38 protein-coding genes and 2 tRNA genes (1 of these 40 cut by a window edge) are annotated in these 43,662 nt (G+C 38.4%); 15 read left to right on the top strand and 25 right to left on the bottom strand.

Annotated elements, in window-relative coordinates:
• Positions 1 to 140: 140 nt before the first annotated feature.
• Positions 141 to 2,231, top strand: a complete 2,091-nt coding sequence (locus tag DUT68_RS16820; RefSeq protein ID WP_113639396.1) for a family 10 glycosylhydrolase — start codon at positions 141 to 143, stop codon at positions 2,229 to 2,231.
• Positions 2,232 to 2,278: 47 nt separating this feature from the next.
• On the opposite strand, the gene def is transcribed toward DUT68_RS16820, so the two are convergent.
• Positions 2,279 to 2,836: a peptide deformylase gene (gene def / locus DUT68_RS16815; protein WP_113639395.1), complete on the bottom strand. Its 558-nt coding sequence runs from the start codon at positions 2,834 to 2,836 to the stop codon at positions 2,279 to 2,281.
• 134 nt (positions 2,837 to 2,970) lie between these two features.
• Positions 2,971 to 4,203, bottom strand: a complete 1,233-nt coding sequence (locus DUT68_RS16810) for a M16 family metallopeptidase (protein WP_113639394.1) — start codon at positions 4,201 to 4,203, stop codon at positions 2,971 to 2,973.
• 895 nt (positions 4,204 to 5,098) lie between these two features.
• Here DUT68_RS16810 and htpG point away from each other — a divergent pair.
• The 4 genes from htpG to DUT68_RS16790 all read left to right on the top strand — a co-directional run bounded on the left by htpG (position 5,099) and on the right by DUT68_RS16790 (position 10,155).
• Entirely contained in the window at positions 5,099 to 6,982 is a 1,884-nt protein-coding gene (gene htpG / locus DUT68_RS16805; protein WP_113639393.1) for a molecular chaperone HtpG, read from the top strand.
• Positions 6,983 to 7,325: 343 nt separating this feature from the next.
• Complete coding sequence (locus DUT68_RS16800) at positions 7,326 to 8,552, top strand: metallophosphoesterase (RefSeq protein WP_113639392.1); 1,227 nt, start codon at positions 7,326 to 7,328, stop codon at positions 8,550 to 8,552.
• A 149-nt stretch (positions 8,553 to 8,701) separates the two neighbouring features.
• Positions 8,702 to 9,403 (top strand): DUF4397 domain-containing protein, encoded by a 702-nt coding sequence (locus tag DUT68_RS16795; RefSeq protein ID WP_113639391.1) that lies wholly within the window; start codon positions 8,702 to 8,704, stop codon positions 9,401 to 9,403.
• Positions 9,404 to 9,570: 167 nt separating this feature from the next.
• Positions 9,571 to 10,155 (top strand): TlpA family protein disulfide reductase, encoded by a 585-nt coding sequence (locus DUT68_RS16790; RefSeq protein WP_113639390.1) that lies wholly within the window; start codon positions 9,571 to 9,573, stop codon positions 10,153 to 10,155.
• A gap of 20 nt (positions 10,156 to 10,175) precedes the next feature.
• On the opposite strand, the gene aat is transcribed toward DUT68_RS16790, so the two are convergent.
• The 3 genes from aat to DUT68_RS16775 are packed head-to-tail and all read right to left on the bottom strand — an operon-like array spanning position 10,176 to position 12,249.
• Positions 10,176 to 10,811: a leucyl/phenylalanyl-tRNA--protein transferase gene (gene aat, locus DUT68_RS16785; RefSeq protein WP_113639389.1), complete on the bottom strand. Its 636-nt coding sequence runs from the start codon at positions 10,809 to 10,811 to the stop codon at positions 10,176 to 10,178.
• 40 nt (positions 10,812 to 10,851) lie between these two features.
• The gene (locus DUT68_RS16780; RefSeq protein ID WP_113639388.1) at positions 10,852 to 11,247 is read right to left on the bottom strand and encodes an META domain-containing protein; all 396 of its coding nucleotides are present in this window, start codon (positions 11,245 to 11,247) and stop codon (positions 10,852 to 10,854) included.
• A 24-nt stretch (positions 11,248 to 11,271) separates the two neighbouring features.
• Positions 11,272 to 12,249, bottom strand: a complete 978-nt coding sequence (locus tag DUT68_RS16775; protein WP_113639387.1) for an App1 family protein — start codon at positions 12,247 to 12,249, stop codon at positions 11,272 to 11,274.
• A 51-nt stretch (positions 12,250 to 12,300) separates the two neighbouring features.
• On the opposite strand from DUT68_RS16775, the gene DUT68_RS16770 reads away from it, so the two are divergent.
• Positions 12,301 to 13,197, top strand: a complete 897-nt coding sequence (locus DUT68_RS16770) for a diacylglycerol/lipid kinase family protein (protein ID WP_113639386.1) — start codon at positions 12,301 to 12,303, stop codon at positions 13,195 to 13,197.
• Here DUT68_RS16770 and DUT68_RS16765 read toward each other — a convergent pair.
• From DUT68_RS16765 to rbfA, 4 genes are all read right to left on the bottom strand, one after another.
• Positions 13,151 to 13,561, bottom strand: a complete 411-nt coding sequence (locus tag DUT68_RS16765; RefSeq protein ID WP_157960908.1) for a hypothetical protein — start codon at positions 13,559 to 13,561, stop codon at positions 13,151 to 13,153. The two genes, DUT68_RS16770 and DUT68_RS16765, sit on opposite strands and share 47 nt — an antisense overlap.
• Before the next feature lie 3 nt (positions 13,562 to 13,564).
• Positions 13,565 to 14,221: an energy transducer TonB family protein gene (locus tag DUT68_RS16760; RefSeq protein ID WP_157960907.1), complete on the bottom strand. Its 657-nt coding sequence runs from the start codon at positions 14,219 to 14,221 to the stop codon at positions 13,565 to 13,567.
• A gap of 238 nt (positions 14,222 to 14,459) precedes the next feature.
• On the bottom strand, positions 14,460 to 15,095 hold the full coding sequence (gene trhA, locus DUT68_RS16755; protein WP_113639383.1) for a PAQR family membrane homeostasis protein TrhA: 636 nt from the start codon (positions 15,093 to 15,095) through the stop codon (positions 14,460 to 14,462).
• A gap of 64 nt (positions 15,096 to 15,159) precedes the next feature.
• Positions 15,160 to 15,543, bottom strand: coding sequence for a 30S ribosome-binding factor RbfA (gene rbfA / locus DUT68_RS16750; RefSeq protein WP_113639382.1), 384 nt, complete (start codon positions 15,541 to 15,543; stop codon positions 15,160 to 15,162).
• A 146-nt stretch (positions 15,544 to 15,689) separates the two neighbouring features.
• Between rbfA and DUT68_RS16745 the strand changes: the two genes are divergently transcribed.
• Entirely contained in the window at positions 15,690 to 16,046 is a 357-nt protein-coding gene (locus tag DUT68_RS16745) for a four helix bundle protein (RefSeq protein WP_113639381.1), read from the top strand.
• A gap of 113 nt (positions 16,047 to 16,159) precedes the next feature.
• Here the strand turns inward: DUT68_RS16745 and hflX are convergent, their stop codons facing one another.
• A complete protein-coding gene (gene hflX / locus DUT68_RS16740; RefSeq protein WP_113639380.1) occupies positions 16,160 to 17,359 on the bottom strand; it encodes a GTPase HflX in 1,200 nt (399 codons plus the stop codon).
• 83 nt (positions 17,360 to 17,442) lie between these two features.
• Between hflX and DUT68_RS18510 the strand changes: the two genes are divergently transcribed.
• The 4 genes from DUT68_RS18510 to DUT68_RS16720 all read left to right on the top strand — a co-directional run bounded on the left by DUT68_RS18510 (position 17,443) and on the right by DUT68_RS16720 (position 21,165).
• Positions 17,443 to 17,595 carry a hypothetical protein gene (locus tag DUT68_RS18510; protein ID WP_157960906.1) on the top strand — a complete coding sequence of 51 codons (153 nt, stop codon included), beginning with the start codon at positions 17,443 to 17,445 and terminating at the stop codon, positions 17,593 to 17,595.
• A gap of 300 nt (positions 17,596 to 17,895) precedes the next feature.
• The gene (locus DUT68_RS16735) at positions 17,896 to 18,105 is read left to right on the top strand and encodes a hypothetical protein (protein ID WP_113639379.1); all 210 of its coding nucleotides are present in this window, start codon (positions 17,896 to 17,898) and stop codon (positions 18,103 to 18,105) included.
• Positions 18,095 to 18,361 carry a type II toxin-antitoxin system RelE family toxin gene (locus tag DUT68_RS16730; RefSeq protein ID WP_113639378.1) on the top strand — a complete coding sequence of 89 codons (267 nt, stop codon included), beginning with the start codon at positions 18,095 to 18,097 and terminating at the stop codon, positions 18,359 to 18,361. Before DUT68_RS16735 ends, DUT68_RS16730 begins: the two co-directional genes overlap by 11 nt.
• Before the next feature lie 506 nt (positions 18,362 to 18,867).
• Entirely contained in the window at positions 18,868 to 21,165 is a 2,298-nt protein-coding gene (locus DUT68_RS16720) for a Tex family protein (protein WP_113639376.1), read from the top strand.
• A 217-nt stretch (positions 21,166 to 21,382) separates the two neighbouring features.
• On the opposite strand, the gene DUT68_RS16715 is transcribed toward DUT68_RS16720, so the two are convergent.
• From DUT68_RS16715 to DUT68_RS16705, 3 genes are read right to left on the bottom strand one after another with little or no spacing between them, the layout of a single operon-like run.
• Positions 21,383 to 22,117: a glycosyltransferase family 32 protein gene (locus DUT68_RS16715; RefSeq protein WP_113639375.1), complete on the bottom strand. Its 735-nt coding sequence runs from the start codon at positions 22,115 to 22,117 to the stop codon at positions 21,383 to 21,385.
• 34 nt (positions 22,118 to 22,151) lie between these two features.
• Positions 22,152 to 22,883 carry a glycosyltransferase family 32 protein gene (locus DUT68_RS16710; protein ID WP_113639374.1) on the bottom strand — a complete coding sequence of 244 codons (732 nt, stop codon included), beginning with the start codon at positions 22,881 to 22,883 and terminating at the stop codon, positions 22,152 to 22,154.
• Positions 22,880 to 24,406 carry a lipopolysaccharide biosynthesis protein gene (locus DUT68_RS16705; protein WP_113639373.1) on the bottom strand — a complete coding sequence of 509 codons (1,527 nt, stop codon included), beginning with the start codon at positions 24,404 to 24,406 and terminating at the stop codon, positions 22,880 to 22,882. Before DUT68_RS16705 ends, DUT68_RS16710 begins: the two co-directional genes overlap by 4 nt.
• Positions 24,407 to 24,518: 112 nt before the next feature.
• On the opposite strand from DUT68_RS16705, the gene DUT68_RS16700 reads away from it, so the two are divergent.
• On the top strand, positions 24,519 to 25,268 hold the full coding sequence (locus DUT68_RS16700) for a glycosyltransferase family 2 protein (RefSeq protein WP_157960905.1): 750 nt from the start codon (positions 24,519 to 24,521) through the stop codon (positions 25,266 to 25,268).
• A 63-nt stretch (positions 25,269 to 25,331) separates the two neighbouring features.
• Complete coding sequence (locus DUT68_RS16695) at positions 25,332 to 26,285, top strand: Fic family protein (protein ID WP_113639371.1); 954 nt, start codon at positions 25,332 to 25,334, stop codon at positions 26,283 to 26,285.
• 20 nt (positions 26,286 to 26,305) lie between these two features.
• Here the strand turns inward: DUT68_RS16695 and DUT68_RS16690 are convergent, their stop codons facing one another.
• The 9 genes from DUT68_RS16690 to DUT68_RS16650 all read right to left on the bottom strand — a co-directional run bounded on the left by DUT68_RS16690 (position 26,306) and on the right by DUT68_RS16650 (position 36,117).
• Positions 26,306 to 27,220: a glycosyltransferase family 2 protein gene (locus tag DUT68_RS16690; protein WP_113639370.1), complete on the bottom strand. Its 915-nt coding sequence runs from the start codon at positions 27,218 to 27,220 to the stop codon at positions 26,306 to 26,308.
• Between the two features lie 57 nt (positions 27,221 to 27,277).
• The gene (locus DUT68_RS16685; protein ID WP_113639369.1) at positions 27,278 to 28,474 is read right to left on the bottom strand and encodes a glycosyltransferase; all 1,197 of its coding nucleotides are present in this window, start codon (positions 28,472 to 28,474) and stop codon (positions 27,278 to 27,280) included.
• A 103-nt stretch (positions 28,475 to 28,577) separates the two neighbouring features.
• Entirely contained in the window at positions 28,578 to 29,747 is a 1,170-nt protein-coding gene (locus tag DUT68_RS16680) for a glycosyltransferase family 2 protein (RefSeq protein WP_214608408.1), read from the bottom strand.
• Positions 29,748 to 29,760: 13 nt separating this feature from the next.
• Positions 29,761 to 31,218: an O-antigen ligase family protein gene (locus tag DUT68_RS16675; protein WP_113639367.1), complete on the bottom strand. Its 1,458-nt coding sequence runs from the start codon at positions 31,216 to 31,218 to the stop codon at positions 29,761 to 29,763.
• A gap of 5 nt (positions 31,219 to 31,223) precedes the next feature.
• On the bottom strand, positions 31,224 to 33,377 hold the full coding sequence (locus tag DUT68_RS16670; RefSeq protein WP_113639366.1) for a GumC family protein: 2,154 nt from the start codon (positions 33,375 to 33,377) through the stop codon (positions 31,224 to 31,226).
• A 6-nt stretch (positions 33,378 to 33,383) separates the two neighbouring features.
• Positions 33,384 to 34,028 (bottom strand): TolC family protein, encoded by a 645-nt coding sequence (locus DUT68_RS16665; protein WP_157960904.1) that lies wholly within the window; start codon positions 34,026 to 34,028, stop codon positions 33,384 to 33,386.
• A gap of 47 nt (positions 34,029 to 34,075) precedes the next feature.
• Positions 34,076 to 35,149, bottom strand: a complete 1,074-nt coding sequence (locus tag DUT68_RS16660) for a sugar transferase (protein WP_113639364.1) — start codon at positions 35,147 to 35,149, stop codon at positions 34,076 to 34,078.
• Positions 35,150 to 35,158: 9 nt separating this feature from the next.
• The gene (locus DUT68_RS16655) at positions 35,159 to 35,554 is read right to left on the bottom strand and encodes a response regulator (protein WP_237088367.1); all 396 of its coding nucleotides are present in this window, start codon (positions 35,552 to 35,554) and stop codon (positions 35,159 to 35,161) included.
• An 86-nt stretch (positions 35,555 to 35,640) separates the two neighbouring features.
• The gene (locus DUT68_RS16650) at positions 35,641 to 36,117 is read right to left on the bottom strand and encodes an Lrp/AsnC ligand binding domain-containing protein (RefSeq protein WP_113639362.1); all 477 of its coding nucleotides are present in this window, start codon (positions 36,115 to 36,117) and stop codon (positions 35,641 to 35,643) included.
• A 196-nt stretch (positions 36,118 to 36,313) separates the two neighbouring features.
• Between DUT68_RS16650 and DUT68_RS18410 the strand changes: the two genes are divergently transcribed.
• Positions 36,314 to 36,423 (top strand) — tRNA-Asp (locus DUT68_RS18410).
• Between the two features lie 94 nt (positions 36,424 to 36,517).
• Positions 36,518 to 36,661: transfer RNA gene (locus DUT68_RS18405), tRNA-Asp, on the top strand.
• 487 nt (positions 36,662 to 37,148) lie between these two features.
• Here the strand turns inward: DUT68_RS18405 and DUT68_RS16645 are convergent.
• The 3 genes from DUT68_RS16645 to DUT68_RS16635 all read right to left on the bottom strand — a co-directional run.
• A complete protein-coding gene (locus DUT68_RS16645) occupies positions 37,149 to 38,477 on the bottom strand; it encodes an amidohydrolase family protein (protein ID WP_237088366.1) in 1,329 nt (442 codons plus the stop codon).
• A complete protein-coding gene (locus DUT68_RS16640; RefSeq protein WP_113639360.1) occupies positions 38,446 to 41,481 on the bottom strand; it encodes an amidohydrolase family protein in 3,036 nt (1,011 codons plus the stop codon). The genes DUT68_RS16645 and DUT68_RS16640 overlap by 32 nt, the downstream gene beginning before the upstream one ends.
• Positions 41,482 to 41,609: 128 nt before the next feature.
• On the bottom strand, positions 41,610 to 43,662 hold the 3' portion of the coding sequence (locus DUT68_RS16635) for a TonB-dependent receptor (RefSeq protein WP_237088365.1). It continues 1,073 nt past the right edge of the window; only the last 2,053 of its 3,126 coding nucleotides appear in the window; its start codon lies off the right edge, out of view — the gene reads right to left on this strand; its stop codon occupies positions 41,610 to 41,612.

Below are 43,662 nucleotides of genomic sequence, written 5' to 3'. Positions count from 1 at the left end.
CCTATTTTTTAAAACATAAAAAAGGTCGGAATTTCTTCCGACCATGACTGGGTTAAACACCGGCTTTTTTTGTTGCAGATTAATGCAAATTATTGCGGTTTTATTTATAATTTAGAGTTAACCCAACCTTAAAACCGCACATGAAAAGATTTTTACTCTTACTATCTCTATTTTTACTGCAAATTACTGCATATTCTCAAAATCCCAAAAGAGAGTTAAGAGCAGCTTGGATTTCGACTGTTTATGGCATTGACTGGCCAAACTCGGCCGATGCTCCTGCAACACAGCGCACTAAATTAACGAGCATGCTTGATCAACTTAAAACAGCAGGCATTAATACCGTTTACTTTCAGGTGAGAACCACAGGCGATGCCCTATATAGCAGTACAATAGTGCCTTGGTCGCATTGGCTTACCGGAACTTATGGTCAAAACCCAGGGTGGGACCCACTTGCTTTTGCCATTACCGAAGCGCACAATAGAGGCATGGAAATTCATGCTTGGCTAAATCCTTATCGGGCGGCCATTGCAACCAACTTTGCCACCGCTTATGCTAGTACGCACATGGCACGTGTACACCCTGAGTGGCTAATTACCAGTGGTAGTACACGCTATTTTAATCCGGGCATAGCCGATGTGAGGAGCCACATTATAGCTGTGGTAGAAGAAATTGTAAACAATTACGATATAGACGGCATCCACTTTGACGATTATTTCTATCTATCAGGGCTAACCAACGCCGATGATGATGCACAATTTACCGCAGATTCGAGGGGTATTACCAATAGAGCAAACTGGAGGAGAGACAATGTGACATTGATGGTACAGGGTGTTAGTGCGAAAATAAGAAGCCTGAAACCTTGGGTTAAATTTGGCATCTCTCCTTCGGGAATATACCGCAATTTTACCGTACCTGGCTCATCACCTTCGGTAAGCACTACCGGGTCAGAACATTACAGCGTACAATATGCAGATACCCAAAAGTGGATGAATGACGGCACTATCGATTACCTCATACCTCAGGTGTATTGGGCTTTTAGCCAAACTACTGCTAATGCAAAATTCAACTATGTTTCCGATTATTGGAACCGTCAAAATTTTGCTAGACATGTGTACATTGGTTTGGCTACTTACCGTGTAGATCCGGCAGATGGCTCGGCTTGGTCTTCAACCATTTCAAACGATGAGATCAAGAACCAAATCAATTACTTAAGAAATAGCACGCCTAACATCAAAGGTGCAGCACACTTTACTACGCACGATTTAATCTCTTCCAAAACTGGCGTAAAAGAAGCAATGGATTTGGTAAAGGCCCAATACAGTTCACCGGCTTTAGTTCCAGCAATGGATTACATGGACAATACTGCGCCGGACCAACCTACAAACTTGACATCTAGTTTAACAGCGGGAAAAACGCAGCTTACTTGGACAGCCCCGGCCGCTACTACAAATGAATGGCAAAAAGTAGTGAGATATGCCGTGTATCGCTCAACGTCAACAAGTATCGACTTTAACAATTCGGCTAATTTAATTGCAGTACTATCTAGCAATAACACCAGTTACACGGACAACAGTGTTACACCTGGCACGGGCACCTCCTACTATTACGCAGTTACTGCATTGGATAGAATTAGCAATGAAAGTGCTTCAAGCAATATTGTACCCGATGCTGTTACGCTGCCGGTTAAGCTTGTTAACTTTGTGGCAAAAAAGATTAACAACAGGGTGAAAATAGAGTGGATTACCGCAAGTGAAACCAACAATGACTATTTCTTGATAGAGAAGGCAGGAGCAGACGGAATCTTCAATTATTTAGACAAGCAAAATGGTGCGTTAACGAGCAACTCCGATAAAACTTACACAGCTTGGGATAATTTTCCGGCCAATGGTATTAACTATTATCGCTTAACACAATTTGATAAAGATGGTACGGCTGCTCAGCCGTGGCTAACATCGCTGCAATTTAATGAGCTTATTGTAGTAAATGCGAAAGCTTTTCCAAATCCTACGAAAAAAGAGATCAACTTTAGTTTAGAAAATTTTGAAGGAAAATCAATTAAGACAAAATTAGTGAATATTTATGGCCAAGTAATGCATGAAGAGGAATTTAGCACGCAAAACGGCACTACACAATACCAACTTAACCTAAAAAGCGACTTGCCAAAAGGGCAATATATTTTAAGCGTTTACGAAAACGATTTCAAGAAAAACATTAAGCTGGTTGTGCTTTAATTAACTAAAAACTAAGGGCGCTTTGTAAAACGCCCTTAGTCTAAAAGTTATCTTTTCTTGTTTTGCCTAGGGAATTTCATTTTATAATCTGGATGCACCTCACCTTTGGTAATTTTATCCAGCTTACCTTTAATAAGTTGCTTACGTAGCATATTGATTTTTTCGGTGAACAATTTGCCTTCAATATGATCGTATTCATGCTGAATTACACGAGCGGCAAAACCACTGACTTCCTCTTTGTGCTGCTCCCAATTTTCATCATAGTAGCTGATGAGCACATTAGGTTTACGGAACACCTCTTCACGAATTTCGGGGATGCTCAAACAACCTTCGGTAAAACCCCAAGGTTCGCCAGTTTCCTCCAAAATTTGCGCATTGATAAATACTTTTTTATATCGAGGCTCATCATCGCCCTCTCCAGTATCAACAACAAATAAACGAATTGGCAAGCCTACTTGTGGTGCCGCCAAGCCAACGCCGCTAGCATTGTACATGGTTTCCCACATATTTGCAATCAGTTCATTTAAATTTGGATAATCCTTCTCTATTGGGGAACAAACTTTCTTTAAAACTGGGTCGCCGTAAGCTACTATGGGTAATTTCATCGGGTGTCTTATCTTTTTCTAATGATCGGTGTACGTATGATGGTAACAATGTTTTGAAAGACATCAACCACCATAGTTCATGCCGCAAAGGTACAAATTTTGGGTTTAAGGTAAAAGGCGTAAGGTTTAAGGTTTTACCCTTCCACCGGATTAAACAATAGGCTTGTCCATTTGCTTTCATCAAAAACCTCGTTAATAATGTTGGTCATATCCGCCACACTTACTTTTCTAATCTTATCGAACACTACCTCCAGGCTGTCTATTTGATTATAATCGAGCAAGCTTTTAGCCATTGCAATGATTAATCCAATCCTGTTTTCTTCGCCTAATGCAATTTGACCAATAAATTTATTTTGCGCCTTGTGCAGTTGCAAAGCTGTTAAAGGTTTTTGTTTAAGCTTGTCCATTTCTTTTTGAATCAGCTTAATGGCTTTTTCAGCTTTCTCTTTATCTGTACCAAAATAAATAGCAAAAATGCCCGTATCAGAAAGCGGGCTGTATGCCGACTCGATGGTATAGGCAATGCCGTACTTTTCCCTTAATTGTAAATTGAGTATTGAGCTCATACCGTTACCACCAAAAAGGTTGTTGAGCAATAGCAAGCCAGTTTTATAGGGATGGTGTAAGGAATATGTTTGCACCCCTAACATACAGTGACTTTGTGCGATTTGCTTATCAATCACTTGTTGAACAGGAGCATTTAACTCAGGTGCTAAGCGCTTGCTTTGTGCATTGTTCGCTGGCACTTCAGCAAAATGCTTCTCTGCAATTTTTACAACTTTATTCAATGCATAATTACCTAAAACCGCAACAATAATTTGATCAGTTCGGTAGTTTTGTTTGATAAAGGCAATTATATTTTCCCTCGAAAGACCGTTAACCGTATCTGGCGTACCTAAAATATTCCGTCCAAAAGCGTGGCCCCTGAATAGGATATCCTCAAAATCATCATTAATTGCTTCTTCAGGCTGATCTAAGTAAGAAGCGATTTCATCCAACACCACCCCTTTTTCTTTTTCCATCTCGTCTTCCGGGAAAGTTGAATGAAAAACGATATCATTAAAAAGCTCTAAAGTTCTATCTAAATAGGGATGAAGAAACGAAGCATGTACGCAAGTGTACTCTTTAGTGGTATAGGCATTCAAATCTGCGCCTACGCTTTCTAACCTGTTAAGGATTTGATTGGTGTTTCGTTTCTCGGTACGCTTGAAAATTAAATGCTCAATGAAATGAGCTAAACCCATTTGTGCATCTTCTTCATCACGCGAACCGGCATTAACTAAAATGCAGGCATGCGATATTGCCGAGGCAGCTGGAACATGCAAAATACGAATGCCGTTTTTAAGTGTATGTACGTTGTATTCCATTAAGCGCCAAAGATAGGGATTGTTTTGTGGTTTGAATGTTGAAAAATGTTGTTGAATGGCATTTTAACCACAAAGACACGAAGAACACCAAGTATTGTTATGAATAATCTGATTGAAATTTTTATAGTTCCGTTTTAGATAGGCTTGAAAATGCTGGTTAAAAGCGTTCAACCACAAAGACACGAAGAACACCAAGTATTGTTATGAATAAATTGATTTGAAATTTTATAATTCCGTTTTAGATGGGCTTGAAAATGCTGGTTAAAGGCGTTCAACCACAAAGACACCAAGGACACCAAGTATTGTTATGAATAATTTGATTGAAAATTTTATAATTCCGTTTTAACTAGGCTTGAAAATGCTGGTTAAAGGCGTTCAACTACAAAGACACCAAGAACACCAAGTTAGTTTCAAGTTCTCTCGAGGCGATTTAGAACATTTTCTTAGCGTTGCTTTGCGAATACCTTGAAAACTTTGCGTTAAAATTAACCGCAAAGAAAAAAGAAAGTTTCGCGACGAACGCAAAGGTTTTTATCAAATTGCCGATCTTAATTTGCGATATGTTGGTGAGATTTGCACGGTTTTACAACACTGTTTTGAGTAAATTAAACCCCGATTGCAACGAAAATCCTTTTTGTTTTCTTATCGCGGGGCCATCCTTTAGCTGTTCAGAAATAGATACCTCCTAGCGTTGGGATGACAAGTAGACCAACAAAAAGATTGTAGTAAAAAGCGGGACTAGCGGACCCGAAGAATTACGGCAATTGCTTTTCAAATTATTCTAAAACTTTACCGGCTTTATACAGCGCAAACCAAAACCGCCTGCCACTTTGACCTAAATTTTATTTTGGAACAAGCATTGATAAACAAGGGCATAAGCAAATTTTATTAAGATATGACAACAGAAAAAGGAAGTATTTCCATACACACAGAAAACATTTTCCCAATCATCAAGAAATTCCTGTATTCGGACAATGAAATTTTTCTAAGGGAATTAGTTTCTAACGCGGTTGACGCTGTGCAAAAGATTAAACGCTTAGGCGCTCTAGGCCAATTTAACGGTGAAGTTGGCGAACCTTTGGTAGAAGTAAAACTGGATGAAAAAGCTAAAACCATTACCATTAGCGACAATGGCTTGGGTATGACTGCCGAAGAAATTAAAAAGTACATTAATCAGGTAGCTTTTTCGGGCGCTAGCGAGTTTGTAGAAAAATTTAAAGATGCGAAAGATGCCAACGAGATTATTGGCAAGTTTGGTTTAGGTTTTTACTCGGCTTTTATGGTGGCTGATTTGGTAGAAATCAACACTTTATCGTACCAAGATGGTGCTGAACCTGCAAAATGGACCTGCGATGGAAGTACTACTTTTGAAATTTCGGAAGGATCAAGAACTACCCGCGGTACTGATATCATTTTACACGTAAATGCTGAAAGCGAAGAGTTTTTAAGTGAATATAAATTACAGGAAATTTTAGACAAATATGCTAAGTTTTTACCTGTACCAATTAAGTTTGGCACTAAAACAAATAGTGTTGAAGATGGCGTTGATGAAGAGGGCAAAACCAAATATAAATCAGAAGAGGTTGACAATATTGTAAATACTACCAACCCTATTTGGACCAAAGCGCCTGCAGATTTGTCAGATGCTGATTATCTTGATTTTTACAAGCAATTATACCCTTTTTCGGAGGATCCGCTGTTTTGGATTCACCTGAATGTAGACTATCCTTTTAACTTAACTGGAGTGTTGTATTTCCCCAAGTTGAAGGAAGACTTTGATATGCAGCGCAACAAGATCAAATTGTTCTCTCGCCAGGTATTTATTACTGATGAGGTAAAGGATATTGTGCCTGAATTTTTGATGTTATTGCATGGTGTAATTGATAGTCCGGATATTCCTTTGAACGTTTCTAGAAGTTTCTTGCAGGCTGATGGGAATGTGAAAAAAATCAACAACTATATCACTAAAAAAGTAGCCGACAAATTGAGTGAGCTATTTAAAGCAGACCGTAAGGCTTTTGAAGAGAAATGGAGCGATATTGGCTTGTTTGTGAAGTATGGTATGATTAGCGAAGAGAAATTTTATGATAAAGGAAAAGAATTCGCTTTGCTAACCAACACTAAAAAGGAGCATTTTACTTTGGAAGAATACAAAGAAAAAGTAAGTGCACTGCAAACAGATAAAAACGGAAATGTGGTTTATTTATACACCACAGACCCTGATAAGCAGGATGGCTTTATCCAAGCAGCAAACAAAAAAGATTATGATGTATTGGTGATGAACTCGCCTATTGACAATCATTTTGTGAGCAGCTTAGAGCAGAAATTAGAAAAAACGTTGATGAAACGTGTTGATGCTTCGGTAGCCAACCAACTGATAGAAAAAGATGAGAAATTAGAGTCGGTGTTGAGCGAGGAGCAATCAGCAACAGTAAAGGGTATTTTCGAGAAAGCAATTAGCAAACCTGGTTACACCGTTGAGGTAGTTGGCTTAAACCCGGATGATGCTCCTGTTACCATTACCATGGATGAGTTTATGCGCCGCATGAAAGACATGGCAAAAATGGGTAGCGGTATGGGATTTTATGGCAATATGCCGGATAGCTACAAAGTGGCCATTAACGGAAACCACAAATTGGTAAGCAAAATTTTAGCTTCTGGCGAAGAGGAGCAGAACAAATTTGCTAAGCAGGCGGTTGATTTGGCATTGCTATCTCAAGGTATGCTGACCGGTGCGGAGTTAACTGCTTTTGTTAGCCGCAGTGTTGAGTTGATATAACAACCCTACGCTGGGTCCTCCATTTAGAGAGAGGCGTTAAGGTATCGTCATTGCGAGGCACGAAGCAATATTACAATTAGCTATTCGCTTTAGGATTGCTTCGTGCCTCGCAATGACGATTTTTTTATTTGATCAGCTGATCGAAGAAGCGAAGTCTGCTGTTAAGAACGTTGCCTAAGGTGGTTTAAAATTTAAAAGCAAAAAAATCCAAACACCTCAAACACCTAAGTTGGATATTGCAGCCTAAACTAAGGTGGCTAAGATGGTTAAAACTTAAAAGCAAAAAAAACTAAACACCTAAGTTAATATTCAGTGTAAACTAAAGCGGTTAAAAACATCCAACATGAGAAGAAAAATTCCTTTTATACCTATTTTAATATTTGCGCTCCTTTTTTTACTACTTAACGGTTATGCCATAAATGCACTGGGTATTTTAATTCCAGCTATAGTATTACCTTGGATATGGGTTTTTCCTGTAGCGCTTCTACTTACATTTTCATGGAGCATGTTAAGGTTAAGCGTGGATGGCCAAACTGCATTATTTAAAATTAGCGCACACGCCTTATTAACCTACTTTGTTTCATTGCTGGTTTTTATTGCAGTAAACCTAGTATCAGAAGCCTATCGACTAATTAAAGCCATCATAAACTATGCTTCAAACAGTGAACTTACCTATCCTGAAAGACCAATTACAGGCATTTATTTAGGAATTCTATTATCATTTATCGTAATCATAGTTTTTATCTATGGAATTTTAAAAGGAAAATATGCCTATCGCGTAATTAAGCATACGCTATATTTTGAAGACTTACCCGAGGCTTTCGACGGTTTCAAATTGACACAAATTTCGGATGTACATGCTGGAAGTTTAAACAACCCAAAAGCAGTACAGAAAGGAATTGACCTCATTAATAGCCAACAGGCTGATTTATTTGTTTTCACTGGCGATTTGGTGAACAATAAAGCGGAAGAAGTAAAACCTTATCTTCAGCATTTTGCACAAATCAAAGCACCTTACGGACAGTTTTCCGTACTGGGCAACCATGATTATGGCGATTACGTGAAATGGGAAAGCGAAACTGCAAAGAGAAACAATCTTGATCAGCTTAAAAAATATCATGCCGAATTAGGTTTCAGACTGTTACTTGATGAACATGTGACTATCGAAAAAAACGGGCAGCAAATTCAGCTTGTAGGGGTAGAAAATTGGGGCTTAGGATTTGGTGAGCGTGGCGATTTACAAAAGGCGATTAAAGGCCTTTCTACTGATGATTTCAAAGTATTACTATCCCATGATCCAAGCCACTGGGAAGCGCAAGTAAAAAATTATCCTTCGAAAATACATTTAACCCTAGCAGGGCATACGCATGGCATGCAATTTGGCATTGAAGCGTTTGGATTAAAATGGAGCCCAGTACAGTTCAGGTATAAACATTGGGCTGGCATTAAAGCAGAAAACGGCAAGTATTTAAACGTTAATAGAGGCTTTGGTTTTATTGGATTTTCAGGCAGAGTTGGCATATGGCCAGAAATTACAGTGATAGAGCTAAGGAAAGGTAAAAATAACTAACACCAAGCCAATACAGTTTAGGCTGCCAACTTAAACTCATTCAAGCGTAAAAAATATTATAAGCACTGTAGCGTTTGTAAACTAACTTTCGTATTAGCTATGTGAGTTAATGGCAAAGTGCCGTATTGTTTAAACTATTTTTTATAATCATGAAATTTTCAATTAAGCGTAAAATCTTCGCAGCAGTAATCACGCTCTCTTTACTTTCTCTAGGTTTGGTATCATGTTCTAAATTAGATAATGATTACCAACCAATTGAGGTGTCGGGACTAAATATTATACAAGCATCTCCTACTTTGGAGTTGTTAGATGTTTATGTAGATAACACCAGAGCCAACAACTCTGACTTTGAATTTGGAAATAAAATTGGCTACTTAAGTGCTTATGCCGGAAGTAGGGCTTTTAATGTTACCAAAAAAGGAAGTGCTACATCACTCAAAAGCTTACAATTTACCTTAAAACCACAAGCTGGATACTCGTTATTTTTAGTAAATACGTTAGCGAACATTGAGTTTTTAATGTTAGAGGATAACTTGGAAAAACCTGCTGCCGGAAAAGCAAAAGTGCGCTTTGTAAACTTGAGTCCTGACGGCGGGCCATTAAGCTTAAATATAAATGGCGCTGCTACCGATATCGTTACCAATAAAGCCTTTAAAGAATATAGTGATTTTATAGTTATTGATGCAGCAGCGAGTGCAAATTTCAATATCAAGAATGCCACCAATAACAATATAGAAACTACCTTGAGCAGCGTTAAAGTAGAAGAAGGTAAAATTTATACTATCTATGCAAAAGGCCTAAAGGCTAATAACGATGACACCCGATTTTCAGCAAAACTGTTTGTGCACTAACAGTTAAAAACATCAGGATATTTTATCGCCATTGCGATTTTTGGAGGAACTAAACTTTCTAAGCAACAAGTTTCTTCAATCGCAATGGCGATTTTTTATGTATATGCACAAAAGCAGCCTACTTATTTAAGGCTAATCGTTAGCTTTGCTATATCAAAATTCAGTCGATGGAGAAGAAAACTAATCTCAAAAAGTACATTTCAAATGGGATCTTTGTCTTAGTCATAGGCATATTGTTATTTGTTCCCTCGGCAAAAGCCTTACTTATACAGGGCTTAATGGAAGTAGGTCTTTTTAATCCCAGCGTAGAAAGAACAATGCCTAAAAATGAGCCATCGCTTCAATTGAGCTTTAAAGACCAATCTGGCAAAACAATTTCTTTAAATCAGCTTAAAGGCAAGGTAGTATTTATTAACTTTTGGGCTACATGGTGTCCTCCATGCTTAGCAGAAATGCCATCTATCAATAAATTATACGAAAAATATAAAAGCAGCGGCGACGTAGTTTTTCTATTGATTGATGCAGATAGTAATTTCGAGAAGTCATTAGCTTACATGAAAGCAAGAGATTATGCCTTGCCTGTTTACCAGATGAATAGCAGTGTTCCTGAACAACTATTTGCCGGATCACTACCAACAACAATTGTATTTGATAAGCAAGGGCGACTTTCCTTTAAACACGAAGGCGCAGCAAATTATAACAGCAAAAAATTTGTAGAATTTATAGGGAAATTAAGGGATAGCAATAACTAGTTCAAAAAGGTTGAATATGGTTATTGCTTATTAAGAACTTCCATATAAGTCTCCCTATCAATCATTTCTGCCCCTAAACTTAGTAAGTGTTCATTTGGCAGCTGACAATCTATCAATTTGAAATTGGTTTGCTGGCACAAGAAAATTAAGGCTACTTTAGAAGCATTGCTTACCAAGCTGAACATGCTTTCTCCACAGAAAACATCACTTACAGCAATACCATACAAGCCACCAACCAGTGCATTGTTTTTCCACACCTCCACACTATGAGCCCAACCTAATTGATGCAGCTTGATATAAGCCTGCTGCATTTCTGCTGTAATCCATGTACCAGGCTGATCCTTGCGGGGAGCTTTAGCGCATTTGGCAATCACATCCGCAAAACATTCATCTACGGTAACATTAAAACCACCGTTTTTGAGCACTTGCTTCATGCTTTTACTCACCTTAATGCGCTCGGGGTATATTACGCATCGCTCGTGTGGCGAGTACCAACAAATAGGATCATCATCACTAAACCAAGGGAAAATGCCATGATGATAGGCCAATATCAAACGTTCAGGGCTTAAATCGCCACCAATGGCCAACAAACCGTCTTCATCAGCCAGTTCCGGGTTTGGGAATACAACTTCATCATTGGGCAAACTAAAAACCATGCTCAAAAATACGGAACAGATTTAAGTAGCGCCTCAACTTTTAAAGTTTTGTGAAAACCATTAATAATGTTTCGTTTTGGTACAAATACAATTTATTGCCCGATACTTTTCCAGCAGTTACCTTCTCCAAATCTGCGTAGTATTTATTTTCGGCATCACCTACTGCTTCGCAATACATTTTAGTGCCAAAAATTTTGCTGAAACGGATAGCATTCCCATTAATTACTGCATTACCGCCGTAAGTGTTACAAAACGACTTCCCACCAATTTTACTTCCCTCGCTAATATTTAATGTTGCTTTCGCGGCAGCAGGCAAAGTTTTGCCGGGCCAGTCGCTCAGTTCCCATTTGGTGTCCTGTTGTTTAACTAATCTTAAATCTTTTGTACATGCCTGCAGCGTAAAAGCCACAAAAAGTACCAGTATCAATTTTTTCATGCTTGTTTAGTTTATATGTATACGTTAACTGATCAATCCTATCTTTTTTGAGTGTGCAATGGCATCTTCACTATGCACAAAAAGGCAAGTGCTAATACTCATCTGCTCTAATTTATTCAATATTTTTTTAGTTTCTAAATATTTAGATTTTCTTACTTCTCTAATGTAAACAGCCTGTACATTTTTGCCATATTTTTGGCAAATCTTCAAATAAATTTCAGGATCCTGCTGCGAGTTATCCCCTAAAAAAACAAACTTTTGATTTGGGAAAGCATCGATAATCCTCATGATTCGTAATAGCTTACCCTCATGCCCTGTTTTACCAGTTTTCAATAAATCTCGCCAACGTTTTAACTGATTAAGCAAAAAAGATCCCTCTGGAAAACCATTAAATCTAAAAGTCTCTAAAAGGTAATCATACAAATTCCACTCGCTACTAGAAACGTAGAAAAATGGATTTGGCTGCTGCTCATTGGTATGCGCTAAGGCAAGCTGCTCATAATGATATCGTGTTGATTGAAAAGTTTTTCTCGTATGCGGATTACGCAGCAACAGTTCCCTTAATCGCTTAGCTATAGTTTTAGAGTGCGATACCATTACCGTATCATCTATGTCAGAAATAAATGCATACTGCGTGATATGGGGCACATAAAGCTCGCCGCTGTTACGGGCTATCTCATTTCCGGCTTCATCTAAAGCTCGCACCTCAACTTGATGCCAACCTGCAGCCACGTTATCATTTGCTTCCCACTCTACCTTAAAAAAACCATCGTCAGCAGTTTTAGATGTAATGCGCTGTCCATAAAAATTCAGTTCTACTGTAACGTAGGGATAAGGCTTCAACACAAAAAGCTTAAAAACGTGTTTTAGGTTAGTCCAAAAACTTTTGCTAAAACGTTGTTCGGTTTTAGCCCTGTGTTTGAACACGTGGCCGTAAATCACCAAATTATGTGTGTGACCGTAGCCTCGATAAACTTTTACTTGAGCTGCAATTTTCGACATATTTATTTAAAACAGACTTAAGGTATTGTTGTTTTATATGATATTAATAATATGACCTATAAAAACACGAAACTCCGCCTGCTATTCATTGTGAATCAGGGCTCTGGAAACAAGGACGAAAGCCTTAGCGAACAGATTATCAACCACTTTAGCCAAAGCGATATTGGGATAGAAATTTTTGAACTACCCCGCAGCTGTAAAACTGATGATGTTAAAAAAGCCATCGAAAAAGCTAATGCTGATAGAGTAATTGCTGTTGGTGGAGACGGTACGTTGAAACTTGTTGCTGAGTGCCTACTTGATAGCGATACTCCCATTGGAATTATCCCCGCAGGTTCGGCAAACGGCATGGCTAAAGAGCTAGGAATACCACTAGATATTGAGGAAGCTTTGGATGTAGCGGCCAATGGACCAACCAAAAAAATCCACGCTACATCAGTTAACGAACAACTTTGTGTGCACTTGTCCGATATCGGCTTTAATGCCTACCTGGTTAAAAAATTCGATGAGTTGCCTAGTCGCGGCATGTGGACCTATGCTAAATCTGCTTGGCACGCATTCTGGAACCACAAAAAAATGATGGTTCAATTTAAGGTTAACAACCGGGAGATTAAAACCGAAGCTGCCATGGTGGTAATTGCCAACGCCACTAAATATGGAACCGGATTTCAAATTAATCCCAATGGAAAGCTGGACGACAATGCTTTTGAAATTATCCTTATTAAGGAATATGCCGTGATGGAAATCCTAAAAATATGGATTAGCAAGGCCCCTTGGAACCCTAAAAAGATAGAAAGTTTTCAAGTTTCGGAAGTGAGCATTAGCACTAAACAAAAAGCGCATTTCCAGGTAGATGGAGAGTACTTTGGGAAAATAAATAAAATAAATGCTAAGCTTTTGCCTAGTTGTTTAACCGTTGTTGTTCCTGAGTTAGATAGTGCGCCCTAATGGTAAGGTAAAGCCTAATAAACTCGGCAACATAGCAAACCTTTAGTAAAATAGGGAACCATTTATCATCATAGTTCTCAAAAGCTTCGGGCAGTAAAGTGATAAAGCCTAAGCTTAGTACCCAAAGGTATAACCTGAAAGGAAATTGAATATAGTAGCTTATAAAACCGTATTTCTTCCCCAACGATAAACCTAAAGCACCTATAATTACCAAAACAAACATCGGAAACATTAAAATTGCCTGTATCTTATCCGACGGAACAGTAAACTTCGAAAAGTTTTCAGCGATATCCCATAGTTGCATAGTCATGAAAATCACGGTAAGCAAATCCAAAAAGGCAAAAACTCGAAGAAGAATACGCATATTTTATTTACAATATTTGGCAAGCAGTTGATCTGCTTTTGTTGAGCCCATATATTTTACAAACTTAAAATCTTCGCAGGCACTTTGCAAATCGCCCTGACTAATCTTCCGTTCTGCAATCTTAATTTTTCTATTCAAATAATCGTCATCAATACCTAATTCGCTTTTCAGGGCAATAATGTTGTCCTCACCAACAAAATTCTCTATTGCCTGCTCACGGTTTCTGTAAAAATTGGCAATTTTATTCAAGGATCCTATTTGTTCAGTGTAATTCCTTATCGACAGGCCCATGCTAGCCGGATTCATGCCTTCGCAACCATAGTCCTTCAAACTAAACTTCATTGGCGAACGCACAAGAGTAGTAGTATCATAACCGCTAGGCACTATCCATTTTCCGCTGGTCAGTTTAATCAACCGCAGGGCTTCAGCATCCAAATCTGCCCCTACGCCCCTGCTCACGGTAGCATAAGTTACCTTTCCTTCTTTATTAATTTTAAAAGCTACCTCAATTGTACCCTGTATGCAATTGTCAAGCGCATACATCGGATATATGGTGTTCGCTGTCACAAAATTTTCCAATCCGTTTTTTAACGTTGGCCGCTGCTGCGCCTGCAATTGTAACCCGCACATCAGCAATAAAATAACAATCCATCTGCTCATACTTAAATTTACTAAATAATCAACAAAACCTGAAGCTTGTACTGGCAATATTACCTTTTAACGATATTTTTAGAAAAGCAAATGCAGTAATCCTTCCGTTAGCAAAGTCCCGTTTTCCGCTTTACTTCGTGTTCGCTTCAACCGGGTTTATTTAACAAAAAACACTGCTACTATTTACCATCAAAAGCAAGTGCTAAAATATGTTTGTCAGGGCAAATCTGTTACACTTAGAACAAACTTAACCTTTAAAAACGTAGCTATAGTTGTAAATGAAATGAGATAGTGCACCTAAATTCACAAAAACATGCCAAAGCTCATGACTGTGCAGGTACTTGTAAAGCGGTTTGTCTTTGGCATAGTAATACGTACCTCCAATATAAAAAACCCCTCCCAGCAATAGCCAAAACAAACCAATTACTGGAATTTGCTCCACCATTTTAGCCATAAACGGGATAATAAGGCAGCCCATGGCGATGTATAAGCCAGTGGAGAGATTTCCCTTTTTAAGCCTGTTAAAAATTTTAAGTAGGCACCCTAATATTGCAATAAGCCACACCAAGCCAAATAACAACCAACGCACCCAACCATCAAAAATGAGCAATGCTGTTGGTGTAAAAGAACCGGCAATCATCAAATAAATACAACAGTGATCAAACTTTTGCCAAAACCTAATGCCATATTCCGTTTTTGGCACACTGTGATAAATGGCGCTAACGCTGAAGAGTACGAAAATACCCAGTCCGTATACAATTGCTGCCGTTTCCTCAAACAAAGTTGATGATTTTTGGAGCAGCAAATACATGCCAGGTAGCGCTAAAACTGCTGGCAAAAAATGGGTGATGAAGTTTCCTGGCTCTCGGATATACTTTTGCATTCTGATGTTTAAATAAACCCGAGGGAGCTAAACCTTATTAACCCTCATAAATTTTGAAAGCATATTAATCTTCGCTTGCGTCGTTGTCCGTATCCTTACGTTCTTTGGCAATTTTATCAAAAATTTGGTCCATTCTTTCAACGTATTCGTTAGTATCATCTACAAAGAAAGTTAAGGTAGGTACAACCCTAGCTTGGTGTCGGATACGAGAACCCAATTTATACCTAATTTCGCCAGCATGAGAATTAACTGTGGCTACCGATAAACCAGTATTATTTGTATTAAAAAAACTAAGGTAAACCTTTGCTACCGCCAAATCTGGCGATACACGAACCTTAGTAATTGTGACCAATGTATTTGGCAAGTAAGCAGCGCCCTCACGCTGAAAAATTGCTGCCAATTCTTCCTGTAATAATCCTGCAAACTTCTTTTGTCTGTTACTTTCCATATCTTAAAAATTACCAAATTTCAATATTCAATGACCAATTGCAATAACAACAATATCCAATCATCAAATGCTATCAATGTTACTTCAAATAGCTATTAAAGCTATCAAGCATTAAATTCAAATGTAAAAGTAGTTATATTTAGTTAATGACCAATAATTCAAACTTCGACTTAGAACAGAGGACCTTTATTTTTGCAAAAGCTGTTAGAAGCTACTGTAAAAAGGTTTCCCCAAATATCGCTAACATTCAAGACATCAAACAAGTCACGCGGTCTTCTGGTTCTGTTGCTGCAAATTATATTGAAGCTAACGAAAGCTTAAGCAAGGCAGATTTTGTATTCAGAATAAAAATTTGCCGAAAAGAAGCAAAAGAAACTAAACTTTGGCTAAATCTTATTGACATCCAGGACAAGCCTGAGCTAAACGAAACAAAAAACAAACTAATTGACGAAGCTCAACAACTTACGTTAATATTCAATTCAATAGTCAAAAAATCAAGCTAAATAATTATTACGTACATATTTACTCCCATTGATATTAGTACAGACTAACTATTGCTTATTGCTATTGGTTATTGGTTATTGGTCATTGATTATTGGTCATTGCTCCATTAATATCAATAAAGCAGCTTATCATACGGGTACCGTGTAGTATGAATTTCCTTCACTTTATCGTACAATAAGTTTCTAAAATCTTCTAAATTTTCCTTTTGTGTAGCCGAAATAAAAATTGCTGGGGAATTGTTGTGTGCCATCCAAGTTTTTTTAAAATCAGCTAACGTTAGTGGCTCTTGCTGTTCATCAACATCCACTAAATTATCTTGATCTGGAGCTACATAAGCATCTATTTTGTTAAAAACCATAATGGTTTCCTTATCTCTAGCGCCCAAGTCCTTCAAGGTTTCATTCACTGTGTGTATTTGATCTTCAAAATTTGGATGCGAAATATCCACTACATGCACCAATATATCGGCTTCACGCACCTCATCCAAGGTAGATTTAAAGCACTCTACCAAATGATGCGGCAATTTGCGAATAAAGCCAACAGTGTCCGAAAGCAAAAAAGGCAAGTTATCAATCACCACTTTCCTCACTGTGGTATCCAGTGTTGCAAACAACTTGTTCTCTGCAAATACTTCTGATTTAGAAAGCATATTCATAATAGTAGATTTACCAACGTTGGTATAACCCACCAAAGCCACGCGAATAAGCTGACCACGGTTTTTACGTTGCGTTTCGTTCTGCCTATCAATTAATTTCAAGCGTTCCTTAAGCAGGGTAATTTTTTCCAAAATCATCCTTCTATCGCTTTCAATTTGGCTTTCACCCGGCCCACGCATACCAATACCCCCTTTTTGACGCTCCAAGTGAGTCCACATACGGGTTAAACGAGGCAGCAAATATTGCAGCTGCGCAAGTTCTACTTGAGTTTTAGCTTGTGCGGTTTGTGCCCTACCAGCAAAAATATCAAGAATCAGGTTACTTCTATCCAGTATCTTAACTTTTAGCTCTTTTTCAATGTTACGCAATTGCGATGGCGAAAGTTCATCATCGAACACCACCAAATCAATTTCTTCTGCTTTTACATACGTCTGTATTTCCTCTAACTTTCCTGTACCCACAAACGTAGCACGATCTGGCTTCTGCATGCGCTGCGTGAAAGTTTTTTCCACTACACCACCAGCTGTATTCACCAAAAATGCTAACTCGTCCAAATACTCCTTGGTTTGCTCAGCTTTTTCGCCTGGCAAAGCCACTCCTACTAAAACCGCCCTTTCTTGTTTGGGCGCAGTATCATAAAATTTTTGTTTTCCCATTAATTATTACAAAGATACGAAGCGATTTACTAATTACGATTTTTAGATTTATGATTTGATTGATTAATATACAACACGGCAAAATGAAGTATGTTTTTATTGATGTTTTGCCACAGATGAACAGATTAACTTCTCGTTTACTGGCCACAGCTACATACGTGTTCATGATTAGCCACAGATGCACAGATTTAGACAGAGAATTGAATAAAAATATCTTTGCATCTGTGGCTAATTAACATTGGCAAAGACAGATCATAAAACTACGTGCCGCGAAATGCGATGTTGCCCAAAATCACCAAACTTTCGATAATAAACCTTATTGCAGCGGAAATACTTTTTGTTTGTGTCAATCCTGAGCTTGTCGAAGGATTTTATGTTAGTGAGCAGATGTTTAGGCAAGCTCAACATCACAACTATGAATGGCAGTGCACTTAAAAAACATTGCAAGCTTTAAAAACTTACGAAGTTGAGAGCTAGTGCTGCCAGATATCTTTACTAGCAAATTTGTATATTTGTTATATAAAAAGTAATAAGTTATGGCTGCGTTGATCATTGAAAGTAAAAACCCTGCAAATCTAAAAATTTTGGCTGCTATGGCTAAGCATCTTGGCGACAACGTAAGGGCTATTGACGTTGAAGAAATTGAAGATTTACTTTTCGGCAAAATGATGGAGAAGGAGAAAACAGGGCAGAAAGTGAGCAGAGATACCATTATGAAAACCCTTGGCGTAAAAAATGATAGTTGAGTTTGAAAGCAGCTTTAATAAAGCTTTGGAAAAGCTAAATGATAACGCATTGAAGTTAAAAATTTGGACTACCATACAGACAGTTGAAGATGCTCAAAAACTCTCTGAAATAAAAAACTTGAAAAAGATGAAGGGCTATAAAACCTTCTATCGTATAAAATTAGGTGATTATCGTATAGGTTTCGAGTGTGTAAATAACACAATTAACTTTATCACCATCGCTCATCGAAAAGATATTTATCGCATTTTCCCATAGCTAAACAGAGTTCGCCACTAATGGCCACAGCTACATGCTTATTCATAATTAGCCACAGATGCACAGATATTTATTGCCCCTCGAGATTAAATTTAACTCCTAGTTTACTGACCCAAAGCTATATACGTGTTCATGATCAGCCACAGATGCACAGATTTTAAACATAGAATCGAATAAAAATATCTGTGCATCTGTGGCTGATTAACATTCGCAAAGACAGATCATAGAACTACGTGCCGCGAAATGCGATGTTGCCCAAAACCACTAAACTTTCGATAATAAACCTTATTGTAGCGGAAATACTTTTTGTTTTTGTCATCCTGAGCTTGTCGAAGGATTTTATGTTAGTGAGCAGATGTTTAGACAAGCTCAACATCACAACTGTGAATGGCAGTGCCAACAAAAAGATTGTAGCGAAAAGAAGGGCTGAAGTTGTGAAGATATTGAAGCTTTGTTTTCCAAATCAATTTAATTAGGCTATTTTTAGCCTCCTTAAAAATTTGGTTATGCACAATCACCTGCAACATATTGCTACCTCGCTAAATATCAATAGCAAACAAGTTAATGCCACACTAACACTATTAGAGGAAGGTGCCACGGTGCCTTTTATTTCGAGGTATAGAAAGGAAATTACCGGCAGTTTGGATGAGGTGCAAATTACTGCAATTAGAGATTTGGCGCAGCAGTTAAAAGAACTGGACAAGCGTAAGGAAGCGGTTTTAAAATCGATATTGGAGCAGGGAAAGCTAACTCCAGAGTTGGAGAAAAAAATTGAACTGGCGGAAACGCTTACCATTTTGGAAGATATTTACCTTCCCTACAAACAGAAACGTAAAACTAGGGCATCGGTAGCTAGAGAAAAAGGCCTGGAACCTTTGGCTTTAAGGATTTTTGCGCAAAGCAGAATTGATGTGGAGGCTGAGGCTACCGCGTATATTGATGCGGAGAAGGGCGTAAAAGATATACAAGATGCCTTAGCTGGTGCTAGGGATATTGTTGCCGAAATTATTAACGAAGATGCCGAAGCAAGGGCAAAAATGCGCCGATATTTTGAGCAAAAAGCTACTTACAAAAGTGTAGTTGCAAAAGGTAAAGAAACAGAGGCAATTAAGTATAAAGACTATTTTGAATGGGAAGAAAGCGCTAAAAACGCACCTTCGCACCGTGTTTTGGCCATGTTACGTGGCGAGGAAGAAGGCTTGCTGAAATTGGATGTGCTGCCGCCAGATGAGGAAGCCATTCAACTATTGGAAAAACAGTTTATTACTGGTAACAATAGCGCAAGCAAGCAGGTGGAACTGGCAATTTACGATAGTTATAAGCGCTTGTTACGTCCTTCAATGGAAACTGAATTGCGAGCTGCCATTAAACAAAAAGCGGATGAAGAAGCGATTAGGGTATTTGCCGCTAACGCCCGCCAGTTATTAATGGCCGCACCTTTGGGACAAAAAAATGTAATGGCCGTTGACCCAGGTTTTAGAACCGGCTGTAAGGTGGTTTGCTTGGATAGACAGGGCAATTTGCTAGAAAATACTACCATTTACCCACATACAGGGCAGGGCAATGTAAAGGATGCCGAGTGGAAAATTAATCAGCTTTGCGAAAAACACGACATTGAAGCCATTGCTATTGGCAACGGAACGGCCGGAAGAGAAACTGAAACTTTTATCAGAGGTTTAAAACTTGCTGAGGTAACGATAGTAATGGTGAACGAAAGTGGCGCTTCAATTTACTCGGCATCGCCTTTGGCAAGAGAAGAATTTCCAGACCATGATGTTACGGTGCGTGGAGCCGTTTCCATTGGCAGAAGATTAATGGATCCGTTGGCGGAACTAGTAAAAATAGATCCAAAATCTATTGGTGTTGGGCAGTACCAGCATGATGTTGACCAAAGCAAACTACAACAAAGCTTAGATGACACAGTGATGAGTTGTGTGAATGCTGTTGGTGTAGAACTAAATACGGCATCTAAACAATTATTGGCTTATGTTTCCGGTTTGGGCGATAGCCTGGCACAAAATATTGTAAACTACCGCAGCAAAAATGGTACGTTTAAAAACAGGGAAAGTTTAAAGAAAGTTCCCCGCTTAGGAGATAAGGCTTTTGAGCAGGCGGCGGGATTTTTGAGGATACGCAATGCCGAACAACCTTTGGATAGCAGCGGCGTACACCCGGAGCGCTACCAATTAGTGAATAAAATGGCCAAAGATTTGGGTGTTTCAGTAGCTGAGCTTATTAAAAATACGGAACTACAAAAGCGAATTAACCTGCAAAACTATGTAAGTGCCGAAGTAGGCTTGCCTACCTTGCAGGACATTTTGAAAGAACTGGCAAAACCCGGCCGCGACCCTCGTGAGCAATTCGAAGCTTTTAGTTTTGCCGACGGGGTAAATAGCATCGAAGACCTTAAAAAAGGCATGAAATTGAAGGGGATTGTAACCAACATTACCAACTTTGGCGCCTTTGTGGATATTGGTGTGCATCAGGATGGTTTGGTACATACCAGTCAGCTGGCCAACCGCTTTGTAGCCAATCCAAATGAGGTGGTGAAGGTAAGCCAAGTGGTGCAAGTTACCGTTACCGACGTTGATGTGGAACGTAAGCGTATTTCTTTATCGATGAAAGAAGATAGTCAGAAAGAGCGGAAGTCAGAAAGTACGAAAGGGAATTGGAACAAGAACGATGCGCAGAAACGCAATGAGCAACCGAGGAAATCGTTCAATCAGCAACAGCCTAAAAAACAAAAGGAAGCGGATGGCGATTTACAGGAAAAGCTAGCGAAGTTGAAAGGGATGTTTAAGTAACGTGAATTGCGTTGGCGTTTTTGATATGCAACGCCTGCTATGGTAGTTTGGGAAAGCAATCCTATAACTTTACCGGAAACAATTTAAACGCTGCAAGATTGCTTGGTACCTCGCAGTGACGATCATTTTCAATCAATGCAGCAATGATATAAACTGATTAACCATTAACAAATCGATAATCCACGTAGTGCCACCCCTGTAACTGTGGGTTAACTTTTTATTTATTCTTTCCTATCAACTTTCTATATCTCCTCGACCAATTTTGAGCGGTACGTTTGCCCAAAATCCAATTGGCTAACTTTCCCAAAGTTGTATAGTTATGATCAATCCACGAACCGGCAAAATGATGTATGCAGTAGGTATTTGGCGTAATGTTCATTTTTAAGGTTTTCCAGCTTTTAGGGTAGAAATATTCGCTTGGATAAATGGTACAATATCCCGGTATCTTCTGAAAGGTATTGTTTGGAAGTACTCCTTTTTCCTTTCCTAAATGATCCGTCATCAATTCAGTGATAGGGTTGATATCCAAACTGCCATCAGCTTTGTAAAAACTTTTATGCTCATAAAAAGCTAACAAATTGCTAATCCACTCGCCATTTTTTACGCTGCCAATTACGCCTGCCGAAACTAATTGATCTTCAAAGGCGGTAAATGCAATGTCGTTCAAAAACTCATCAGGCATTGATTTGATAAACTCTACATCGGTATCCAAATACAGTCCGCCCATGTTTTTTAATACATACAGCCTGCATACATCGGCTACAAAAGCATACTTCTTTTCTTTGTAGGCATCCAAGGCATACTGATAACTGCTAATATCAAAATTATCCTCGTTCCACAGCATAAGTTCATAATCGGGGAGGTATTTTTTCCATGAAGCAACGCACCGTTGAACCAGCTCGGGCATTTCGCCCCTACCAAACCAGCAATAGTGAATAATTTTAGGGATCATGAGCTTTAATTAATGTTTTTAATAGATGATGTCTTTAAAATAATTTCTTGTTACGATACTTCTCCGACCAAGCATTCGCAATTCTTTTACCCAGCAAAAAATTGGCCAATTTGCCCAATGTGCTTTGCTTTTTATGCAACCAAGAACCGGCAAAATGATGTATACAATAGGTGTTTGGCGTTTGTTTAATTTTTAAGGTTTTCCAACTTTTCGGGCAGAAATAATCACTCGGAAAAATGGTGCAATACCCCTCCAGTTCCTGAAAAGTGTTATTGATCTGTACATTTTTCCTTGTTTTCATGAACTCCGTGATGATTTCTGTATTCGGGTTTATATCGTGAGTCCCGTCTTTCAAATAAAAACTTCGGTTATCATAATACGGCAGTAAATCGTTGATCCATTTGCCATTTTTCTCGCTACCCATAATGGCCGATGAAAGCAAAAGGTTATCTTCAAAACCCGTAAAAGCATTTTGTTGTAGCACTTTTTCATCTAAAGGTTTCAAAAATTCCACATCGGTATCCAAATAAATACCGCCCATGTTTTTAAGTGCGTACAGCCTGCAAACATCTGCCACAAAAGCATATTTTTTTTCTTTGTAGGCTTCAGATGCAAAGCGATACATGTTGACATCAAAATTAGATTCGTTCCAAACCATAATTTCATAATCTGGAAGATACTTTCTCCAAGATTCTAAACATTTAAGTGCCAACTCGGGCATCTCTCCGTTTCCAAACCAACAATAATGTAAAATCTTAGGAATCATATATTTATTTTTTGTCTTACTTTTTGAATGATGTTGCTCCTGGTGCTGCTATCGAAGTTCATGAAAAATGTAACAATAAGCAGCAATGTTCCAATTAGCGCACAGTTGATTAAAAACAGCAGCCAATTGCTCACTTCAAACAAATGCAACTGTTTCCAGCCGTAGCAAAGGGCAATTAACAAGGTAAAGCCTGCTAATCCCCTCACAATTTTTTTAAAGAAGTACCACCTATTTTCCTGCAAACAGTAGGCTGCATATAAAGGCGTAAATGTAAGGTGACTAAACACACCGCTAACTAAGGCGCCAACGGGTATGGAGTAAACACCAAGTGAACTGTATTTGCAGAAAATAATGACTAGCACAAAATTGAATATGGAAATAAAAATCCCCCAAAATGAAGCCACTCTTAATTTATTGGTGATTACAAAAACATGGTAAACGGTTTCAACTGTGCCATGCACAATAAATGGAACCAAGGTAATTACCGATAAAAGATGTAGCGCATGTGCATCTTGAGTTGGTAGCCAAAGCTTAAAAAAAACTTCGCCGTACACAAAAAAAACCGACAAGGGCACCAGCACCACCAAAAAAATTGCCTTGAAAGATAAGTCTAATGTTTTTTTCAACTTACCCATGTCATTGTTAGCGTAAGCCTTTAACATTTCGGGCAAAAATATAGGTACAATAATTCCTAAAAGGATATAAATGGCATTGGGGATAAACTTTGTTAAAGAGAGAAACCCCATCCCCGAAGCACCAAAGAAATGATTGGCGATTAACAGATCTAGCTGTGTATTCACCACGTTGGCCATGGCCATTACCGAGTTCCAAATTCCTGAGCCAACAATAACATAAAGCGCACTTTTGGAGAAAAAAGACCAATCAATTTGCACCTCAGGCAATAGTTTTTTGGTGAGCCGATAATTGGCAATGAACATGTAAAACGCCGTGGCTGCAGTAGTAACACCTAAAAAGTATATTCTTGGTGTAAAGAAATAGAAAAGCAGGATAATGGCTCCCAACTTTAACACATTGGATATGATATTGATGAAGGCTAACCTATCAAAGCGGTTGAGGGCAAAAGCAGTTACCTGAAAAACAGCCGAAGAGACATTGATGACTAAACTGATGAAAATGAAGATAAAAAGTAACCTTACATCATGAATTAAGTTGATAGGAATATCTAAAATCTTATCAATAAACGCACAAAAAATACCGCTCACCACTAAAAATCCTAACGAAATGAGGATATTACCAAATAGTACTGAGTTGAAATAGGTATTGACTTCTTTAATATCCTTCTTTTCTAAACTAATGGTAATGTATCTGCTCGACATGGAGTTGAGCGCTGTAGTGACGATGCCCGCATACATTACAAAATTGTTGGAAAGCGGAAAAAATCCGTAAGCTTCTTTCCCAAGGTGTTCAACAATATAAGGGGTTAAAAAAAATGAGATTCCAACTCCAGATATTGCACTAAAGAAGTTAGAAACCAAATTAACTACAAAACGTCTCTTATCCATAAAATTGAACACTAATGTAAATGTTTTATTCGATTTATGTTTAAAACTTAATCCGAATCTTACATTTTATACCTAATTTGGTGATGAGATATTAGGATCAAAATACTACGAATTGGAACCATTAGTTACCATAATTACCCCTTGCTACAACTCGGCTGATTTTGTAGCGCTTACCATTAATTCGGTACTCGAACAAAGCTACACCAATTGGGAGTTAATTGTTATCGACGACAAATCGAAAGATAATACCACTGCCGTAATTGAAACTTACGCACAACAGCATAACAATATCAAACTGATAAAATTAGAGCAAAATGGTGGTGTTGCCAATGCCAGAAACGTTGGTTTAACAGAAGCTAAGGGCAAATACATTGCTTTTTTAGACAGCGATGATATTTGGTTGAAGGATAAATTGGCTAAACAGGTTGCTTACATGGAAGAAAAAAACCTGCCCATGACCTTTTGTGCCTACCAAAGAATTGATGAAGCGGGCGCCGTTATTTCCGGAAAAATAGAGGTTCCAAATAGTGTAAACTACAAAAAACTTTTATCTCACAATGTGATTATATTTTCCACTTCACTTACCTTAAAAAGTGCCATAGGAGATATCAGGTTTAAAAAAGCAGGGCATGAAGATTGGATTTTTTGGCTCGATATTTTTAAAAAACCATTTAACGGATATGGCATTAACGAAGTGTTGGTTGAATATCGAATTAGAAAAGGCTCCGTTTCGTCCAATAAATTAAAAGTAATTGGCTTTACCTGGAAGATACTTAGAGAAAGTGAAAAATTAGGCTTTTTTCAGTCGGCATATCATTTTGCCAAGTATGCGTTCGCTACGGTTTGGAAGCGATTAAAGTAAGTTTTCCAGCTGGTTTACAAATTATTTATTACTTTTGATAGTATCATTTGATAGTATCAAAAAATGAAGCCGCCATACGAAATCACTTCGAAGATATTGAAACTAGTAGCTAGTATTTCTCAGAAAACTGGAGAGGTAAATGCTAAATACTTAGTTCAGCAAAATCCTAAGCTTCGAAAACAGAATCAAATTAAAACCATCCACTCCTCTTTAAGTATTGAAGGCAATACTTTATCAGAGCAGCAGGTTACCGCTATTATTGAAAACAAAAGAGTTGCAGGACCTGAAAAAGACATTAGAGAAGTGCTAAATGCGCTTGAAGTGTATAAGTCGTTAAATAATTTCAATTACACCTCTGAAAAGGACTTTCTCAAAGCTCATCAACTATTGATGAATAGCCTAGTTGTTAAAGCAGGTATTTACCGAAAAGAAGGCGTGGGGATAGTTAAAGGTGCTAAATTGGAACATGTGGCGCCTCCTTATGAGAATGTGCCTTTTTTAATGAAAGATTTATTTGCGTACGTGAAGGATAAAACTGAGCTTACCTTGATAAAAAGTTGCGTTTTTCACTATGAGATGGAATTTATACATCCCTTTACAGATGGCAACGGGCGCATGGGAAGATTATGGCAGACAGCCATTTTAATGAGTGAATACCCTTTGTTCGAATTTCTACCTTTTGAAACGCTGATTTCCAAAAATCAACATCAATATTACAATGCGCTTTCTACTTCGGATAAAGAGGGGAAATCAACCACATTTATTGAGTTTATGCTCGGTATCATCGACCTTTCATTAAACGATCTCCTTGAGACTTCGTTCCGAAAACTTAACGAAACACAAAGAATTGAGTTTTTTATAGAAAAGCATGCCGGTTCTTTTACTAGAAAACAGTACATGCAAAACTACCAGGATATTTCTACCGCTACTGCTAGCAGGGATTTAAAAAATGGAGTGGAAAAAGGTTTGATTGAAAAAGTTGGCGATAAAAAAAACACTGTCTATAGAAAACGCTAGTCCAGCTTTTTAAAGCTCAACTACCTTACTTCATAGCCCAAATCTTTACTATTTTTACCGTGGGTGTAGTTCCACCACAAACCTTTCAATGTCCATTTTGCCAACTTATTTTCTCCTTTTAAAAGATATTTAGCGACCGCTTTCGGGCAAGCAACCAATGTAAAATACAAACTGAAAAACAAGGTATTTAACCAGCCTGTGTTTTTACGAATAAACAACATCCGGTTACGGGTATTGAAATAAATTTTAAGAGAACTTGCTTTGCCTACGCTGATAGATTCCTTGTGATAAACATGGGTTTTGCCAGTGAACCAAATTTCTTTGCTTATTCTTTTGAATTTCTCGCACCAATCCAATTCTTCGTAATACAGGAAATAAGTTTCGTCCATTAAACCTGCCTTTTGCAAATCGGCTTTGCTACAAATTACCGCTGCACCATGGCAAAAGCCGGTTTCATAGCTTTTACCATCAAACTGACCAAGATTTTTTTCGAACTGACCGATGTAAGCATTTCTGGCTACCAAGTAATTCATCGGCGTAAAACCTGCATACTGCACCAAATCAGGCTGATCGAAATACAGCAACAAGGGCGACAGTAAGCCAATTTTAGGATTGGCCTCTAGTTCGGCAATGAGCGTTTGTATGCAGCCTGCCGGAATTTCTGTATCGTTGTTCAACAAAAAGATATAATCGCCCTTAGCTTTTTGGATACCCAAATTATTGCCTCCAGCAAAACCTAAATTTTCTTTGGATTGAATGTATTTGATATTTTCAAAATAAGGATGGAAAACCAGTTCCATATTTTTATCCGCACCATTATCAACAATGATTACCTCAACCTCATTAGGAGAATAGGACTTTGCAATTGACTTCAATAAATCAATAGTTACAGCTGCTTGGTGAAAATTAACGGTGATAATTGAAGTTAATGCCATTTTGTTTGATATAAGCCACGGATGCACATATATTCTTGCATTTATAGCTGGTTAAATTTACTGTACGCTCTCTATCGCTTTGTAAATCTCTTCTACATTTTTCTCCCAGGTATGCGTTTTGGCAAAATCAATTCGTTTTTGCTCCAACTCTGGATTGTTCTCTGTGAGCGCTTTTTCAGCAAGCTTTACGTAATCCTCCTTAGTTTCGGCAATGTAAACGTAGTCCTCAAACACACTCATAGCTTCAGTTTTAGTAGCTAACGTTGGTTTTCCCATTGCCAAGTATTCATCAATTTTACGTGGGTAATTACCAATAGTAAGCGGATTTAACGCTTGCGGATTCAAGCAAATATCAAAACCTTTAATGTAGGATGGTAAACTATCAGGTTTTTGTGGGCCTAAAAAATGTACGTTTGGCATTTGATGAAGCTTACTTGCTTTAAAATCCTCATCCTCAGGCCCAACTAACGCCACACTCCATTCTGGTTTCTGTTGGGCCAAGTGTAACAGTATTTGCTCATCTAAACGGATAGAAAGCAAAGCACCAACATAACCTACAATTGGCTTTGGAATTACTGCTAAATTTTCGGGCACTTTTACACTTTCATCGTTTTTAAAAAGTGTAAAATCGCAGCCCTGACCAACGTAAAATGAATTTGGATTATATTGCTTGCAGTAATTGGCCAAATAAACAGAATTGGCCACACATAAATTGCTTTTTTTGATTAACTCAGGCTCTAAATGCTTACCATGTTTCCCCCAATAGGGCGTTGCCAACAAGTTATCTCTCGAATAATAAATACTTAACGCTGGGTGCAACAATTCCTTTAAATGATAGCTTCTGAACATATCGCTATCATTAAACAAAATAAAATCCTTAAAATTTAATTGTTTTAAAGCTTTTTGTATGGATTTAGCAAAACGCTTGTTATTGATTTTATTGAAGATGCGAAAAATGGAAGTTGGTTTGATCCAATTGATAGATTCGTTGATCACATCGGGATAATATACCCAGAAATTAGGTGCAATTTGTTCCAATCCATTTTCTTCGCCTTTAATTACACGCACTCGTTTTTGTACGCCTTCAGTTGCAGCTTGCTGAAATTTAGTACGACGATCAAGCGGTGCATTAATGTACAACACACGGTTATGTTTGCTGAATTCAATGGCGATATCCTTACAATTACTTCCAATTGGAGTATCCCAAGGCTGCTGACCAACTACAATAATGTCTCTATTTTCAATTATCGCCATATTTATGATTTATCTTGAACTCGCTTATAAGCGCTCACTCCCCTTACAAAACCAAGGATTCCAAATATTACAGCAGGAAAGATCAGCAACTCTAAAGGCATAATTATCTATTTTCTTTTTCCATTGGCTTAGCGCTATGAGGCGTAGCCATAAACGATTTTTTAGCTTTTCCTATACTTGCCAAAGCAATCATCATCCCAAACATTGCCCTAGGAATTTGTAATAAAGCAATGTATAATCTCTTATCAGCATAAAAACGCTTTGGTATTGCAATAATTAAGGTAAAACACAAGCTGGCAAACAAGCTAATCCAAAAAATATTTGATGGCCCAAACGGATTAAAGAATGACTGCACCACCAATATAAAAAGCAAAGCCAACAATAGCATGCGAGGCACTAAAAACGTTTGAAGGGTTTTGTTAAAGAACTCTATATTTCCTTTAAATAACTGAACAAAGCCCTCGAAAGCGTACTTTTTTAAAAACTCAACCTGCGACGCAATCCATCTGGTACGCTGCTTGGTAAAAACCTTCGCATTTTCTATTTTTTCATCGTAAACATAAACATCATTTAAATAAGCAATATGAACATTCTCCTTTGCAATCATAAAATCAAGCTGCTTATCTTCACCAACCGTTTCGCCAATATTGTTCAGTAAATGGAGGAAATAATTAAAGTCAAAAGCCATCCCCGATCCAATTAAAGCCGGCGACAACCCAAGGATGGCATGGCTTTTTCTAAATAAATGGTTATTAACTTCTTCATTGCAGGCATCCAAAAAAGCAAAACTACTATCCATATTTTTGGCTACACGGTGTGCCTGTACCACCTTTTTATCATTTTCGAACGCGGCATTGAGATAAGTCAAACAATGATCGCTCATGATATTATCTACATCCATTACCAAAGCCATTTCAAAACCTTCGTTTTTTAATTGGTTCATTGCAAATTGCATGGCTTTACCTTTGGTACTTTTTTCAAAAAAAACCTCAATTACTTTTGCGCCTAAGCTCCTTAAAGTTGATAACGTTTCGGGCAACAAACCATCAGCTATGACTACCACTTCAAAAGTACCTTGATAGGCATGGGATAGCGCAGATTTCACGCTATCAATAATTACCACGTTTTCTTGGTAAGTAGGAAAAAGCACCGCTATTTTTCTAAAATGTTTTGCTTCCTTTTTTGATTTAGACATCGGCAGCAAGCCCACAACACCAAAAAAAGCCAGATAAGCACAGTTGAGCAGCAGGTAAACGCCCAATATCCAAAACATTAAATCAATTATGCTATAAACTATATTCATCTGCTACAATTTCTTTTTGAGGGGTATCCAACCAAGGTGCAATAAATACAAAAGACCACGACATGAACATAATTACCGAAGAAGGCATGGCATTCATCACCTCGTTTCCGTAGCTGCATATAAAACAGCCAACCGTTCCAGAGGTTAAAGCAATCATTTTAGTTTTAAGTTTTGGATCTTGCAACTGCCACACAATACCGCTACACTTTCCAATGATATAACAGTTAATGCCGAACCAAATTAACAAACCAACTACGCCATACATTACCCAAACTTTAACCCAATAACTATCAGGCTGTATGTTGGCAATGGGTTTATCGGCATTGTAAGTAGTACCGTTCATGCCGCTCATGCCTAGTCCGGCGCCAAAAGGCTCATCACGTAGTAAATAGGCCAATTTTTTTTGGTTCATCATCCTTACGTTAAACGATGCATCTTTGGGATCAAGGGCACTACGCAATCGCATAATTTGAAAGCTATCATTACCAATAGTGGTATATTTCAAAATGCCTAAGCCACTTAAAGCAAAGGCGCTTCCTATAATAAGCACCTTGAAATTCTTGCTTAAAAATAAGGCAAAAGCAATACCCGAAACCAGTGCAAATAAGGCTCCCCTTGTACCTGAAATAGCCATACCATACAACATTATCAAAGCGATTGCACCAAAAATGAGTTTCTTAATTAGCGAAAATGGCCCCATTGCAAGTACCAGCGCCATTACGGCCATAATAGCTTGCGAAGCTCCAAACTGGCCCGCATCCGAATAAATGGAGAAAACCCGAAGCGTTCCGGCCAAAATATGCGTAACGTTGTTTCCGGCATCAAGCCACTGCTGCTCGCCGTTGGTTACCCCAATGTATAGCTGCTTTACGCCGTATAATGTTGCCAAGCAGGAAAATAAAAAGATAAAGGTGATGAACCTATTTAAATCTGCTTTTTGATTGAACAAGAGGAATACAATGGGTGCAATGAGTAACCAACTTAGCGCCGTAAAACGAAGCTCATTGAACCAGCCGGTAAAACTGCCGCCATAAGGATTTAATACCTGAAGCAAACTTATACCAAACCATACGGCAGATAATAGCACATGCTCATTTTTTAAGGCTTTCCAGTTAAAACGATTGAGGTTGACTAAAATACTTGCCCATGTAAGCAGCAAAATGGCATCCATAGCCAAACCTACCGGAATATTTAAAAAGGTTTTTACAACAAAACCTAAAACGAAACAGTAACCAAAATATACGATAAAAGCTACCCTAGGATTGTTAAAAGTGGCATATAAAAATGTTCCGGCGGCGGCCAAGGCTAAAACTGCAATTGGCCCTAAAAATCCATATCGTACCACTGAGCCAGCAACACATAAAGAAAGGCTCATCGCTATCAAAAAAAATAGCCAAGCCTTTTTGTTATCGGCAATATGTACGTACAAATTTTTAAGCATAACGCTTATTTCCTTTTAACGCCGTTGATTAACCAGCCAATAAACTTCTCGTCGCTGTTTAAATGTCTGATTGCTTCCCTATCTTTTTCGTTTAATGAATTTCCGGCCATGAAAGTAGCCAAATACTTTTCGGTAAAAAGGATCCATTCACGTAAATCCGACTCACCGTTTACCGCATCAAGGTAAACAATGATGTAGTCAAATTCGTGTTTCAAACTTCTGAAAATTTGGGCAATGCTAGGATCATCTTTATTTTCTAACAACGATAGGCCTTCCAAATCTTTATTTAAGAAGGTAATGAGGTTATTTTTCTCTAAAGTGAATGTTTTTAATACTGTTTTTAAAGATTGGTGCGTTGGGATATTCCATTTCTGGATCTCATTTGCCATTTCGGTATCGCCGATGAGTAGAATCTGCTTATCTAACCTGGCGAAAGCGTAGGCCAAGCTTACGGCCGAGAATATAGTGAAGTTCTCCGGATGAAGCCTGGTTAAACCCAACACTTTATGGTCTTTTTGAGCCAAAGCCTGATTGATTTCAAATCGGGCTTCCCGCAACAAATTTTTATAGGTTAAAAACTGCTTATCAGTTTCCGCATTTTTCCATATTTCATCAATATCCCGATGCTCTTTTTTAATGAAGTTTAACTCACCAATAACACGACCTTTGGTAGCAATTTCCAGCTGCTTTCTGTTGTTGATGGAGTGATCCAGCACATGGATGATAAATAGCAATCCAAAACAGATGGCCATACTGGCGATACCGCTTAAAGCCATGTAAACCACTTTTCTTGATGGCTCGGCAACGCTTGGCACACCTTCTTGCTCCAATTGCAGGCGTAAGCCAATGTTTTTATCTAGGTTAGTTTGATTGTAACGGTTAAGCAAGTCCAAGTATTCTTTGGTAACTACATCGGCATCGCGTTCGTACTTTTGAACACCAGCATCAAATGGTACCATGGTAGAAAATTTTGCATTGAGTTTCGCTAATTCCCTGTCTATATCCTGGATGCTTGCCCTAGTTTTTTCTAAATCAATACTAATTTCAATGCGGCGCTGCACCAAAGTTTGTTTCGCAATTACCGGATCAGCAACATACTGGTCGTTGGATTTAGCCAACTGCACATCAAGTAGTTGTTGCAGCGAGTCAACTTTCTTTTTATCGACAGCTTTAAAACCCCTATCAATATAATCGTTATTGGCGGCTTGTACCTTATTTCGCAAAGCAATTACCGTTTGGTTATCGGGCGAAACACCAGCACCTAAATACTTATCTAAACCCCTATTATCTAGGTTATTGTTTACATTATTTAAGGCCGATTGCAGCGACTGCAAATCAATTAAAGCTTGTGATTTTTTGTTTTCGTAATCAATGATTTGTTGATAAACAATTTGCGACTGCTTATCCAAATTCAATACCCTATTCTTGATTTTGTAGTCTTTCAGGTCTTGATTTTTTTGGTTCATCACCGCTTCTTTTCTCTGCAAAAGCGAATCCAATACCAAAATAGATTGATTTTTATTACTGATCAGGTCAGCACTGTAGTTGTTTACAAAATCGCTTGATAAAGTATTGACTACAAAAACCGATAGAAAAGTATTTTCAGAAGTATATTCTACCGTCACAAAATCACTATTATCCTCATGTGTAATAGAAAGTTTTCTGCTTACCGTCTCGGCATCGTAACCCATTGACTTTACTAAATTATAAAGTTTAATTTGGTAGTTATCAAAAGGTGTAAGTACTTGTTTTTTGATCAATCTTTCTTCAAAAAGCCTAATTGCCTCTTGCCTTTGTGCCGCTGTTAAAGCATTGATATCATCGCTTTGCGGCTTAAAAGGTTTTTGTGGATTTTTTAAATCATGCAATATCAAACGGTAAGATAAAATGCTCATGTTTTTAGGCATTACCATGATATCCATGATGTTGGTAAATTGCTGATTGATTTTGATCAGCACATCAGGCCCAGAATAGGAAGGTACCTCAGGGGCTACCTGCCTTGATGGATCTAATAAACCCGTAGAAAGTTTTGCTTGAGATTTGTACTGTTTGGGCAGATTTTTTACGAACAAGTACGTTACAAAAAGCGTAATTGTTGGGATGGCAATAATTAACCACCTGTATTTAGAAATGAGCCTTAAAAAATCTTTTAAATTCATACCCGCTTATTTCACGTCCTCTAATCTTTGCCCAATTAAGGCTTCCAAATTATCCTTTGCCCTCAGCATGTTAAGTTCCGATTGTAATTTTTCGGAGCTTGAAATTGAAGTTAAGGATTTAGCTTTGCTGTAAACATCCAATGATACCTCACCCTTTTCAAATTTGTATCTCAGCGCATCACTGGCTGTTTTGTTATCAATAAAGGCTTGATTTTTCACCTTCAAATCATTTAGCCACTGCAAATACTCGAAATACCTTTGTCTTACTTCTGAAGTTAACAAGATATCGTATTCCTTGGTTTGATAAGAGGCTGCATTATACTCCTCTCTTGCTTGCTTTACCAAAGATGGTGTACGAAAAAACAAGCCTAGGTTAAAGTAAACACCAAACTGAAAGCCGTTTATTGAATAGGGATTAGTTGCATCAATGATAGATGCGTTATCTGGACGATAAAAATACGACGCATTTAAGGACTCTAAATAGCCTGCCTTAGCCGCCCCTATTTTTGCCTTTGCACTTAGCTCGCTGGCTTTGTACATTTTTCTTTTAGGATAGTACTCCTTAGCCAAATCAATATATTTTTGCAGCAATGGCGTATTTATTTGGCTCGTGATATTGTCCTGAGCCATCAGTTGTAAATTAACAACCATTAATAGCAATATTGTAAAAAACCTTTTCGCCGCCATAACATGGGTTTTTATACCTTTTCTTTCTGGAAAAGTACAGGTACGGTCATTAATATTATTTTTAAGTCTAACCAAACAGAAAACTTTTTGTTGTAAAAGTTGTCCAATTTTTTGCGTTCACGATCAGACATATCACTTTTTCCCCTTTTGATAATTTGCCACAAGCCTGTAATACCAGCCGGACCCAAAAAGCGCATTGACCACTCATTAGTTGTCAGTTGTTCGGCCTCATACAAGGGCAAAGGTCTGTTGCCTACAATTGACATATCGCCTTTTACGACATTAAATAGCTGAGGCAGCTCATCAACACTAGAATTTCTTAAAAAGTTACCTAATTTGGTTACACGAGGATCGTTTTTCATTTTAAAGAAAGCCGACTCCCCATATTGATTTGCCGAAGTTGCCATCAAATTCTCCACTTCTTTATCGGCATTTACACGCATAGACCTGAACTTATAAAAATCAAAAATTTTATAGCCAGTACCTACACGTTTGCTAGTATAAAAAACTGGGCCTTTTGAATCTAGCTTTATTAAAATAGCAATTAAAATAAAAAATGGGCTTAAAAAGATAAGCGCTAGTAAGGATATTGTTAAATCCAAAAGGCGTTTAAGAAACGGGATTTTGTATTGCTGAAGAGGTTCCTCTGGCAAATTTTTTAACTGCTCGTTCAGTATTTTGTAGGCTGATAAATATTGCAAACGCAACTTTACATCCGCAAAGGTAATGGCAGGCGAGTAACAATCTGCAATGCGTGCGGCAAATGCAGCGGCTGTAATTGCAGGGTCTTTTTCGGTCAGTAAAAATATAACCACCAAGTTTCTGCTCAACCAATTTTTTTTCAACGTTTCTACCAATCCCATGGCATCGGTAACGTGTTCTGGACTTACTTCCAGCAGTATGTTCACATCAAGCTCGTAAACGGAAAGCTTACTTACAATTTCACCTAAATGCGAAAAACTATCGGCTTTCCTAACGGTGCCTCCGTCAGAGAACGTGTCGTTAATATCTTTATCGTATTGTTCAGCGTAGTAAATGATATTAACCCTAGATTGTGGCATGCCGAAAGAACTATTTGCTTGCATTGAATATCTCTAGTTTAACAGATTTTGTATACTTTCTTTCAATTTGTTGGGGTTAAATGGTTTTGGCATCAACAAATTAAAATGGTAAGGAAGTTTTTCTACCAAATCCTCCAAGGAGTAGGCAGCGGATAGCAATATAATTGGGATATCCCTGTAATAGCCGCTTGTTTTAAGGCTTCTTACAAAATCCAAACCATCTACATAGGGCATTTCCAAATCAGATATAATCAAATCGGGCATATGACCTTCATCCATCCAGCTGATGGCCTCCAAACCATTATTGTGGATTACCAATTCATAATCCTTTTTTAGGATAAACTCCAGAAGTTTCAGCACGGTAATCTCATCATCCACCAATAAAATCAACTTTTTATTTGAACCTGCTTTCATACTTGAAGATGGCATCGTATTCACAAATTTTTAGACCGAACTAAGCTATCAATAAAAACTTATATTTTACTCCTTTTTGTGATATTTTCCGAAAGCGCCGATTAAATTAGCTCAATTTGCCTTTTGATGCTCTCTTCTAGTGAAATAAGGGTTTCGGTACGTTGAATTCCTTTTACTGCCTGTATTTCCTCGTTAAGCACATGACGAAGGTGATCGGTATCTCGGCAGGTAATTTTAGCAAACATACTATAAGCACCTGTGGTGTAATGCAACTCCACCACTTCCTTTATTCTGCTAAGTTGCTCTACGGCATCCTTATATAAAGAACCTTTTTCTAAATAGATGCCTAAAAAGGCGGTGATATCATAACCAGCTTTTCGAGGATCAATAATGAGGTGCGAACCCCTGATGATGCCCATATCTGCAAGTTTTTTCATCCTTACGTGAACCGTACCGCCAGAAACGATAAGCTCCTTGGCAATTTCGGTATAAGGTTTCGTAGCATCTTGCATGAGCTGCGTAAGAATTTGAATATCGAGGTTATCAATTTCTAAATTTTGAGTTTCCTTTTTGAGCATAAATTATATTTTTGTTAATGATTTATAAAAATAAATGAAAATATAATAAAAATAAAATTAATTCATTAAAAAATTTGCAATGTATTTGATAAACGTTCTATATTTGTATCAAGCAAACGCCAGTAGGCAAGCTTGTAGTTTCAATAAACAGTAGCATTTAACTGCATGTTGAAACCGAAAAGTTGAAAAGCTAAAATGTAGGGTGGTGAAATTGGCAGACACACCTCCTTGTCTCGGTGGTAGAGGTTATGGGAAAGCCGGAAACGGAACAACCACTCTATGAAGGTTCGACTCCTTCCCCTACAGCACTATAGTTATAAGTAGTAAGTTTTAAGTGGTACGTTTCTTTGCAAACGCTACTTATAACTTAAAACGTATCACTTAAAACTTAAGTAAATAATGTTGGGTGGTGAAATTGGCAGACACACCTCCTTGTCTCGGTGGTGGGGATTATGGGATAAACGCAGTTTATGGGTTGACCACAAATTAATTTTGAACTGTAGCTAACTACCCCTTGAAGGTTCGACTCCTTCCCCAACAGCCATTTTTATAAATAATAAGTTAGTTAAGGAAGCGGTTCTGGATTGGATCGCTTTTTTTTATTTCTATTATTCTTTCAAAGATCAAACTTTGCCTTTATCCCTTTTTATGATTAGCTAAAGCCTACTTACTTCAATTATTGTGATGAATATAAGTTTGCTTTGAGCGATATAAACACATAAGGTTTAACAAAAAGCAGCATCAAAGATACAAAATAATCATTTAGATATTCTTTTAAGGAAATGGCTGAAAATATTTCAATACTTTTTGTGTATTGAAATCAATTTAATAAAAATTGCTCCTACTAACATTTGCTAGGAGGCATTAAAACGATATTCTTGAAATGTTGCTGGGGGACGCTAAGGTTGGGACAAGATGTAGCGTCTAAATAAAGGCGAAACGCAAAGTGTTGGTTATCGCCAGTGCATCATAAAAAAGTCCTCCTCATTAGCATACACTAACAAGGAGGACTTTAGGTCGATAAATATTTCTTACTTTATTCCGTACTTATCACTGAATTTTTTATCCAACTGCTTATGCAAATTATCCAAATTGATATCTCTTCCCTGAATAAAAGCCTTCTCAATTTTGTTAGTTCTCATATCCAAAGCATCTCCAGTTGAAATAAATAGCGTAGCATCTTTACCTACCTCTAAACTTCCGGCAGTTTTTTCTATGCCTAAAATTTTAGCGGTGTTTAAGGTAATTGTTTGCAGTGCTTTCTCTTTATCAAGCCCCCAAGTAGCCACGGTACCCGCCATAAAAGGCAAGTTACGTTGCTGCCAAAAGTTTTCGATGCTTATTGCTACAGTTACGCCAGCATTGTACAGGATTGCTGCATTTTTGTAAGGCATGTTCACATCGTCATCAATATTAGTTGGCAACGAGTGTGGCTGATTTACGATTACCGCAACATTATTCTGTTTCAAGAAATCAGTAATTAGATATGCCTCGCTACCACCAATAATTACTGGAGTTAAGTTAAATTTCTTTGCGAAATTAACCGCAGCAACGATATCTTTTTGCGTATTGGCAGAGATATACAATTTTTGTTCGCCTTTAAACAGCTTCGCCATTGCAGCCATACGGGTGTTGGTTTCGGCAGGTTTAGGGCCTTCATTGTAGGCTTTCGCTTCTTCAAAAAACGCAGTCAATTCGGCAATTGCAGCTTGTGTACGTTCAGCAAACGACTCTGCAGAAAAGCCTGGACGACCACCAAAACCTCTGAAACGAGGCGTAACTGGCCAGTTTACATGCATACCATCATCGGTTTTAACAGCTGCATCTTCCCAGTTCCAAGCATCTAGCTGAACTACCGAAGAGCTTCCAGAAATTGAACCTCCGCTAGGCCTAATTTGCGCCATTAACACACCGTTGCTACGCAGTGTTGCCGGTATTTTAGAATCTGTATTATAAGCTACCAAAGAACGAATGTGCGGATTTAAGTTGCCAATTTCCTGAAAGTCTAAAGTAGCTTTCACAGATTCAAACTCCACCAAGCCCACCGTATTTACAGGAGCTATAAAACCCGGATAAACATGCTTGCCGTTTATATTAACCAACTCGGCATCATTTGTAGCAAACTTTACTGTTGTAGCATCGCCAACACCAGTAATTTTCCCTTTTTCAAATACCACATAACCGTTGTTAATTACAGTGCCGTTACCTGTATGCACCACGCCGCCCAACAAAATTACTTTTTTGGCTTGGGCTTTGGCAGGTGAAATATTAGCTTGCGCAAAAGCAGACATACTTGCCGCTAAAGCAACAAATAAGGTTAAAATTTTCTTATTCATGGTGATGTCCTCCTTCTTCTGCATTAATTGCTTCGAAACCGTTTGAATAATCGCTGGCAGTTTCGCAGTTGTATAAAGTTGAGGTGGTGCCCATTGGACGTTGGGTTCTGCCGCCTTTGTTTTTGCTATCGATCATTTTTTGTACTAGCCTTGCTCTTTCAGCTTGTTGCTGTTTCAATTTTTGAGCATCTTTTTCCATGTCCCAATACAGCACGCCATCTACAAAAGTTTTTTCAGCCTTAGCGTAAATAGAAAGCGGGTTATCAGACCAGATCACTACGTCGGCATCTTTTCCTGCTTTTAAACTTCCCACCTTATCATCAATGTGCAACATTTTAGCTGGGTTTAAAGTCACAAACTTCAACGCTTCTTCTTCAGGTACACCGCCATAAAGCACTGCTTTACCTGCTTCTTGGTTCAAGCGACGAGCCATCTCCGCGTCATCGGAGTTGAATGCAGTGGTAATGCCCACGTTGTGCATGATTTTTCCATTGTAAGGAATTGCTTCGGCCACCTCAAATTTGTAAGCCCACCAATCAGAGAAAGTAGATGCAGCAATGCCCTGAGCTTTCATTTTATCAGCCACTTTATAACCTTCCAAAATGTGTGTGAAAGTATTTATTTTGAAGCCTAAACTATCAGCCACATGCATTAACATGTTAATTTCCGATTGTACGTAAGAGTGACAAGTGATGAAACGTTTGTTATTTAAAATCTCCACCAAAGCATCCAGTTCTAAATCTCTACGTACATTATTTCCTTTAACTTTTAGTGCTGCTTCATAGTCTTTAGCACGAGTAAAAGCATCCACAAAAGTTTGCTCTACACCCATACGTGTTACAGGGAAACGTTGCCCGCTGCCGAAATTACTTTGTTTTACATTTTCACCTAGGGCGAACTTGATAAAGCCATCAGCACCAGCAAATTTTAATTCCTCTGGCAATTTACCCCAACGCAATTTAATTAACTGCGACTGGCCACCAATTGGATTTGCCGAACCGTGTAAAATTTGCGAAGTAGTAACTCCACCAGCCAACTGACGGTAAATATTTACGTCTTCCGAATTGATGATATCGCCAATGCGAACCTCAGAAGAAACTGACTGGGCACCTTCGTTGATACCGCCTGAACCTGCAATATGCGAATGCTCATCAATGATACCTGGAGTGATGTGTTTGCCGGTAGCGTCAATCACTTTTGCTGCACCTGCCGCTAAGTTTTTACCTACCGCTTTAATTTTTCCATTCTCCAAAAGCACATCTGCGTTTTGCAAAACACCATCTTTCTCGTTAGTCCAAACGGTAGCGTTTTTCAACAACACACTTTCTGCTTTAGGCAACACTTCATTTCCAAACGACTGGAAAGGGTAAATTAGCGGGCCATTAGCAGCTAAAGCAGGCTTTTGCTCATCTCTTTTAGGCATTTCTTTACCAGCTTCTTTAAAAGTAGCTGTCCATTTGCCCTCGCTTCCATCACTTAAAGCAGCTTCACCTTTCATGGCAATTGGCGATTCCGAAGAGATATAACCAGTTAAGCGAACATCGCCTTTTGGATTTTTCTTCAAGTTGAAGCTCAACGTTACCCAATCGCCGTTTCTGCCTAACGTTGCCGTAGTTTTTACGCTATCGGCACCTGTGCGTTCAATTGATGCTGCAGTTGGCCCCGTAATTTTTAAGGTTAAAGCACCAACACCATCAACGTTCAAATTATAAACGCCTTTTAAATCGCTCACATCCATTTTGTTAACGATGTAGCGCTTGCCTTGCACCCAGTTTTCGTGGATGATATTGCTGCTTTTGAATAAGTTATCAGAAGTGATCAAGAAATTGGCCAATTTGCCTTTTTCAATAGATCCCACTTTATCACTGATGCCTAGCATTTTCGCAGGCACCTCGGTAACTGCAAGTAAAGCTTGTTTTTCTGTTAAACCGTTTTCTATCGCAGTGCGGATATTTGCCCAAAATTCACGGCTGTTATCTAAACCAAAGGCAGTTAACGCAAAATTAACGCCTGCCTTTTCCAACACACCTGGATTGCTTGCAGCCATTTCCCAAGCCTTCATTTGTGCTAAAGTTACATTTCTAGCTTCCGCTGGATCCTCTACATCGTAAGCTTTTGGATAAGCGACAGGTACAATTAAGCTTGCTCCAGTTGCTTTAACAGCATCAATGCGCTGATACTCATCGCCACCGGCTTTAATGATGTATTGCTTGCCAAACTCCTTCGCTATTTTATCAGCACGTAGGATGTTTGCCCAGCCATCAGCTTCGAAAATTTGAGGTAAGCCTTGTTGCTTGTTAAATTCATCTAGGGAGATATTGTACTCTTCTTTTTGGTTTTTATACCAAGCAGCATCTAAATAAGTTTGGCGCAATAAAGCGATAGAACCCATCAACGATGTTGGGTAATCGTTAGTTGAGCTACCTTTGCTGAATGAGTAGTTAGCGGCGGTCTGATCTTTTAATATCACTTTGTGCTCAAACTCATCGTTTAGTGTTACCGCAGCTGAGGTACCACGAGCAATACCATCTCTATTGATCACATTTACACTGCCGAAACCTGCTTTACGAAGCTCATCAGCCTTTTTGCTGTCGATAGAAAAGATAGTTCTTACTTCAGTTTCTGGTCTGATAGCTGCATTCCAGTTGTAGGCACCTTTTTTCTGAGTAGTAAATACCGATTGACGCTGACCGCCAAAGCCACCGCGTCCTGAAGCACTGGGATCAACCGGAACACCATAGCTGGTAAATGCGTCAATTAATGAGGGATAGATGTACTTTCCTTTTAGGTCAATTACTACATATCCTTTAGGAATCGTAGTACCTGTACCAACAGATTGAATCACCTGGTTTTTGATTAGCAACGTTCCATTGCTAATGGTTTGGTTGGCATTTACTACAATGTTTGCATTGGTGAAGGCATATTGCCCACTTCGCACATCAAATGAACCATTTACAGGAAAGGTTTGTTGCGCAAATGCAATCACAGTAGAAAATACCAACGCAAGCGCTAGTAAAATTTTCTTCATGCTAGTTAATGTTTAGAATAATTGTTTAAAGCTATTGATAAAAAAGAAGCATTTACTTTTTTAACTTACTTTTTACAAAAAAAGCCACGCTTTGAAGGCGTGGCTTTAAAATAGATTGCTTACAGGAATTAAAATCCGTAACGCAAACCAATTTGAGCTTGCCAAGGATTACCCGAAGGATTTATGATTCCAGTATTATTCATACGATAGTTATAAATTTTATTTGTAGTATCAAAACCTGTAACCGCATATAATGCTTGAGTACCTAAGCTTTCATTTACTCCCCAAGTTTTCTTTAACAAGTTAGCCACGTTAAATAAATCTCCAGAAAGCTCAAGACTTTGCTTCTTAGCGCCACCAAACTTGAATTGGTAAGCTAATCTTAAATCAACTGTACCAAAAAAATTATTGATACCGCCATTACGTTCAGCTATTTTTCCTTCGTACTTCAAGATATAATCTTTCAAACTTTGACTAGCCTCTGGATTATCAAGTAAGGCTTGTAAACCTGTTCTTAGAGTTGCAGGAACATTAGTATTATTTCTATCGAAGATGAAGGCTAAATCGTTGGTTGCAACAAAATCACCATTAGTATTGCCGCCTGATAGCAAGCTGTAACGCGTACCGCCCAAGCCAGAATAACGCACCCCTACTTTAACTCCCCAAAGGCTTGGCAACGTTCCATAAACTACCACTTTATGACGGAATTGATTATTAGAATAAGTTACGCGACTTAAATCACGAGGATCATCAACCACAGGTAAAGAAAGCGTAGCCGAGTTAGCTACGTTTCCGTTGTACGAAGTGTTATCCTTGGTATCATTCCAAGTGTAACTCGCTGAAATTTCGCCGTCTTTAAAGTATCTCCAAGTACCATCCACCACTACGGCAAATTGGTTTACTTTCCCTTGGCTATTTAATTCTAATACTCGCCCAAACTTATTGGTTATGCGGCCAGTTTTCCAATCGGATGTACCATTAGTAGCATTAACAGTTGGCACGAAAACACCTCTATTTCCTTCGTTTGATAAGGTGAAGAAAGGATTAGCAACCATATTTCTATCTACGTACATATAGTTGTTACGAGCAAAAGTAGCATAACCAGTAATGCCAACACGAATTTTATCGTTAATTAACCTATTATAGGAAAGATTGGCTTTATATACCACGGGCACTTTAGCATCTGAAGCGTAAGTATTGATGGTTGGCACCTGAAACGCTGGCAACGAAGGTGCAGCAACTCCGTTTCTGTAGCCTACGAAATTTGGTTGAGGCACATCAGTACCATAAACATCAACTGTTGCCAAATGTTTCCCATCGAAAGTGAGGTTGTTGATCGTTACGTAGTTGTTTACATCAGAACCAAAAATACCTGCACCTAAACGGATATAATCGGTATGTTTTTCATTAATATCCCAATTAAACTGCACACGCGGCTGCACTAAAAACTGTTTCAGCTCATAGTCGGTTCTAACGCCGAGGGCAGCTAGCAAATCTTGGTTTAGTGGCGACTTTGGATACTTACTATAATCAATGCGCAAACCACCGGTAAAGTCTAAACCTTTAGCCAGCTTGGTTTGCATTTGTCCGTAGATCGCTGTGTTCCACAAGTTTGCGGTAACGCTGGGATCAGCCACCAAAGGCACTTCCCTGTAATAATTGGTAGCAATTAAGTTGTCAAAATTATCAATTGCCTTTACCGTACCAGCTCTATTAAATTCAAACCTACCGTTTACTTCGCTACCATATAATGAAAGTGCATGTGTGTACATCACATCAATACCAAACGTGTATTTCACTTTATCGGTGTTGTAGTAAAAGTTGTCCACTAACTGCAATACGTTATTGGTAAATCCTTCTTGTCCAAATCGATGCCCACCAATTTGAACGGCAGTGTATTTTAAACTTCCGTCGGGTGCTTGTGATTCTAAATTGCGCACAATTGCTCTAGGAATAGCACTGGGCAACTGGTCATTTTGCGAACTCTCTTGGAAAGTGTACAAATGCTGCACTTTCAACTCGTTGGTGATTTTGCTGCTGATGGTAGAACGCAGCGTAGCCAATAAGCTATTATCAATATTTTTATCGTTCCCATAACTTTCAAAAAAGTTGATGGTAGTATTATCAGCTAAACCAAGTGGATTTCTATCATTAGTATAGTTATCTCTAATGGTTAGTAAG

It is taken from the genome of Pedobacter zeaxanthinifaciens, assembly GCF_003313335.1.
Taxonomy (GTDB): Bacteria; Bacteroidota; Bacteroidia; order Sphingobacteriales; family Sphingobacteriaceae; genus Pedobacter; species Pedobacter zeaxanthinifaciens.
Note: the sequence above shows the minus strand (reverse complement) of the source record. Positions and strands in the feature narration are given on the sequence as shown.

Excerpts from the sequence above, each read along its gene's own strand:
- DUT68_RS16670 (WP_113639366.1), bottom strand. The coding sequence starts at position 33,377 with ATGAATTTAAAAGATTTTTTAAGGCTCATTTCTAAATACAGGTGGTTA.
- DUT68_RS18510 (WP_157960906.1), top strand. The coding sequence starts at position 17,443 with ATGAAGTATGTTTTTATTGATGTTTTGCCACAGATGAACAGATTAACT.
- DUT68_RS16735 (WP_113639379.1), top strand. The coding sequence starts at position 17,896 with ATGGCTGCGTTGATCATTGAAAGTAAAAACCCTGCAAATCTAAAAATT.
- DUT68_RS16765 (WP_157960908.1), bottom strand. The coding sequence starts at position 13,561 with ATGCGTATTCTTCTTCGAGTTTTTGCCTTTTTGGATTTGCTTACCGTG.
- DUT68_RS16640 (WP_113639360.1), bottom strand. The coding sequence starts at position 41,481 with ATGAAGAAAATTTTACTAGCGCTTGCGTTGGTATTTTCTACTGTGATT.
- htpG (WP_113639393.1), top strand. The coding sequence starts at position 5,099 with ATGACAACAGAAAAAGGAAGTATTTCCATACACACAGAAAACATTTTC.
- DUT68_RS16645 (WP_237088366.1), bottom strand. The coding sequence starts at position 38,477 with ATGCAGAAGAAGGAGGACATCACCATGAATAAGAAAATTTTAACCTTA.
- DUT68_RS16680 (WP_214608408.1), bottom strand. The coding sequence starts at position 29,747 with ATGTTTTGGATATTGGGCGTTTACCTGCTGCTCAACTGTGCTTATCTG.
- DUT68_RS16790 (WP_113639390.1), top strand. The coding sequence starts at position 9,571 with ATGGAGAAGAAAACTAATCTCAAAAAGTACATTTCAAATGGGATCTTT.
- DUT68_RS16660 (WP_113639364.1), bottom strand. The coding sequence starts at position 35,149 with ATGCAAGCAAATAGTTCTTTCGGCATGCCACAATCTAGGGTTAATATC.
- DUT68_RS16730 (WP_113639378.1), top strand. The coding sequence starts at position 18,095 with ATGATAGTTGAGTTTGAAAGCAGCTTTAATAAAGCTTTGGAAAAGCTA.
- def (WP_113639395.1), bottom strand. The coding sequence starts at position 2,836 with ATGAAATTACCCATAGTAGCTTACGGCGACCCAGTTTTAAAGAAAGTT.
- DUT68_RS16795 (WP_113639391.1), top strand. The coding sequence starts at position 8,702 with ATGAAATTTTCAATTAAGCGTAAAATCTTCGCAGCAGTAATCACGCTC.
- DUT68_RS16775 (WP_113639387.1), bottom strand. The coding sequence starts at position 12,249 with ATGTCGAAAATTGCAGCTCAAGTAAAAGTTTATCGAGGCTACGGTCAC.
- aat (WP_113639389.1), bottom strand. The coding sequence starts at position 10,811 with ATGGTTTTTAGTTTGCCCAATGATGAAGTTGTATTCCCAAACCCGGAA.
- DUT68_RS16695 (WP_113639371.1), top strand. The coding sequence starts at position 25,332 with ATGAAGCCGCCATACGAAATCACTTCGAAGATATTGAAACTAGTAGCT.
- hflX (WP_113639380.1), bottom strand. The coding sequence starts at position 17,359 with ATGGGAAAACAAAAATTTTATGATACTGCGCCCAAACAAGAAAGGGCG.
- DUT68_RS16690 (WP_113639370.1), bottom strand. The coding sequence starts at position 27,220 with ATGGCATTAACTTCAATTATCACCGTTAATTTTCACCAAGCAGCTGTA.
- DUT68_RS16800 (WP_113639392.1), top strand. The coding sequence starts at position 7,326 with ATGAGAAGAAAAATTCCTTTTATACCTATTTTAATATTTGCGCTCCTT.
- DUT68_RS16655 (WP_237088367.1), bottom strand. The coding sequence starts at position 35,554 with ATGCCATCTTCAAGTATGAAAGCAGGTTCAAATAAAAAGTTGATTTTA.
- DUT68_RS16770 (WP_113639386.1), top strand. The coding sequence starts at position 12,301 with ATGACCTATAAAAACACGAAACTCCGCCTGCTATTCATTGTGAATCAG.
- DUT68_RS16715 (WP_113639375.1), bottom strand. The coding sequence starts at position 22,117 with ATGATCCCTAAAATTATTCACTATTGCTGGTTTGGTAGGGGCGAAATG.
- DUT68_RS16720 (WP_113639376.1), top strand. The coding sequence starts at position 18,868 with ATGCACAATCACCTGCAACATATTGCTACCTCGCTAAATATCAATAGC.
- rbfA (WP_113639382.1), bottom strand. The coding sequence starts at position 15,543 with ATGGAAAGTAACAGACAAAAGAAGTTTGCAGGATTATTACAGGAAGAA.
- DUT68_RS16650 (WP_113639362.1), bottom strand. The coding sequence starts at position 36,117 with ATGCTCAAAAAGGAAACTCAAAATTTAGAAATTGATAACCTCGATATT.
- DUT68_RS16665 (WP_157960904.1), bottom strand. The coding sequence starts at position 34,028 with ATGGTTGTTAATTTACAACTGATGGCTCAGGACAATATCACGAGCCAA.
- DUT68_RS16810 (WP_113639394.1), bottom strand. The coding sequence starts at position 4,203 with ATGGAATACAACGTACATACACTTAAAAACGGCATTCGTATTTTGCAT.
- trhA (WP_113639383.1), bottom strand. The coding sequence starts at position 15,095 with ATGCAAAAGTATATCCGAGAGCCAGGAAACTTCATCACCCATTTTTTG.
- DUT68_RS16705 (WP_113639373.1), bottom strand. The coding sequence starts at position 24,406 with ATGGATAAGAGACGTTTTGTAGTTAATTTGGTTTCTAACTTCTTTAGT.
- DUT68_RS16710 (WP_113639374.1), bottom strand. The coding sequence starts at position 22,883 with ATGATTCCTAAGATTTTACATTATTGTTGGTTTGGAAACGGAGAGATG.
- DUT68_RS16820 (WP_113639396.1), top strand. The coding sequence starts at position 141 with ATGAAAAGATTTTTACTCTTACTATCTCTATTTTTACTGCAAATTACT.
- DUT68_RS16780 (WP_113639388.1), bottom strand. The coding sequence starts at position 11,247 with ATGAAAAAATTGATACTGGTACTTTTTGTGGCTTTTACGCTGCAGGCA.
- DUT68_RS16745 (WP_113639381.1), top strand. The coding sequence starts at position 15,690 with ATGACCAATAATTCAAACTTCGACTTAGAACAGAGGACCTTTATTTTT.
- DUT68_RS16760 (WP_157960907.1), bottom strand. The coding sequence starts at position 14,221 with ATGAGCAGATGGATTGTTATTTTATTGCTGATGTGCGGGTTACAATTG.
- DUT68_RS16685 (WP_113639369.1), bottom strand. The coding sequence starts at position 28,474 with ATGGCGATAATTGAAAATAGAGACATTATTGTAGTTGGTCAGCAGCCT.
- DUT68_RS16675 (WP_113639367.1), bottom strand. The coding sequence starts at position 31,218 with ATGCTTAAAAATTTGTACGTACATATTGCCGATAACAAAAAGGCTTGG.